The 56540-nt window shown below is 71.9% G+C and carries 48 protein-coding genes, 5 pseudogenes and 1 riboswitch (2 of these 54 cut by a window edge); of the genes and pseudogenes, 33 read left to right on the top strand and 20 right to left on the bottom strand.

Features of this window, described 5'->3' with window-relative positions; translation table 11 throughout:
- The 5 genes from ABFX81_RS06340 to ABFX81_RS06320 all read left to right on the top strand — a co-directional run.
- Positions 1-199, top strand: the 3' portion of a protein-coding gene (locus ABFX81_RS06340; protein WP_487222172.1) for a serine/threonine-protein kinase. 1247 nt of this gene lie to the left of the window's left edge; the window shows 199 of its 1446 coding nt (coding positions 1248-1446); its start codon lies beyond the left edge, outside the window; its stop codon occupies positions 197-199.
- 90 nt (positions 200-289) lie between these two features.
- A riboswitch (cobalamin riboswitch) is annotated at positions 290-474 on the top strand.
- A gap of 30 nt (positions 475-504) precedes the next feature.
- Positions 505-1206 (top strand): energy-coupling factor ABC transporter permease, encoded by a 702-nt coding sequence (locus tag ABFX81_RS06335; RefSeq protein WP_086855252.1) that lies wholly within the window; start codon positions 505-507, stop codon positions 1204-1206.
- A complete protein-coding gene (locus ABFX81_RS06330; RefSeq protein WP_086855251.1) occupies positions 1203-1571 on the top strand; it encodes an energy-coupling factor ABC transporter substrate-binding protein in 369 nt (122 codons plus the stop codon). Before ABFX81_RS06335 ends, ABFX81_RS06330 begins: the two co-directional genes overlap by 4 nt.
- Before the next feature lie 5 nt (positions 1572-1576).
- The gene (cbiQ, locus tag ABFX81_RS06325; protein ID WP_086855250.1) at positions 1577-2326 is read left to right on the top strand and encodes a cobalt ECF transporter T component CbiQ; all 750 of its coding nucleotides are present in this window, start codon (positions 1577-1579) and stop codon (positions 2324-2326) included.
- Complete coding sequence (locus ABFX81_RS06320; RefSeq protein WP_086855249.1) at positions 2323-3186, top strand: ATP-binding cassette domain-containing protein; 864 nt, start codon at positions 2323-2325, stop codon at positions 3184-3186. Before cbiQ ends, ABFX81_RS06320 begins: the two co-directional genes overlap by 4 nt.
- 321 nt (positions 3187-3507) lie before the next feature.
- Here the strand turns inward: ABFX81_RS06320 and ABFX81_RS06315 are convergent, their stop codons facing one another.
- Positions 3508-4635, bottom strand: coding sequence for an amidinotransferase (locus ABFX81_RS06315; protein WP_428837145.1), 1128 nt, complete (start codon positions 4633-4635; stop codon positions 3508-3510).
- Positions 4636-4820: 185 nt separating this feature from the next.
- Between ABFX81_RS06315 and ABFX81_RS06310 the strand changes: the two genes are divergently transcribed.
- Positions 4821-5477: a maleylpyruvate isomerase N-terminal domain-containing protein gene (locus ABFX81_RS06310; RefSeq protein ID WP_086855248.1), complete on the top strand. Its 657-nt coding sequence runs from the start codon at positions 4821-4823 to the stop codon at positions 5475-5477.
- Positions 5478-5508: 31 nt separating this feature from the next.
- Here ABFX81_RS06310 and ABFX81_RS06305 read toward each other — a convergent pair whose 3' ends face one another.
- Positions 5509-6177, bottom strand: a complete 669-nt coding sequence (locus ABFX81_RS06305; RefSeq protein ID WP_086855247.1) for a hypothetical protein — start codon at positions 6175-6177, stop codon at positions 5509-5511.
- Between the two features lie 364 nt (positions 6178-6541).
- Between ABFX81_RS06305 and ABFX81_RS06300 the strand changes: the two genes are divergently transcribed.
- Positions 6542-8356 carry an ATP-binding cassette domain-containing protein gene (locus ABFX81_RS06300; RefSeq protein WP_086855246.1) on the top strand — a complete coding sequence of 605 codons (1815 nt, stop codon included), beginning with the start codon at positions 6542-6544 and terminating at the stop codon, positions 8354-8356.
- A 51-nt stretch (positions 8357-8407) separates the two neighbouring features.
- On the opposite strand, the gene ABFX81_RS06295 is transcribed toward ABFX81_RS06300, so the two are convergent.
- A complete protein-coding gene (locus tag ABFX81_RS06295) occupies positions 8408-15820 on the bottom strand; it encodes an SDR family NAD(P)-dependent oxidoreductase (RefSeq protein WP_346137730.1) in 7413 nt (2470 codons plus the stop codon).
- Positions 15821-16006: 186 nt separating this feature from the next.
- Here ABFX81_RS06295 and ABFX81_RS06290 point away from each other — a divergent pair, with 186 nt between their 5' ends.
- The 4 genes from ABFX81_RS06290 to ABFX81_RS06275 are packed head-to-tail and all read left to right on the top strand — an operon-like array spanning position 16007 to position 20536.
- Positions 16007-17011: a 3-oxoacyl-ACP synthase III family protein gene (locus tag ABFX81_RS06290; protein ID WP_346137729.1), complete on the top strand. Its 1005-nt coding sequence runs from the start codon at positions 16007-16009 to the stop codon at positions 17009-17011.
- Entirely contained in the window at positions 17008-17958 is a 951-nt protein-coding gene (locus tag ABFX81_RS06285; protein WP_346137728.1) for an alpha/beta fold hydrolase, read from the top strand. The genes ABFX81_RS06290 and ABFX81_RS06285 overlap by 4 nt, the downstream gene beginning before the upstream one ends.
- Positions 17955-19556 carry an AMP-binding protein gene (locus ABFX81_RS06280; RefSeq protein WP_086847331.1) on the top strand — a complete coding sequence of 534 codons (1602 nt, stop codon included), beginning with the start codon at positions 17955-17957 and terminating at the stop codon, positions 19554-19556. The genes ABFX81_RS06285 and ABFX81_RS06280 overlap by 4 nt, the downstream gene beginning before the upstream one ends.
- Complete coding sequence (locus tag ABFX81_RS06275) at positions 19553-20536, top strand: NAD-dependent epimerase/dehydratase family protein (RefSeq protein ID WP_086847329.1); 984 nt, start codon at positions 19553-19555, stop codon at positions 20534-20536. The genes ABFX81_RS06280 and ABFX81_RS06275 overlap by 4 nt, the downstream gene beginning before the upstream one ends.
- Before the next feature lie 11 nt (positions 20537-20547).
- Here ABFX81_RS06275 and ABFX81_RS06270 read toward each other — a convergent pair whose 3' ends face one another.
- Complete coding sequence (locus ABFX81_RS06270; protein ID WP_086847327.1) at positions 20548-21120, bottom strand: DM13 domain-containing protein; 573 nt, start codon at positions 21118-21120, stop codon at positions 20548-20550.
- A gap of 199 nt (positions 21121-21319) precedes the next feature.
- Between ABFX81_RS06270 and ABFX81_RS06265 the strand changes: the two genes are divergently transcribed.
- Positions 21320-21766, top strand: coding sequence for an SRPBCC family protein (locus ABFX81_RS06265; protein ID WP_086847325.1), 447 nt, complete (start codon positions 21320-21322; stop codon positions 21764-21766).
- Between the two features lie 72 nt (positions 21767-21838).
- Here the strand turns inward: ABFX81_RS06265 and ABFX81_RS06260 are convergent, their stop codons facing one another.
- The 6 genes and pseudogenes from ABFX81_RS06260 to ABFX81_RS06235 form a co-directional block, all read right to left on the bottom strand.
- Positions 21839-22375, bottom strand: a complete 537-nt coding sequence (locus ABFX81_RS06260; protein ID WP_086847324.1) for a hypothetical protein — start codon at positions 22373-22375, stop codon at positions 21839-21841.
- Positions 22376-22477: 102 nt separating this feature from the next.
- A pseudogene (locus ABFX81_RS06255) lies at positions 22478-22747 on the bottom strand (TetR family transcriptional regulator C-terminal domain-containing protein); the annotation flags it as partial.
- Positions 22748-22870: 123 nt separating this feature from the next.
- Positions 22871-23533, bottom strand: a pseudogene (locus ABFX81_RS06250) (HAD family hydrolase); the annotation flags it as partial.
- A 39-nt stretch (positions 23534-23572) separates the two neighbouring features.
- Positions 23573-24424, bottom strand: a complete 852-nt coding sequence (locus ABFX81_RS06245) for a helix-turn-helix domain-containing protein (RefSeq protein ID WP_086847320.1) — start codon at positions 24422-24424, stop codon at positions 23573-23575.
- A 250-nt stretch (positions 24425-24674) separates the two neighbouring features.
- On the bottom strand, positions 24675-24962 hold the full coding sequence (locus tag ABFX81_RS06240) for a helix-turn-helix domain-containing protein (protein ID WP_346137726.1): 288 nt from the start codon (positions 24960-24962) through the stop codon (positions 24675-24677).
- Positions 24963-25102: 140 nt separating this feature from the next.
- Positions 25103-25255, bottom strand: a pseudogene (locus ABFX81_RS06235) (PucR family transcriptional regulator); the annotation flags it as partial.
- A gap of 274 nt (positions 25256-25529) precedes the next feature.
- On the opposite strand from ABFX81_RS06235, the pseudogene ABFX81_RS42170 reads away from it, so the two are divergent.
- Positions 25530-25892: pseudogene (locus ABFX81_RS42170) on the top strand (helix-turn-helix domain-containing protein); the annotation flags it as partial.
- Between the two features lie 162 nt (positions 25893-26054).
- Here the strand turns inward: ABFX81_RS42170 and ABFX81_RS06230 are convergent.
- Positions 26055-27209 carry a M20 metallopeptidase family protein gene (locus ABFX81_RS06230; protein ID WP_346137779.1) on the bottom strand — a complete coding sequence of 385 codons (1155 nt, stop codon included), beginning with the start codon at positions 27207-27209 and terminating at the stop codon, positions 26055-26057.
- 498 nt (positions 27210-27707) lie between these two features.
- Between ABFX81_RS06230 and ABFX81_RS06225 the strand changes: the two genes are divergently transcribed.
- From ABFX81_RS06225 to ABFX81_RS06195, 7 genes are all read left to right on the top strand, one after another.
- Complete coding sequence (locus tag ABFX81_RS06225) at positions 27708-28379, top strand: pyridoxamine 5'-phosphate oxidase family protein (protein ID WP_086855410.1); 672 nt, start codon at positions 27708-27710, stop codon at positions 28377-28379.
- Positions 28380-28535: 156 nt separating this feature from the next.
- Positions 28536-30047, top strand: coding sequence for an FAD-dependent monooxygenase (locus tag ABFX81_RS06220; RefSeq protein ID WP_086855409.1), 1512 nt, complete (start codon positions 28536-28538; stop codon positions 30045-30047).
- A gap of 294 nt (positions 30048-30341) precedes the next feature.
- A complete protein-coding gene (locus ABFX81_RS06215) occupies positions 30342-31874 on the top strand; it encodes an MFS transporter (protein WP_346137725.1) in 1533 nt (510 codons plus the stop codon).
- Between the two features lie 191 nt (positions 31875-32065).
- Positions 32066-32791 carry a siderophore-interacting protein gene (locus tag ABFX81_RS06210; protein ID WP_346137724.1) on the top strand — a complete coding sequence of 242 codons (726 nt, stop codon included), beginning with the start codon at positions 32066-32068 and terminating at the stop codon, positions 32789-32791.
- Positions 32792-32837: 46 nt separating this feature from the next.
- Positions 32838-35867 (top strand): AfsR/SARP family transcriptional regulator, encoded by a 3030-nt coding sequence (locus ABFX81_RS06205; protein WP_346137723.1) that lies wholly within the window; start codon positions 32838-32840, stop codon positions 35865-35867.
- 360 nt (positions 35868-36227) lie between these two features.
- A complete protein-coding gene (locus ABFX81_RS06200; RefSeq protein ID WP_346137722.1) occupies positions 36228-36512 on the top strand; it encodes a GntR family transcriptional regulator in 285 nt (94 codons plus the stop codon).
- Positions 36509-36661 carry a hypothetical protein gene (locus ABFX81_RS06195; protein ID WP_346137721.1) on the top strand — a complete coding sequence of 51 codons (153 nt, stop codon included), beginning with the start codon at positions 36509-36511 and terminating at the stop codon, positions 36659-36661. The genes ABFX81_RS06200 and ABFX81_RS06195 overlap by 4 nt, the downstream gene beginning before the upstream one ends.
- A 137-nt stretch (positions 36662-36798) precedes the next feature.
- Here the strand turns inward: ABFX81_RS06195 and ABFX81_RS06190 are convergent, their stop codons facing one another.
- On the bottom strand, positions 36799-37590 hold the full coding sequence (locus ABFX81_RS06190; protein WP_086852698.1) for an MmyB family transcriptional regulator: 792 nt from the start codon (positions 37588-37590) through the stop codon (positions 36799-36801).
- A gap of 137 nt (positions 37591-37727) precedes the next feature.
- Here ABFX81_RS06190 and ABFX81_RS06185 point away from each other — a divergent pair, with 137 nt between their 5' ends.
- From ABFX81_RS06185 to ABFX81_RS06165, 5 genes are all read left to right on the top strand, one after another.
- A complete protein-coding gene (locus ABFX81_RS06185; RefSeq protein WP_346137720.1) occupies positions 37728-38168 on the top strand; it encodes a nuclear transport factor 2 family protein in 441 nt (146 codons plus the stop codon).
- A gap of 110 nt (positions 38169-38278) precedes the next feature.
- Positions 38279-39184 carry an alcohol dehydrogenase catalytic domain-containing protein gene (locus ABFX81_RS06180; RefSeq protein WP_086852700.1) on the top strand — a complete coding sequence of 302 codons (906 nt, stop codon included), beginning with the start codon at positions 38279-38281 and terminating at the stop codon, positions 39182-39184.
- 62 nt (positions 39185-39246) lie between these two features.
- Complete coding sequence (locus ABFX81_RS06175; RefSeq protein ID WP_086852702.1) at positions 39247-40308, top strand: oxidoreductase; 1062 nt, start codon at positions 39247-39249, stop codon at positions 40306-40308.
- A gap of 11 nt (positions 40309-40319) precedes the next feature.
- Positions 40320-40799, top strand: a complete 480-nt coding sequence (locus tag ABFX81_RS06170) for a MarR family transcriptional regulator (RefSeq protein ID WP_086852704.1) — start codon at positions 40320-40322, stop codon at positions 40797-40799.
- Between the two features lie 107 nt (positions 40800-40906).
- Positions 40907-41815, top strand: coding sequence for an SDR family oxidoreductase (locus tag ABFX81_RS06165; protein ID WP_346137719.1), 909 nt, complete (start codon positions 40907-40909; stop codon positions 41813-41815).
- A gap of 99 nt (positions 41816-41914) precedes the next feature.
- Here the strand turns inward: ABFX81_RS06165 and ABFX81_RS06160 are convergent, their stop codons facing one another.
- On the bottom strand, positions 41915-42868 hold the full coding sequence (locus tag ABFX81_RS06160; RefSeq protein ID WP_346137718.1) for a LysR family transcriptional regulator: 954 nt from the start codon (positions 42866-42868) through the stop codon (positions 41915-41917).
- Positions 42869-43038: 170 nt separating this feature from the next.
- Here ABFX81_RS06160 and ABFX81_RS06155 point away from each other — a divergent pair, with 170 nt between their 5' ends.
- From ABFX81_RS06155 to ABFX81_RS06145, 3 genes are all read left to right on the top strand, one after another.
- Complete coding sequence (locus ABFX81_RS06155) at positions 43039-44160, top strand: PrpF domain-containing protein (RefSeq protein ID WP_086852317.1); 1122 nt, start codon at positions 43039-43041, stop codon at positions 44158-44160.
- A gap of 107 nt (positions 44161-44267) precedes the next feature.
- Positions 44268-45521, top strand: coding sequence for an SLC13 family permease (locus ABFX81_RS06150; protein ID WP_346137717.1), 1254 nt, complete (start codon positions 44268-44270; stop codon positions 45519-45521).
- A gap of 706 nt (positions 45522-46227) precedes the next feature.
- Complete coding sequence (locus tag ABFX81_RS06145) at positions 46228-46449, top strand: GlsB/YeaQ/YmgE family stress response membrane protein (RefSeq protein WP_346137716.1); 222 nt, start codon at positions 46228-46230, stop codon at positions 46447-46449.
- Positions 46450-46851: 402 nt separating this feature from the next.
- Here the strand turns inward: ABFX81_RS06145 and ABFX81_RS06140 are convergent, their stop codons facing one another.
- Complete coding sequence (locus tag ABFX81_RS06140) at positions 46852-47244, bottom strand: hypothetical protein (RefSeq protein ID WP_086852324.1); 393 nt, start codon at positions 47242-47244, stop codon at positions 46852-46854.
- A gap of 810 nt (positions 47245-48054) precedes the next feature.
- On the opposite strand from ABFX81_RS06140, the gene ABFX81_RS06135 reads away from it, so the two are divergent.
- From ABFX81_RS06135 to ABFX81_RS06115, 5 genes are all read left to right on the top strand, one after another.
- A complete protein-coding gene (locus ABFX81_RS06135) occupies positions 48055-48495 on the top strand; it encodes a Chromate resistance protein ChrB (protein ID WP_086852327.1) in 441 nt (146 codons plus the stop codon).
- Positions 48492-48923 carry a chromate resistance protein ChrB domain-containing protein gene (locus tag ABFX81_RS06130; protein WP_086852330.1) on the top strand — a complete coding sequence of 144 codons (432 nt, stop codon included), beginning with the start codon at positions 48492-48494 and terminating at the stop codon, positions 48921-48923. The genes ABFX81_RS06135 and ABFX81_RS06130 overlap by 4 nt, the downstream gene beginning before the upstream one ends.
- Positions 48920-50317 (top strand): chromate efflux transporter, encoded by a 1398-nt coding sequence (chrA, locus tag ABFX81_RS06125; RefSeq protein ID WP_086852332.1) that lies wholly within the window; start codon positions 48920-48922, stop codon positions 50315-50317. The genes ABFX81_RS06130 and chrA overlap by 4 nt, the downstream gene beginning before the upstream one ends.
- Before the next feature lie 102 nt (positions 50318-50419).
- Positions 50420-51070: a hypothetical protein gene (locus ABFX81_RS06120; RefSeq protein WP_086852334.1), complete on the top strand. Its 651-nt coding sequence runs from the start codon at positions 50420-50422 to the stop codon at positions 51068-51070.
- A gap of 55 nt (positions 51071-51125) precedes the next feature.
- A complete protein-coding gene (locus ABFX81_RS06115) occupies positions 51126-51854 on the top strand; it encodes a DUF1775 domain-containing protein (RefSeq protein ID WP_346137715.1) in 729 nt (242 codons plus the stop codon).
- A gap of 262 nt (positions 51855-52116) precedes the next feature.
- On the opposite strand, the pseudogene ABFX81_RS42165 reads toward ABFX81_RS06115, so the two are convergent.
- From ABFX81_RS42165 to ABFX81_RS06090, 6 genes and pseudogenes are all read right to left on the bottom strand, one after another.
- Positions 52117-52428, bottom strand: a pseudogene (locus ABFX81_RS42165) (M48 family metalloprotease); the annotation flags it as partial.
- Between the two features lie 446 nt (positions 52429-52874).
- Positions 52875-53960 (bottom strand): serine hydrolase, encoded by a 1086-nt coding sequence (locus ABFX81_RS06110; RefSeq protein WP_086852865.1) that lies wholly within the window; start codon positions 53958-53960, stop codon positions 52875-52877.
- A complete protein-coding gene (locus ABFX81_RS06105; protein ID WP_086852863.1) occupies positions 53957-54889 on the bottom strand; it encodes a DUF6895 family protein in 933 nt (310 codons plus the stop codon). Before ABFX81_RS06105 ends, ABFX81_RS06110 begins: the two co-directional genes overlap by 4 nt.
- Entirely contained in the window at positions 54886-55695 is an 810-nt protein-coding gene (locus ABFX81_RS06100; RefSeq protein ID WP_086852861.1) for a hypothetical protein, read from the bottom strand. The genes ABFX81_RS06105 and ABFX81_RS06100 overlap by 4 nt, the downstream gene beginning before the upstream one ends.
- Positions 55692-55883: a hypothetical protein gene (locus tag ABFX81_RS06095; protein ID WP_086852859.1), complete on the bottom strand. Its 192-nt coding sequence runs from the start codon at positions 55881-55883 to the stop codon at positions 55692-55694. Before ABFX81_RS06095 ends, ABFX81_RS06100 begins: the two co-directional genes overlap by 4 nt.
- 359 nt (positions 55884-56242) lie before the next feature.
- Positions 56243-56540, bottom strand: the 3' end of a protein-coding gene (locus tag ABFX81_RS06090) for a cupin domain-containing protein (protein ID WP_086852857.1). 629 nt of this gene lie beyond the right edge of the window; only the last 298 of its 927 coding nucleotides appear in the window; its start codon lies beyond the right edge, outside the window; it ends in the stop codon at positions 56243-56245.

The raw sequence follows: 56540 nt of genomic DNA, 5'->3' as shown, positions 1-56540 counted from the left end.
CGCCGGCACAGTGGCCGATGTCACCCCCTCCCCCGCGGCACCCGATACCCGGGCCCCCGCCGAACCGACGCCCGCCCCCGCGAGCCCGACGCCGGAGGCGAGCAGCGACCCGCCGGAGAAGGCGGACAAGCCCAACCAGGAACAGCCTCCGGGGTCCTGGGAGAACGGGGAGGACGATGACGACGAGGGCGACGACTGAGCCCTCCTGCGCCGGTGTGCGAGCGGTCGCCCCTTCACGCGCCCCCTCGCGCGCCCCCTCGGCTGGCTTGTCATGGCCCTTATCTCGGCATTACTGTCACCACGCCTTGGTGAACGGGAAATCCGGTGTGATGCCGGTGCGGCCCTCGCCACTGTGATCGGGAAGTCCGGCTCCGGCCCTCGCGGGCAGCCACTGGGTCCTCACGGACCCGGGAAGGCGGAGTACGGGCGGTGGGACCCGTGAGCCAGGAGACCGGCCAAGGCGCGTCAACCATCCACGAGGTGCTGGAGAGGGTCTGCTGAGCCATGCACATTGCCGAGGGTTTCCTGCCTCCGGCGCACGCGGCCGCCTGGGGTGTCGCGTCTGCGCCGTTCGTCGTCCACGGAGTCCGGTCGCTCACCCGTGAGGTGCGCGAGCACCCCGAGAGCACCCTGCTCCTCGGCGCCTCCGGCGCCTTCACGTTCGTCCTGTCCGCCCTGAAACTGCCGTCCGTCACCGGCAGCTGCTCCCACCCCACCGGTACGGGCCTGGGAGCCATCCTGTTCCGGCCGCCCGTCATGGCGGTGCTGGGCACGATCACCCTGCTCTTCCAGGCACTGCTGCTCGCGCACGGCGGTCTGACCACGCTCGGCGCCAACGTCTTCTCCATGGCGATCGTCGGGCCCTGGGCGGGATACGCGGTGTACCGGCTGCTGCGGCGCTACGGCGTGCCGCTGATGGTCGCCGTGTTCTTCGCGGCGTTCGTCGCCGACCTGTCCACCTACTGCGTCACCAGCGTGCAGCTGGCGCTCGCGTTCCCCGACCCGGGCAGCGGGTTCCTGGGCGCGCTCGGCAAGTTCGGCTCCATCTTCGCCGTCACCCAGATCCCGCTCGCGGTGAGCGAGGGGCTGCTGACGGTCCTCGTGATGCGGCTGCTGGTGCAGTCCAGCAAGGGCGAACTGACCCGGCTGGGTGTGCTCGTCGCCGGCAAGCAGGCCCGCGGCGAGACCGAGGCGGTGGCCCGATGAGCAGGAACACGAAGATCAACCTTCTGCTGCTGCTCGTCGTGGTCGCGCTCGCCGTGCTGCCGCTCGCGCTCGGTCTCGGCGACCACAAGGAGGAGCCCTTCACGGGTTCCGACGGCGAGGCCGAGACGGCGATCACCGAGATCGAGCCGGACTACGAGCCCTGGTTCTCGCCCCTGTACGAACCGCCGTCCGGTGAGATCGAGTCGGCGCTGTTCTCCCTCCAGGCGGCCCTCGGCGCCGGTGTCCTCGCCTACTACTTCGGCCTGCGCCGGGGCCGGCGGCAGGGTGAGCGGCGGGCGCGGGAGCGGGACTCCGAGAGCCCGGCGGCCGGTGCCGCCGAGAAGTCCACGGCCGAAAGGGCCTGAGCCCCGTGCTGCCGATCGACGCGGCGGCGCACAGCAGCCGCTGGCGCCGCCGCCATCCCGTGGACAAGGCCGTGCTCGGGCTGGGGCTGACCCTCCTGGCCATCTCGCTGCCGCCCTGGCCGGGCGCGGCTCTGGTGCTGCTGACCGCCCTGGTGGTGCTGGTGGGTCCGGCGGGCGTGCCCTGGCGGAGGCTGTGGCGGGCCTACCGGGTGCCGTTGGGTTTCTGCGTGACCGGAGCGTTGACGCTGCTCGTGCAGGTCGGCGGGCCGGAGGGTTTCGTGTCCCTGGCGGGCGACGGGCCGCTCCGGGCCGGGGAGTTGCTGCTGCGCACCTCGGCGGCCTCCCTTGGGGTGCTGTTGTTCGCGTTCACGACACCCATGTCCGACCTGCTGCCGCGTCTCGTCCGGGCCGGGGTGCCCGCGGCGGTCGTCGACGTAGCGCTCGTGACGTACCGCATGAGCTTCCTGCTGCTGGACTCCGTGCGCCGGGTCCGTGACGCGCAGGCCGCCCGGCTCGGGCACACCACGCGGGCCGCCGCCTGGCGTTCGCTGGGCGGCCTCGGCGCCACCGCGTTCGTCCGGGCCTTCGACCGGGCGGTCCGTCTCCAGGACGGTCTCGCCGGGCGCGGCTACGACGGCACCCTGCGCGTCCTGGTGCCCGAGGCCCGCGTCTCCGTCCGCTTCACGGCCGCCAGTTGCGTGCTCCTCGCGACGCTGGCCGTCCTCACCTCCGTACTGGAAAGGCCGCTGACATGAGCGAGCCCGCCCTCGTCGCCCTGCGGGGCGCGTCCTTCGCCTACGAGGACGGCCCGGCCGTGCTCAGCGGCCTCGACTTCGAGATCCGCGAGGGGCGCGCGCTCGCGCTGCTCGGCCGCAACGGCAGCGGCAAGACCACGCTGATGCGGCTCCTCAGCGGCGGACTGCGGCCACACGCGGGCCGGTTGACGGTCGACGGGCAGGCGGTGACGTACGACCGCAAGGGCCTGACCCGGCTGCGGACGACCGTCCAGCTGGTGGTGCAGGACCCCGACGACCAGCTCTTCGCGGCGTCCGTCGAGCAGGACGTGTCGTTCGGGCCGCTGAACCTCGGTCTGGACGACACGGAGGTACGGGCGCGGGTGGCGGAGGCGCTCGCCGCCCTGGACATCACCGCCCTGGCCGACCGGCCCACCCATCTGCTCTCCTACGGGCAGCGCAAACGCACCGCCATCGCGGGCGCGGTCGCCATGCGGCCCCGGGTCCTCGTCCTCGACGAGCCGACGGCCGGACTCGACCCCGACGGCCAGGAACGGCTCCTCACCACGCTCGACGGACTCCGTGCGGCCGGCACCACGGTGGTGATGGCCACCCACGACGTCGACCTCGCTCTGCGCTGGGCCGACGACGCGGCGCTCCTCACCCCGTCCGGAGTCCGCACCGGGCCCGCCCCCGAGGCACTGGCCCGCCCCGATCTCCTCCGGGAGGCGGGCCTGCGGCTGCCCTGGGGGGCCGCCGCGGCGGAACTCCTCCGCGCACAGGGTCTGTTGACGGGCGCGGAGCCGGGACCGCGTACGCCCACCGAACTCGCCGCCGTGGCCGCCCTCGTGGCCGAACGGCTGGGGGCGCACGGAGGCTGAAGGTCGCCCCTCCTCGTCGCCACGCGGGTGCGGGCTCGTCCCGGGGGCCGCCTCGGCCGTGGAGCGGGCGGGTGCCGTCAGCTACCCACACCCGGCCCGGGGTCGGCGCGGTCGTCGGACGACACCTCCGTGACGGCAGGCATCCGGACGGCAGTGCCGTGCACAGCAGGTGATGCAGGACGGCCCGCGGGATTCCCACGAACGGCATACCCGGCTCGCGCTCGAGGGCGGTCCCGTACGTAGGGGCCAGCCGGCCACCGTCGGGGCCGTCCTGCACACCTGCCGGCACCACGGCCACGGGAGTCAGCGACGTGACGTAGGTCAGTCGAAGTAGGACTGGAGCGAGCCGCGGCGCCGGATGTCGAGCGTCGCGCAGTGGAACGAACCGCCGAACGGCGCGTAGTGCAGCAGGTCGCACGGGATCGGCTCGAAGCCCCACTTCTCCAGGGCCCGCAGCATGCCGGTGTGGTGCCGCTCCGCGATCACCCGCCGTTCGTCGATCATGAGCACGTTCATGCTGAGCCACTTGCCGCACATCGACGTGACCTTGAGCAGGGCCTCGTCGATCGGGTCGGGCTCGGGGGCGACCAGGACGTCCCAGGAGCTCAGGATGCCGGGCAGCCGGTCGACGTCGACGTACTCGGGGTTGACCAGCACCTTTCCGGGCGCGAGCAGCACGAACGTCGTGTCGATGTGCATGGGCGCGCGGCATCGGCTCTCGATCTCGTGGATGCGGTACTCCGGCCCGAGATGGCGGCGCAGCCAGTCGATGCCCATCCGGTTGGTGACGTTGCTGCGCGTGACGAACAGGTCCCGACCGGCCCGGACGAAGTCCGCCGCGTCGAAGACGGGCTCGAAGTCGGTGAGGATGTACCTCATCGGCTCACCGTCCTTCGGGATCCGGAAGTCCGGTTCGAACAGTTCGTCCGTGAGCTGCGGCTTGGGGGCCGCCGTCCAGCGCGCGCCGCGCCGGAAGTAGTCCTTGAGGAGCGGGCGGAAGGAGTGGGTCTCGAAGTACCGGCAGGGCCAGGCCATCGGGGTTTCGATGATCTCGTCGCCGATCACGAGCATGCTGTCCCGCGGGCAGGTGTTGCAGAATCCGCGTGAGGTCCAGTCCGGGGTGCGGTAGCGGCGCCGGTGGTCGACCGCGTCCGGCCGCCTGACCGTGACGCCGAGGGACTCCAGCAGGGCGACGAAACCGTCGATCTCCTGCTGGGCCTGCTCGACGATCCTGCGCGGATACCGCAAGCCGGCGGCCAGGCCCTGCAGCCGTCCGGCCCAGGTCGGCACGTTGCAGGTCACGACCGGGTGGTCGGAGGGGATCGTCGCGCCCTCGAGGCGCCCGACGATGATCTCCTCCAGCGGATCCCACTCGGTGTGCGAGTTGACCGGCGAGACGAGAGGCTCCAGGGCCTCGTCGGTCGCGGCCGATGTCCTGGGCCTCCCCATGATGGCCATGCCCACCACCTTCGGATCGCGGAATTCGGTGATGCACCGCACTTACCAGGTTACTCAACGTGGCGTGCTGGCGCTGTGCACGTCAACAGTCGCGTTCGCTCGTATCGGCCGCGCGGGTGAGCCGGCCGTTCGCAAAGCGCTTGTCCGCCCTCGCGGCGCGGCATTACGTTGCCGATGTGGATCTCTTCTCCCGTTCCTGGACGGCGTTGCGCGCGGCGGTCGCCGACCTGTCCGACGAGGACTTCTCCCGGCCGTCCGGCTGTACCGGCTGGCTGGTGCGGGACCTGGTGTGCCATCTGGTCGTCGACGCGCAGGACGTCCTGATCACCCTCGCCACCCCCGCCGACGGGGAACCGACCCGGGACGCGCTGACCTACTGGGAGATCTCCGACACACCGCCGACCGGAGACGACCCGCTCGACGCGCTGACCGTCCGGCTGGCCGCCGCGTACGAGGAACCGCACCTGCTCAAGTTCCACCTGGACGACGTCGGCTCCGCCGCGGGCCGCGCCGCGGAACTGGCCGACCCGGGCCTGAGGGTCGGCACCCGCGGCGAGGTCCTCACCGTGGGCGACTACCTCGCCACGTACGTCATGGAGTGGACGCTGCACCACCTCGACCTGATCGCCCACCTCCCGGACGCCGCGCCGCCGCCCTCGGAGGAGCTCGCCCGGTCCCGCGAAATGCTGGAGCGGATCGTGGGGAGCCCGTTCCCCCCGTCGTTCTCCGACCAGGACGCGCTGCTCGTGGGGACGGGGCGGCGACCGCCGACCGACGCGGAGCGGGCCGGACTCGGCGCACTGGCCTCCAGGCTCCCGCTCTACCTGGGCTGAGCCGGCAACCAGCGCTCGCGGAACCGGGGTGTCAGTGCCGCAGGGCCGGCGAACCGGCCGACGGCGTACGGCGGGTGGCGCTGCGGTAGGTGGAGATGCCCAGGGCGAGGAGCCAGTAGCTGAGGATCGCGCCCATCGAAGCGGTGGTGCCCCAGCCGTTCGCCGCGTAGAAGTTCGCCGGGTCGTTGCCGAAGAACAGGGACGGTACGAAGGCCACGTTGACACCGGCCAGGACATAGGCGGAGCGGCTGGTCCAGCGCGGCAGCAGGTTCGTGCGGGAGATGCCGAAGCCCACCGCGACCAGGAACAGTGTCAGCAGCACACGGCCGATCGACCCGTAGAGGATGTAGGTGCCGCTGACCGTGATGGTCGGGTCGATCGAACGGTCGGCGGCGATGACCGCGCCGGCTTCCAGCCCGCTGGAGACGAGGGTGACCGTCGTGTAGACCAGCCCGGTGGCGAAGGCCATCGAACCGACCCATTCGTAGGCCGGGTTCACCCGCTTGACCAGCTCACGGAAGGCCGTCACGAACACGATCAGGAACGCCAGCGAGAAGATCGCGAGCAGCAGCCTGGTGAGGACGTTCGCGTCCGGCGGCGGGCCGGAGTAGACGAAGTACAGCGGTACTTCGATGATCAGGGCGGCCGCGGCGGCGATGCCGGCGAGGCCCGTCAGGCGCCTGGCGAAGGTCTCGTTCATGGGGTCCCCCGAAGTCCGGTGGCGGGTTCGTCGCCGGCCCGTTGCCGACGACACTCATGCTGCCGCCCCCGGCACGGCCCGTCCCTGGGCCTGGACACCCGATGCGGGGGTGGTCCTGCCGACACCCCCGCCCGCTCACGTACCGAACCGCCCGGCCGGCTCGCACCACCGTCCCGCCCCGAGTCCGCCGACCGTGCCCCTTGGCGCTCCCTGCGCACCACCGCCCGGCCGGAAAACGCTTGGACTGCGTGGTCGCCATCGCGGGACACTTCCGGACTCGACCCGAATCTCCACACATCCGTTTCGGTGATGGCCCCTGCCCGCACCAGCGTGGCGGGCGGCCACAGAACGACACAGGGGTGGGATGGAAACGCCTGGATCGCGCAGGGTTCAGCCGGGCAAGCGCTCGGTACTTCTCGCACTTCGTTACTACGGACGGGAGTTGTCCCGGCTCCGCCGGCTCACGGCACCCGCGATGCTGCTCATGGCGCTGGGCAACATCGGCATCAGCTACATCGCGCCGCTGATCGTCGCCAAGCTCGTCGGCGACATCGCCGACGACAAGGACGTCACGGTCGACTCGACACTGCCGTACGTCCTCGGCTTCGCCGGGGTCCTGCTGCTCTCGGAGGCACTCTGGCGCGTCGCCCTGCACTGCCTCAACCGCCTCGACGCCCTCGGCATCGAGCATCTGTACGTGATCGGGATGGACGAGCTGTTCGCCAAGGACGCCTCGTTCTTCCACGACAACTTCGCCGGTTCGCTGACCAAGCGCGTCCTGAGCTTCGCCTCGCGTTTCGAGCAGTTCGTGGACACGCTGACGTTCCAGATCGTGGGCAGCTTCGTACCGCTGGTCTTCGGGGCGGTGGTGCTGTGGCGCTACGAACCCCTGCTCGTGGTCGCGCTGCTGGTGATGATCGCGCTGACCGGGGTGCTGGTGGTGCCTCTCATCCGGCGCCGCCAGGCGCTGGTCGACCAGCGTGAGGAGGCGATCGCCCGGGTGTCGGGCCACGTCGCCGACAGTCTGATGAACATGGACACGGTGCGGGCGTTCGCCGCCGAGGAGCGCGAGGCCGCCGAGCACCGCTCCCGGGTCGCCGCCTCGCGCCGGCTCACGCTGCGGTCGTGGGACTACGGCAACCTCCGCATCGACACGCTGGTCGCGCCGCTGTTCGTGCTGACCAACGCGGTGGGCCTGCTGCTCGCGGTCACGCTCGCCGGGGGCGGGCTCGGCGTGGAGGCGATCGTGGTCGCCTTCACCTACTACGGCAACGCGACGCGGATCATGTTCGAGTTCAACCAGATCTACCGCCGGCTGGAGAGCGCGATGACGGAGGCCGCGCAGTTCACCGAGCTGCTTCTGACGCCTCCCACCGTGCTCGACCCGCCGTCTCCGGAGCCGCTGCGTCCACGGGCGGCCGATATCCGCTTCGAGAAGGTGACCTTCGCGCACGAGGGCGGCAAGCCGTTGTTCGAGGGGCTCGACCTGGTGGTGCCGAGCGGGGCGAGGGTCGGCCTGGTCGGACGGTCCGGTGGCGGCAAGACCTCCCTCACCCGGCTGCTGTTACGGATGACGGACGTCGACGGCGGCCGCATCCTCATCGGGGGCCAGGACATCAGCCGGCTGCGCCAGGCCGACCTGCGCGGCCAGATCGCCTACGTGCCGCAGGACCCGGCGATGTTCCACCGCACCCTGCGGGACAACATCGCGTTCGCCCGGCCGGACGCCACCGAGGGCGAGATCCGCCGGGCGGCCGAGGCGGCCCACGTCACGGAGTTCGCCGACGTGCTGCCGGACGGCTTCGACACCATGGTGGGCGAGCGCGGCGTCAAGCTGTCCGGCGGTCAGCGCCAGCGCGTCGCCCTCGCCCGGGCGATCCTGCGCGACGCGCCGATCCTGCTGCTCGACGAGGCGACCAGCGCCCTGGACTCGGAGAGCGAACTCCTCGTGCAGGAAGCTCTGTGGCGGCTCATGGACGGGCGGACCGCGCTGGTGGTGGCGCACCGGTTGAGCACGGTCGCCACCATGGACCAGCTCGTCGTCCTCGACCGCGGGCGGATCGTCGAACAGGGCACGCACCAGGAGTTGCTCGCGGTCGACGGTGCCTACGCGAAGCTGTGGCAGCACCAGTCGGGCGGGTTCCTCGACGACACGGCGGGGCGGGCCGAGGTGCTCTGAACAGGGCGCGGGCCGTCTCCTCGCCCCTTGCGGAGGCGGCCTCACACGGCCTCACACCGCGCCGTCGCCGGGCCGGTACGGGGCGAGGTCCAGCCTGCTGTGCACCAGTTCCGCGAAGCGGGTCAGGGTGCGGTCGCCGCCCATCAGCTCGGTGGCCGCGAGGCGGACGTCGAAGTGCTCGCTCGCGCGCACCATGAACTCGGTGCTCAGCAGCGAGTCGAGGCCGAAGTCGGTCACGGGCCGGGCCAGGTCCAGTTCCTCGGGGTCGCTGTGCAGCACGGCGGCGAGCAGCCGGGTGAGGGTCTGGGTGATCGCGGCCCGGGCCTCGTCGGGGGTCGTGGCGGCCAGTTCGCGCAGCAGGTCCGTACGGCCTTCCGGGTCGGGACCGGCGCCGGCCGGCACGAGGTGGGTGAAGCGGGCGGTGGCCAGGGCGGGCAGCAGACGGCGGGCGCGGCTCCACCGGTAGCGGCCGACGCCTGCCACGTCGGTGTCCGGCTGGAGCAGGCCGGCGGCGGTGGTGAGGGCTTCGGCGGCGGTGAGGGGCTGGAAGCCCCGCTCGGCCATGGCGTCGCCGATGGCGTGCCGGGCGACGTAGCCGGTGTCGCCGATCGGGCCCCAGGCGAGTGCGGTGGCGGGGTGCCCCTGGGCGCGCCGGGCGCGGGCCTGGGCCTCCAGGTAGGCGTTGCCGGCCGCGTAGGGGGCCTGGCCGATGTTGCCGACGGCGGCGGCGATCGAGGAGTAGGTGACGAACAGGTCCAGGTCGTGGCCGGCGGTGAGGCGGTCGAGCAGGGCGGCGCCCTCTGCCTTGGGAGCGAGGACGGCGGCGAACCGGTCGTCGGTGAGTTCGGACAGGGGCGCGTCGTCGAGGTGCATGGCGGCGTGCACGACGCCGCGCAGCCGGTGGCCGGTGGCGTCGATCTCGTCGACGACCCGGCTCAGCGCCGGCTCGTCGGTGACGTCGGCGGCGTAGGCGGTGGCGTGTACGCCGCGCCGGGCCAGGTCTTCGAGGAGGGCGGGCGCCTCGGGGGCGGCCTGGCCGCTGCGGGAGACCAGCGCCAGATGGCGGGCCCCCTGGTCGGCCAGCCACCGTGCGGTGGCGGCACCGAATCCGCTCAGGCCGCCGGTCACCAGGTAGGTGCCGTCGGCGTCCAGGGCGGTGGGACGGGGTCCGGGCCGGACCGGGACGGGTTCGTCCAGCACGTTCCCGTCGGCGGGGTCGAGGGAGACCACCACTTTGCCGACGTGCCGGGAGTGCTGGAGGACCTGGAAGGCCTCCTCCACCCGTGCGGCCGGGTAGACGGTGTGCGGCAACGGCCGGTACACGCCGCGGTCGATGAGCGAAACGACGTCGGCGACGAGGCGGGAGCCGCGGTCGCGGTCCAGCAGTACCGGGTCGAGGTTGAAGCCGATGAACGTCAGGCTGCGGTCGAACGGGCGCATCGGCAACGGGTTGTTGAGGAAGATGTCCCGTTTCCCCAGTTCGATGAAGCGGCCGTTGGGGCGCAGCAGGTCGAGTCCGTGGGCGATCGCCTCACCGCTGAGGGAGTTGACGACGACGTCGACGCCCCGGCCCTCGGTGAGTTCACGGACCCGGGGGACGAAGTCCAGGCTGCGTGAGTCCAGTACGTGCCAGGCGCCGAGGCTGCGCAGCATGGCCCGTTTGGTCTCGGTCCCGGCGGTGGCGATGACGCGTGCGCCCCGGGCCCGGGCGCATTGCAGTGCGGCCAGGCCGACGGCACCGGCGCCGCCGTGCACGAGGACCGTCTCGCCGGCGGCCAGGCGCGCCTGGTCCGCCAGGGCGTGATGGACGGTCAGGAAGGCGACGGGGAAGGTCGCCGCCTCGGCGTAGCTCATTGCGTCGGGGATCTTGATCAGGCCGTGGTCGGCGGTGACGCCGTGGGAGGCGAGGGCTGCTGGGATGGCGCCGCAGACGCGGTCGCCGACCGCGAAGTCACGCACTCCGGGTCCGACGGCGCGGACGATGCCGGCGCCGTCGGTGCCCAGTCCGCGGCTGAGCGGGCTGTCCTCCACGGCCTCGGGGGGCAGCAGGCCGTTGGCGCGCATGGGGTCGCGGTAGTTCAGCGCCACCGCGCGCAGCTCCACGGCGACTTCGCCGGGGCCGGGCCGCGGGGCGGGTGTCTCCCGCCAGACCAGGCGGCGGGCCGGACCCGGGTCCCGGGCCTCCAGGAGGAACGGCGCGCCGACGGGCACGGCAGGGGGCTCCTCGGCCGGGTGCTCGACGTGCAGAGGGGTGAAGCGGCCGGCCGGGGTGAGGACGACCTCGTCCTCGTCCGCGCCCCCGCTGTCGTCCGGGGAGCGGCCCGCGGTGAGCAGCTCCGCGGCCAGCCGCCGGGCGTCCGCGGCCGGGCCCGCGGTGCGGTCGAGGGAGACGCGCCGCAGTGCCAGACCGGGCTGCTCGTTGGCCAGGGTGCGGGCGGCGCCCCAGACGGCCGCGTCCTCGGGGTGCGCGGGGCGTTCCGGGGCGGGGAACAGGCCGGTGGGGCGCGTCACCAGCCACACCTGTGGGCCGCGGTCCTCGGGCAGCGTCCGGCAGGCGGCGGCCAGGGCGCGCAGGACGGCCGCGCGGTGCGTGGTCCGGGCGACGAGCTGCCGCGGGTCGGGCTCGGCGAGGAGCAGGACGATGCGGGGCGCCGTCTCGGCGGGCAGTGCCGCCGTCCAGGTGCCGGTGTCGATGGGGGCGGTCAGGACCGTGGCCGGGCCCAGCAGTGCGGCCAGTTCCCGGGCGGTCGGCGTCTCGGCGTCGGTCTCCGTGGCGACGAGCCAGGCCGTGCCCGGCGGTGGCTCGGGGAGGGCGGGCGGCTCGGCGGCGTCCCCGGGCGCTGCGGCCACCGTCACGGAGTGGTTCTCGGGTCCCGTCTGCCAGGGGCTGGTGAAGCCGCACCGCTCCAGCAGTGGCGTCCATGCGTCGCGGGGCAGCAGCCGGGTGGTGGGGCGCAGGGTCCGGTCACCGCGTTTCCACAGCGACTCCAGTCCGCCCAGCAGCAGGGCGTCGAGCCGTTCGTCGTGCCGTTCGGTGGTCAGCAGGTGGCCGCCCGGGGCGAGGAGCGAGCGCACACGGCCCAGCGCGGCGGTCAGGTCGGCGGTGGCGTGCAGGGCCTCGCCGGCCAGGACCAGGTCGAAGCCGCCCGGCGGGAAGCCCTGGACGGCCGGGTCGGCGTCCAGGTCGAGGGTGCGGTGCTCGATGAAGCGGCAGGTGGCGAAACGGTGCCGGGAGCGGGCGAAGGAGGTGCTGGCGGGGGCCGTGCAGGTGTAGTGGGTGCGGTCAGGCGGCAGCAGCGGCAGCACCGCGGCGGTCAGGGCCGTGGTGGTCGCGCCCACCTCCAGAACGCGCAGCGGGCGGTCGGCGGGCCAGTCGCGGGCGATCCGGTCGAGCAGCGCCTGCACCACCCGGTGGGTGAAGCGCTGGGCGGGCGCGGTCTCCTGGTGCTGTTCGAGGAAGCTCTCGCCGACGGGCAGCAGGTCGCGGGGGTCGACGGTGCCGCGCAGCACTTGGGGCAGTTGCCGAAGCTGACTGTTGAGCAGCAGCGCGACCGGGCCGAAGCGGGGGTGGTCCTCCAGCAGGCTCCGCAGCGAGTCCTCGGGGCACGCCGCGACGTCCGTCAGCCGCCAGGCCTCCCCGTCGGCCTCGGCCAGTCCCTGCTCGACCAGCAGGGGCAGCATCAGCCGCACCAGCCTGCGGTGCCGCGGTACGAGGCCCCCGCCGACCAGGTCGGGCATGGTGAAGGGCGCACCCGGGTCGGGCAGGAGGCCGCGCAGGGCCGCTGCCCAGCAGTGCGCGCCGGCCTGTTGGGCCGCTGCCGTGAACCGCTCGTGGCCGCTGTCGTCCAGTTCGGCGCGGGCGGCGGCGATGCGGCCCCCGGCGGCGGCCGCCACCTCGGCGGGAGCGGGCAGCGGGGACGGCGGGGCGGGCTCCGAGAAGCGCGGGGCCGCGCGCAGGACCGTGCGCTGGACCGTCAGCGGGGCGTGGTCGGCGAGGCGGGCGCGCCGGGTGCGGCACTTGTCGATCTCGGCGGTGACGGTGCCGTCGAGGTCCGCGTACGTGATGTCCCAGCAGACCTCGTTGGCGCTGCGGCTGCGGCGCCGCAGGTGGACGACGCCCTCCGGCGCGGGGGTGCGCCACACGCGTACCGCGCCGAAAGCCGAGGGCAGATAGCCGACGGCTTCCCGGGTCGGCTGCTCGGCCAGGGCGACGGTGGCCTGCAAGGGGGCGTCCAGCAGCACGGGGTGGACGGTGTAGGCGTCGCCGGGGTGCTCCAGCCGGTACCACGCCAGCAGTTCACCCTCGCCGACGTCCAGGCTCCGCAGGAGGTGGAACCCCGGACCGAGTTCCAGCCCGAGGCGGCGGCAGTGCTCGTAGAAGTCCGGGCCCGTGAGCGTGCGGGAGCAGCGCGCCTTGACCGCGACGACGTCCAGCGGACCGGGGGCGTTGCCCAGCCGTGTGCGTACCTGCGCGCGGACGACCGGCAGCACCTCGGCGTCGCGGTTGTCCCGTGTGCTGATGGTCAGCGTGCCGTCGGACGGGGTGACGGCGGTCTGCAGCGCGGCTCCCGCCGGGTCCGGCCATCCGAGCGGGAACGCGCGGGAGAGTTCCAGGTGCCGCACCTCCACCGGGCGGTCCAGGGCCCGCAGCCCGGCTGTCAGGGCCATCTCCACGTACCCGGCGGCGGGCATCAGGACGCTTCCGCCGATCCGGTGGTCACCCAGCCAGGGCACGAGCTGGGGCTCGACGGTGCCGTTCCACAGGGGGTGCGGCGCGGGCTGGCGTTCGCCGAGCAGGGGGTGGTCCAGTGCGCCGGTGCCGCTGGTGTGCAGGACGAGGTCGTGCGGGGTGCCGTGCCAGTGCCGGTCGCGCTGCCAGGGGTAGGCGGGCAGGTCGGCGATCCGGCCGGGCTGCGGGAAGTGGGCCTGCCAGTCCACCTCGGCACCGGCCGCGAGCAGGGCGGCGACCGCTGCCGTGGCCTCGCGCGGTCCGTCGCCGTCCCGGTGCAGCGTCGGTACGTACGTCAGTCCCGTGCGGCGCAGGTAAGGGCGCAGCACCGGGTGCGGGCCGATCTCCACGACGATGCCGATGTCCTCGTCCGTGAGGCGGCCCACGGCCTCGGCGAAGCGGACCGGTTCGCGTACGTTGCGCCACCAGTACGCCGCGTCGAGTTCCTGTCCGGTGAGCGGGGCCGCCGTGACGGTGGAGACGAACGGCACCCGCGCCGCGGCGGGGGTCAGATCCGCCAGGGCGGCGCGGAGCGGTTCCTCGATGGGGTCCATGGCGCGGCTGTGGAAGGCGTAGTCGAGATCCAGCTCGCGGAAGAAGACGTCACGGGCCGTCAGTTCGGCGCCGAGGGCGGCGAGGGCGTCGGGGTCGCCGGCCACCGTCACGTCCCGGTCGCTGTTGATCCCGGCGATCTCCAATGCCCCGCCGAAGCGCGCCAGTTCCTCGCGGGCGGCGTCCTCGGCCAGGCCGACGGCGGCCATACGGCCCCGGCCCGCCGTGACGCCCTGGGTGCGGCTCCGCTGGGCGATCACCAGCGCCGCCTGCTCCAGGGTCAGCGCCCCGGCCGTGTACGCGGCGGCCACCTCGCCGACGCTGTGCCCGGCCACGGCACGCGGGCGCAGGCCCTGGGACGCCAGCAGCGCGGTCAGGCCCACCTGGACGGCGAACAGCACCGGCTGGGCGATCTCCGTACGGGCCCAGCGTGCCGGGGTGGGGCGCTCCAGTTCTTTGGCCACGGACCAGCCCAGATGCGGGGCCAGCGCGGCGTCGGCCTCCTCGACGGCGGCGCGGAAGACGGACTGGCCCGTCATCAGGCCGGCGGCCATCCCGGGCCACTGGGAGGCGTTGCCGGAGTAGACGAACGCGACGGCGCCCCGCTCAGCCCTGCGGGTGACGGCCCCGTGGGACGGCGCGTCGGTGAACAGGCCCTCGAGCCGGTCCGCCGCCTGCCGCGGATCGGCGGCCAGCACGGCGGCACGGTGCGGGTGGGCGCTGCGCCGAAGGGTGCTGGTGTGGGCCAGGTCGTAGAACTCCTCCGGTGCCGCCGCCCGCAGCCGCTCGGCCATGCGCGCGCTCAACTCCCTGAGGGCTTTGGGGGATCGCGCGGAGATCACCACCGGCACCGGCGTGTTGCCGGGCTCCGTTCCGGGCGGCGCCGGGGGCGGCGGTACGAGGACGGCGTGGGCGTTGGTGCCGCCGAACCCGAAGGAGTTCACCCCGACCGCGGCCCGTTCCGAGCGGGGCAGTTCCAGGGGCGCCACGGTGGGGGCGAGGCCGAGCGCGTCGAAGTCGATGGCCGGGTTGAGCGGGAGGGCGTGCAGGGACGCGGGGGCGGTCCGGTGGCGGAGCACCAGGATCGCCTTGAGCAGGCCGGCCATGCCCGCGGCGGGCTCCAGGTGCCCCAGGTTGGACTTGACCGAGCCGACGGGCAGCGGGCCGGCGCCGCGGCGCGTGCCCAGGGCCTGGCCGATGGCCCGGGCCTCGGCGGGGTCACCGACCGGGGTGCCGGTGCCGTGGGCCTCGAAGTAGACCAGGTCGTCCGGTCCGATCCCGGCCTCCTGGCACACCGCGCGCAGCAAGGCCTCCTGAGCCTGGGCGCTGGGCAGGGTCATGCCGGTGGTGCGGCCGTCGGAGTTGCTGCCGGTGCCGGCGAGGACGGCGTGGATCCGGTCGCCGTCGGCCACCGCGTCGGCGAGGCGCTTCAGCACCAGCACGGCGCCGCCCTCGGCCCGCACGAAGCCGTCGGCGTCGGCGGAGAAGGCCGCGCACCGGCCGCGCCGCGACAGCATCCCCGCGTAGGAGAAGCCGGCGTACGAGTACGGGTTCATGAGCACGTTGACACCACCGGCCAGGGCGACCCGGCTGGTGCCTTCCCGCAGGGTGCGGCAGGCGCGGTCCAGTGCCACCAGCGACGAGGAGCACGCCGTGTCGACGGCCATGCTGGGACCGCGCAGGTCGAAGGCGTACGACAGGCGGTTGGCCGTGATGGACAGGGTGGCGCCGGGCATGGTGTGCGGGCTGGTGTGGTCCTCCATGAGCGTCAGGACGGTGCCGTAGGCCGGGTCGGAGACTCCCACGTACACGCACGTGTCCGACCCGGCGAGCGTCTCGGCCGGGATGGCGGCGTCGTCCAGCGCCTCGGCGGCCATCTCCAGCAGCAGCCGCTGCTGCGGGTCGAGGTGTGCGGCCTCCTTGGGCGAGATGCCGAAGTACGCGGCGTCGAAGGACGCGATGTCGTCGAGGAAACCCCCGGCGGCGGTGTAGCTGCGGCCCGGGCGCACCGCCCCCGGATCGACGAACCGGTCCTTGGGGAACCGGTCCGGCGGCATCTCGCCGACGAGGTCACGCCCGTCCCGCAGGGCCGCCCACAGCCCGTCCAGGTCGGTGATGCCGCCCGGCAGCCGGCAGCCGACGCCCACCACCGCCACCGCCCGGTCGTCCCGTCCCACGCCCATGCCCCGCCCCCTGTTGCGCTGCTTGTCCGCATCGATCGAGCGGAGTGACAACTGCCCTCGTGGACCGGCGCCCAAGTCCCGGTTCACCCGTTGGCGTGGTCTCCTTCCAGCGAACGAGTGAACTCCAAGTCACGGTGCGTGACCGGCCGTTACGGTGGCGCGGTGCTCGAAGCCCCGCGTGCCCGCTTGACAGCAATCGCCGTCCATCTGCCGTCCCGCTACCGGACCATGGAGGAGATCCGGGCCGGGATCGCCGCCGCCGGAAGTCCCTACGTACCGCCGCCCGGTCTGCTCGAGGACGTCACCGGCGTGCGCGGCGTCCATGTCCGCGAGGAGGGGGAGTGCTCCTCGGACCTCGCGGTCTCGGCTGCCCGCAAGGCCCTCGCGGACGCCGGCACGGCCATCGGCGAAGTGGACCTGCTGCTGTTCGCCGCCACCAGCCAGGACATGATCGAACCGTCGACCTCGCACCTCGTCGCCGCCAAACTGGGCGCCACCTGCCCGGTGTTCGACGTGACGAACGCCTGCAACAGCGTCCTCAACGCGATGGAGGTGGCGAGCGCGTTCATCGCCACCCGCCGCTACCGCACGGTGCTCATCGCCTGCGGCGAGACGGGCACCATGGTCACGCGCTGGCACGTCCCCGACCACGAGGCGCTGATGCGGGCCATGCCCGGCTACACCGTCTCCGACGCCGGCGCCGCCCTGCTCCTCACCGCCGGGCCCGCCGGGGAGCACGACCCCGGAGTGCTCACCCTCCGGTTCGCCGCGGACTCCACCGCCTGGAACGCCTGCACCGTCAGCGGCGGCGGCTCCCTGCACCCGCGGGCGTTCGACGACGAGCACCTGACCATCCGGCTCAACGGCGACCTGCTCCGCACGACCACGGTCGAGGGTCTGACCTTCCTCCGGCAGGCGGCGGAGCGGGAGTTGGAGACGGTCCGCTCCAGCTCCTTCATCGCCTTCCACCAGATCGGCATGCCCCAGTACCAGGAGATGGTCGACAGACTCCCCCTGCCCGCGGACCGGTGCATGCCGGCCGTGGCGGAGCACGGCAACTGCGCCGCGGCCTCCCTGCCCCTGCAACTGGTCAAGGCGCTGGAGACCGACCGCATCGAGCCGGGCGACATGGTGGCGATGATCGGCCTGGCCAGCGGCATGAGCTTCGGTCTGGCGCTGGTCCGCTGGTGACCGCCGAGAACCGGCGCACGGCCGCCGACACGCCGGCTTCCGTCCTCCAACTCCTGCTGCCCGGCTACCCGGGACGCGAGCACTGGCGCCTCGTGCCGTCGACGGGCCAGCACTACCTGGACGTCGGTACGGGCGAACCGCTGCTGTTCCTGCACGGCAACCCGACCTGGAGCTACGCCTGGCGCAAGCTGCTCCCCACGCTGGCCCCGCACGCCCGGTGCCTGGCCCCGGACCTGCCCGGACTCGGCCTGTCCCAGCACATGGAAATGCCGTCCGACCCGCAGGCCCGGTATCTGCGCCAACTGGACCACCTGGACGCCCTTTACGAGCACCTGGTCCGCCACGAGGGGGTCCCGCGGCAGGGCTGGACGTTCGTCGTGCACGACTGGGGCGGCCCGCTCGGCGTCGCCTGGCTGCTGCGCAACCCGGGCGTCGTCTCCCGGCTGGTGGTCCTCAACACCATCGCCTTCCCCTGGCCCGACGGCTACCGGCTGCCGTTCTACCTGCGCTGGATCAGGGATCACCGGCCGGTCGCGGACGTGGTGCACGCCACCAACGCCTTCGCCCGGGCCGCGGTCCGCCTCGGCGTCACCCACCGGCTCAGCCGGGCCGAGCGGCGCGCCTACCTGCTGCCCCATGCCCGCCGGGACAACCGCCGGGCGATCGTGGAGTTCGTGCGCGCCATCCCCCGTCACCCCGCGGACGCGGCCTGGCAGATGCTCACCCCCCGCGACGGCGCGGACGACCTGGCACGGCTGCCGATGCTCATCGGCTGGGGTATGCGCGACCCGGTCTTCACGCCGCGGGTCCTCGCCGAGTGGATCCGCCGGTACCCGCAGGCCGTCGTCCACCGCTTCCCGCGCGCCGGGCACCTGGTGATGGACGACGCCGGCGACGAACTCGGCGGTCACATCCGTGACTTCCTGCGAGGACGAGGACAGCGATGACCACCACGTACGACAGCGTCTTCGCCCGCCTCGCCCGGCTGGCCGAGGACGCGCAGGCCACCGTGCTCGTCCGCTGCACCGGCGCCTCGTCCGACCGGGCGGTGACGACGGCACAGTTGCTGGACGGCTGCCGCCGCACCGCCGACGCCCTCCGGGCGGCCGGGGTGGGGCGCGGCGACAAGGCCGTGGTGATGACCCGGGACGCCTGTCGACTCGTCACGGCCGTCTACGCCCTGACCTCGCTCGGGGCCGTCCCGGTGCTGATCGAGCCGCGCGCCGAGGTACGGCGCTGTCTGGACGAGGTCGCCCCCGGCGTCTTCATCGGGGATCCCCTGGCACACGTGGCGCGCCGGGCCCTGGGCTGGGGCCGCGGCCATGTCCGTACGGCCCTGGTCACCGGCCGCGCCTTCCCCGGCCAGGACCGGCTGCTGGGACACAGCCTGCCCTTGGCGGTGCCGGACGGCGACGGCCCCGCGCCACGCGTCCCGGAACCGCGGCCCGAGGACCTGGCGATGATCGCCTTCACCTCCGGCTCCACCGGACAGCCCAAGGGCGTCGAGTACGACTACAGCACCCTGGCCGGACAGCTGACCGCCCTGGACGCCGTACTCCGCCCGGCGGCCGGTGACGTCCTGCTCTCCTGCTTCCTGCCGTTCGCCGCGCTGGGCCCGCTGCTCGGCCTCACGACGGTCGCCCCGCAGGTCGACCATCTGGCCCCGGCCCGCACGCCCCCGCGTCGCCTCGTCGGTCCCCTGCTGCGTCACGGGGCCGACATCGTCCTCGGTTCACCGGCGGTGCTCGGCCTGATCGCCGGCCACTGCGCCCGCCACGGCCTGACATTGCCCTCGGTCCGCCGCGTGCTGTCCTTCGGCGCACCGCTGCGCCCACGTCTCGTCGAGCTGCTGTCGGAGGCCCTGCCGGCCGGGGCGGAGATCCTCAGCGTCTACGGCGCCACGGAGTGCCTGCCCGTCGCCGCCATCGGCTCCGACGACCTGCGCGCGCTGCGCACCCAGCCGCCCCCCGGCCAGGCCGGCACCTGCCTGGGCCGGCCGCTGCCCGGCATCGAGGCGTGCGTCCTGGACGCGGACGCCACCGGTCTCGGGGAGATCGCCGTCGCGGGGCCCGTGGTCAGCCCGGGCTACCACGCCCGCCCCGACGCCACCGCCGCAGCCAAGTCGCTCGCCGGGGGCGCCCTGTGGCACCGCACCGGCGATCTGGGACGCATCGACGACCAAGGCCGGCTGTGGTACCTCGGCCGCAAGGCCCACCTCGTCACGGGCGAGGACTTCACCCTCACCACCGAGGACGTCGAGGCCGCCGCCGACACCGCCGCCGGAGTCCGCCGCACCGCCCTGGTCGGCGTCGGCCCGGCGGGACGGCAGCGGGCGGTGCTCTGCGTCGAACGCGCACCCGGCACACCCAAGGGCACGGTTCTGGCGGCGTTGCGTGCCGTCCTCGGCGACCACCGGCACGGCCGCCGCATCGGCACGGTGCTGTTCCACCCCCGCTTCCCGACCGACATCCGCCACAACTCCAAGATCGACCGTGCCCGGCTGGCCGCCCACGCCGCCAAGTACGTTTCCGGAGGCGCCCGATGAGGGTCCTGGTCACGGGTGGCAGCGGCTTCCTCGGGCAGGAGATCTGCCGCCGGCTCTTCGCCCGCGGCACCACGACCTCCTCCCTCGGCCGCCGCCCGAGCCCCGCCCTGGAGCAGCTCGGCGTGCGCCAGCACCTGGGCGACCTCGCCGACCCGGCCGCCGTCTCCCGCGCGCTCGCCGGCTGTGACGCCGTCATCCACAACGCCGCCCTGGCAGGCGTCAGCGGCCCGCTGGCGCCGTACTGGAGAACCAACGTCGTCGGCACCCGCAACGTCATCGACCAGTGCCGCGCCCACGGGATCGGCACCCTCGTGTACACCTCGACCGCCAGCGTCGTCTTCCGGCCCGGCGGCCTGGAGAACGCCGACGAGCGCTGCCCCTACCCCCGCCGGCACCTGGCCGCCTACCCGCGCACCAAGGCACACGCGGAAGCCCTCGTCCTGGCCGCCGACGGCCCGGCCCTGGCCACCGTCTCCCTGCGCCCCCACATCATCTGGGGCCCCGGCGACCCGCATTTCGCCCCGGCCCTGGCACGCGCCGTACGCGCGGGCCGGCTGGTGATGCCCGGCGACGGCACCAACCTCGTCGACACGACGCATCTGCACACGGCCGCCCACGCGCACCTGCTCGCTCTCGACCGGCTCCGGGAGGGCCGCCCCGTCGGAGGCCGCGCCTACTTCATCACCCAGGACGATCCCCGCCCGCTGCGCGAGCTCACCGCGCACTTCCTGCGCGCGGCCGGCGTCCGCGCCACCTGGTGCACCGTCCCCCACCGCCTGGCCCACGCCGTCGCGGCCACGTCCGAGACCGTCCTGCGGCTGAGCGGCCTCAGCCGCACCCACGCCCTCAGCCGCTTCCTCGTCGCCGAGCTGGTGCACCCCCACTGGTTCAGCGTCCAAGCGGCCCGCCGCGACCTGGAGTTCCGGCCACCGGTCAGCTTCGACGCGGGCATCGCCGCGCTGTCCGGTCAGTGGCCGTAGGGGGTCCGCTGTCAGGTGCGGGCCAGCTCCGCGGCGCCGAACGACACGTCAAATCGGTCGCACCAGATGCTCACGCTGCTGAAGCCCGAAAGGTCCGTGTCACGGGGGAGGGCGTAGTTCTGGCTTCCCTTGTTGCCTTTGAGCTTGCCGAGGCTGACGTACTTGCCGTCGTCGAAGACGTGCCAGCCCGCCTTCCCCTGCTTCACCGGCGCGTCGGTCAGCCAGACGCGCAGGTCCGGTCCGTTGCTGGTGTTCAGGTTCTCCAGCCGGACGACATGAGAACCGTCGGCCAGCCGTACGAGCTTCACCGTGCCCGAGGTCGCGTGCTCGTGGCTGATCAGCTCACCGCTCGCCAGTGTCCGCGGACCGGTGGCCGGGGAAGGCGACCCGGAGGGAGGCTCGGAGGGCGCCGCCGCGGGAGGGGCGGAGGTCTCCGCGACCCCGGGCAGGGCCTCCTGAACGGTCTCGTCCTGCCAGAGCTTCCACGGCTGGAACCAGTACAGCCCGAAGCCGACTCCGCCGACCGCCACCACCAGCACCGCGATGACCAACGGCCCGGTCAACACCTTGCGCACGCGCCCCATCCCCACTCGCCTCCTGAGAGTTCCGCAACCCTCCCGATTCAACGCCAACACACGGCCGCCCCACATCCCGCGGCTGATGACGGAATCCTTACGTCTGGAGCCTCGACAGCTCGTCGTGCGTCCACCCCGGGCATCGAGGATGCTGGGCCTCAGCAGCCGACCCCGCATCCGGGCCGGCCGAGGACAAGGATGCAGCGCCATGACGATCGACGTGTCCGCGGAGCGCGTGATCCCGCTCCCGCCCGAACGTGTGGCCGAGTACGCCATGGACTGGCGCCATGACGCCGAGTGGACCCAGGGCATCCGCACCGCGGAGCTGACCCGGGAGGCGGACGGGGGCGGCTTCGGTGTGAACGCCGAGGTCACCCGGACGGCATACTTCCTCGGCCGGCGCATCGACTACGTCCTGCGGGTGGCCGCGTACGCACCGCCTCACCTGCTGGACATGATCTCCGTGGCCGGTCCGATGCCCATGCATGTCACGTACGCCTTCGCGCCGGACGCAAGAGGCACACTCGCCCGCATTCGCGTCCGGGGCGGCGAAGGCGGCTTCTACCGGCTGGCCGCGCCGCTGCTCGCCCGCCAGGTCCGCTCCTCCCTCCGCAAGGACCTGCGCGACCTCGAACAGCGGCTCACCGGGCGGTAGGCGGAGCCACTGGGCGCTGCGCTTCTCGGCCACCACCCGGCCACGCCCGACCGCCGTCGGGCCGCCCGGCAGTCAGCCTTCGTCCGCCCTGGTCAGGGCTTCGGTGATCATGCGGGTGGCGAATTCGCGGTCGTCGGTGAGGCGGTTGATGTGCTCCGCGAGCAGGAAGGCGGTGGCTTCCAGGGGGTTCATCTCGTCCATGGTCCAGTCTCCGTACTGCTTGCGCCACAGGCTCGGGCTCAGGCCGGTGCCGGCGGCGACGAGCAGTCCGGCCATGGTGGGGATCGCTTCGGGACGGACGCTCCTGGGCATCATGCGCATCGTGGCCACGAGGTTGGGCACCACGCTCTCGATGACGTCCTTGTCGTGGTCCTCGTAGGCCATCCGCAGCCACTGCATGAACATGTAGATGAGCGTGCACGCGCCGTCCAGCAGGTCGTCGACCCCGCGGGGCCCCAAGGACACGGCGAACTGGTCGGTCAACGCCTGCTGTTCTGCGTCGGTCTCGGATCTGCCGTCGTAGATGGCCTTGAGCCGAGAGTCGATCATCATGAGTGCTGCGCCCACATCGCCGGCGGGAGCGTGCTGGGGGTCGCAGGGCGATGACACAGTGTTCCTCCTCGGCTGACCGACGGCGGCACGGCGTGTTCGTACAGTAGCCCGCCGGTGACGTCAGAGGCCCGGTCATCCACGTCATCCACGTCATCTACGTCATCTACGGAAGACGCGGTTCAGGTGGTGGTCCAGGACCGCGATGGCGGACTCCGGAGTGCGCTGGCCGACGAGGATGCCCGTGCCGAGTCCCGCGGACATGGCGAGCAGGCCGGCGGCCTCCGACCGTGCGTCCACACCGGGCTCGAGCAGATCCGCCTCCTGCGCCTGGCGGAGCAGTCCGGTCAGGGCGTCTTCGGCGGCGTCGGGGTTCTTGATGAAGGGCTGGGCCGCCAGCGCCAGGTCGTTCACGGAGAGAACGGCGTAGGAGACCACGCACCGGCTCTCGGCCACCGATGCCCCCTGGGGCCGCCCCGGCCCTGAGCGGTCCACCGGTCCGTCGGTGGACCACCGGCAGTTCCCGACGCCGTGATCGCGCCTGCCACGGCGTGATCACCGCACTGCGGCTGATCCCTCCAGCCCGGCGAAGGCGAGGATGCCGGGGACCGCTTCGCGCAGGCTCGTGAAGTGACGGTGCACGCCGGCCACCGCAGCCGCCGTGTTGACGCCCCACACCGTCATGCCGGCCCGCAGCCCTGCTTCGACGCCGGACGGGGCGTCCTCGATGACCAGGCAGTCCTCGGGCCGGACACCGAGCTGCTCGGCGGCCAGCAGGTAGGGCACGGGCGAGGGTTTGCCCTCCTCCACCGCGGCGGCGTCCACGATGACGCGCGGGACCGGCAGGCCCGTCCGAGCGAATCGCCCGCGCACCCGGTGCTCGTAGTTGGAGGTCACGAGCGCCCACGCTCCCGACGGCAGGGCGCCCAGAAGCTGTGACGCGCCGTCGAAGGCCCCGTAGACGCCGCACCGGACGTCCTCGTCCTCCAGCTCGTGCAGCGCGGCCAGGCACTCCCGTGGATCCTGGTCCGGGGCCACCTTCGCGAAGGTCTCGATCGGCCGCGTCCGCAAGGCCACCCGATAGACCTCGGCCGCGTCGAGCCCGTATCGCCCCGCCCAACTCGCCCAGACGCGGCGCTGGTTGTCCACGGCGTCGATCAACGTGCCGTCGACGTCGAAGAGGACGCACTTACTGGGGCCGGGCGGCGCAGGCTCGCTGGTATGCCGTGATCATGCCAGGAGCTACGGAAGGCCGTTTCACGGACACCGCGCGTCGGTGTTCGCCGAGCTGACACCCGACGCCGCCAACGCCTGCCATGCGCTGGGGGACATACCGTAGGCGTCCCGGAAGGTGCGGCTGAAGTGGGAGGGGCTGCTGAAGCCCCAACGCTGTGCCACGGCGGCCACGGTTGTCCTGCGATTCGACGCCCGGCCGAGCTCCTGCCTGCACGAGTCCAGCCTGCGCTGCCGCACCCACTGGCCCACTGTGGTGCCGTCGTCCTGGAAGAGCTTGTGCAGATAGCGGACGGAGATGTGATGCGCGCGTGCGATCGATTCCGGTGACAGCTCCGGCTCCGTCAGATGCTCCTCGATGAAGGCCCGGATCCGCGACAGCATCTCGCCGCCGGATTTCGACGCGCCGGACGTGTCCGGTCCCGTCTCCGCCTGGAGGAGTTCCATGACGAGGACGGCGAGGAGGTCCACGGCACTGCGGGCGAGCCGGTCCCCGATCGCCGACCGGTGGAACTCCTCCTCGGCGGCGAGCGCGGACAGGAAGCCCGACACCAGCGCCCCCATACCTACACCGTGCCGCACCGGTACACCCACGACCCGGTCCAGGTCCGGCTCGGCGACGCCCAGGTGGCGGCGGGTCGTCCGGAAGTACGTCATCAGGCAGTCCTCGCCGAACCGGAGGACATCACGCCGGGCCGGATCGCAGAAGACCATGTCCCCCGGCTCCAGGAAGGCCTCGTCCTCCCCGGCCCGGGTGAGCGCGACCGTCCCCCGGACGTGCAGGCCCAGGTACAGGAACTCGCCCTCCCCCTCGTCGGGCATCGCGGACAGCATCCGAACGAGATCGGACACACGGGTCATCGATAACTCGGTCATGAGAACTCCAAGCTCCGGGCCCGGGTCACCGGGAAACACGCGCTCTGTCGCGGAACTCCGGCTTGGCACCATCGTCATCGTTCGTGGTCATGTCCCCCACGGCCTTCCCCCCTGTCGGCGTCGGTGTACATCGTCGGGCACCGGCGGTTTCGACCGCCACCGCGCGCCGTGCGAATCCGTTTGAGAACTTTTCTCGCTCTGTAGGAAGGCCGTGGAAGCCACAGAGTTCCCGGCGTTCGGCCAGCCGGGGTCAGATCGGTGCCTCTTCGCCCGCCCTGGCGAGGAGTTCCTCGACCCGAAGGCCCATGTGCAGGACCAGCCGGTCGGCGCCGTTGTCCAGGTCGAGGCCGGTGATCTCCCGTATCTGCCGCAGCCTGTAGTACAGCGACGTCCGGTGGAGTCGCAGGGCGTCCGCAGTCCTGGGGATGGAGCCGGCGTTGTCCAGGAAGCACCGCGGGGTGTCCCGCAGCGGGCACCGCCCTGAGCCTGGGCCAGGGCGCGCAGCGGCTGCGGGAGCAGCGAGGCGTTCAGGACGCACTCCGGCAGGTGCAGGAGCACGGCGAACTCCCCCAGTTGCGCCCAGTCGCCCATGCCCTTCAGGTGGGGCAGCCGACGGGCCGCACGGACCGCCACAAGTGCCTGCTCGTACGAGGTCCACGCGTCGGCGAGACCGGTCCGGGGGCCGCCGATGCCGACCACCGGAGCGGCTGACGCGTCGAGGAAGGTGCCGAGTTCCTCGATGATGCGCCGGGACTGCTCGCGCAGTCCGTCCGGGCCCGGGGGCCGGTCCCGGACCTGGAGCAGGACTGCCCGGTCCTGCTCGATCGCCATGACGCCGTGTGCCGAACGCGTCTGCCGGAATCCCTCCATCGCTCCCCCTGAGGGCCGCCTCGGTCCGTCCCGGCGGCTCCTCGCCCCGGGACACCTGCACGACGCTGACCACGACGTGCGGCCTCTCCCTCAGCAGCCCGCTGTCCAGCGCCTGTCGCCGCGCGGCGTCGCGCGCCGCCGAGCTGGTGCCGAGCAGGCCTAGCAGCAGGTCCTGTGCGCCGGTCTCCTCTGTGTCGGCCGCGAGGCGTTCCGCGTACATCTGCGCGGACACGGGGTGAGCGGCTCGCGCGATGGTCTCCTTCTCCCGCCCGGTCAGTTGCCGCTGCGGCGCGACGATCACCATCAGGCCGAGGAGGTGACCGCGTTCCCGGAGCGGCACGATGTAGCGGGGCGGCCGAACTTCGGGGAATTGCTGCGGCGCCGCCGGCGGTCCGTCGAAGCACGGCCCGCGCTCGGCACCGCCCTGGAGATCTTCGAACGGCTGGACGCCCGGCCCTGGGTCGAGCGCACCGCCGCCGAACTCCGGGCGGCGGGCGTCGCGGTGGCACCCGCCGCGGTGCCGGAAGCCGTGTCCGGCCTGACGCCGCAGGAACTTCAGGTCGCCCAACTGGCGGCCGAGGGCCTGACGAACCGGGACATCGGTGCCCGGCTCTACCCGTCTCCGCGCACCATCGGCTTCCACTGCACAAGGTCTTCCCCAAGCTCGGCGTCACCGGCCGCGCCCAACTGCGTGACACCCTGGCGACGTGCCACGGCCGGACTGGTCCGGAGTGCCGCGGCCGCGCCTCGAGGCGGATGTCTAACGGTGGGTCCGCTCCGCGATCCACCCCGCCATGGCCCGTACGCCGATGCCGATGGACCGCTCGTCCGGGGCGAAATCGGGGAAGTGCGGGTAGCTGGTGGTGATCGGGGAGCCGGGGGCGCGGACGCCGAGGAACGTGTACGTGCCGGGGACGCGCTCCAGGTAGAGGGCGTAGTCCTCGCCGCTGAAGGGCGGGAACGCGGAACGGAGCGTGGCCACCGAGTCACGGCCCAGCCTGCGGCGCAGGTGTCGGGCGAGCGCCCGGGCGTCGGGTTCCGGGCAGACCAGGGCCGGGAACGGCTCGGCGGGAAAGCTCACCGCCGCTCCCGCGTACGGCTCGGCCAGCCGGCGGATCTCCTCGCGCACCTCCGTGTACCGCTCCTGCGGCCAACAGCGGTAGGACACGCTCACCTTGGTCTCCTGCGCCGAGGCCCGGAGGGCGACGAAGCGGGCGAACGGCCCGTCGGGCGTCTGGGCGTCGGTGACCATCCGCTCGATGTCCGCGGGCGTCTGCGGGGGTGTCACCGTGGCGAGGGCGCCGATCCCGGCGGCCAGTCGCCGCGCGGCCTCGGGCCCGTCCGGGCCCTGAAGCGTCACCTCCGCCTTGTCCTGTCCCGGCATCCCGTAGCCCCCAGTCACAGCGAACTGGCCCACAGGGAAAGGCCCGCAGTGCAGCGCGTGGATCTCCTCGGCACGGGTGCGCTCCAGCACGCCCGCCTCGATCAGTGCCCGGGCTCCGGAGAGGCTTTCCTCGGCAGGCTGGAAGAGGAACACCACCGTGCCGCTCAGGTGCCGCCGCAGCCGCGCCAGGACCTTCGCGACGCCCAGGGCCACCGTCGTGTGGATGTCGTGCCCGCACAAGTGGGCCGCGGCGTGGCCGCCTCCGACGATGTCCTTGGGCGGCACCGCGTCCATGTCCGCCCGGTAGGCGACCGTCCGGCCCGGACGCGCGCCGTGCAGGACACCGACCACGCCATGACCGCCGACCCCGGTGGTGACGGTCAGCCCGGCCGCCCGCAGTTTCCGGGCCACCACGCCCGCGGTACGACGCTCCTCCCCAGGCAGCTCGGGGTGCCGGTGGATGTCCCGTCTCAGCTCGATCAACCCGCCCTCGAGGCGCGCGGCCTCGGCGTCCACCGCCCCGTTCCCCACCGGCCCCCTCCCCCCGTCGGCGACGGCCTTCCCCGCAGTACCCCACACCGTTGCCGCACCGGCTGCCGCCGCCATGCCGGCCAGCAGCGTACGGCGGGCCGGAGCGTGCTCCGTAGGACGCTTCACTGTTCCCCCTTCACGGTCCGTCAATTGGCCACCCGGCGAGCGGGAGACCCGTGCGTACACGATCACTCGTCTCGCGGGCCTCCGCCCATCCGGCGAGCCACCGCTCATGGGTGGGGACACCCCCCGTCCGTCCCCGTGGCCCTGGCCCGGCTCGTGCGGTGGTCGTTCGGCGGGGATGCCGTCCCGCTGCGTCCGTACGGGCGTCTGCTCTAGTCTCGTCCATGGCCGGTGACGATTTTCGGCCAGCCAGGTGACCGAATTCGTCACGTACGCCGAGGTGAACACCGAGAACAGGGCCCGGACACGGACACCAGTCCCCATGCCACGGCTCGACGAGCTGCCGCCCTGCCGAAATCGCTGTCAGGAGGACCGTTGCACCACGATGAGCGGGCAGACCGGCCCGGAAGCCACGGCGAGCACCAGGTCCAGCGGGAGCTGGGCACCGTCGCGCGCGCCGACCGGTTCTACGACGATCAGGTCCTGCGGCGGCTCAATGCGCGGATGCAGGAGTTCGTGGCCCGCCAGGAGATGTTCTTCCTCGCGACCTCCGACGGCCACGGCGAGTGCGACAGCACCTTCCGGGCAGGCCCGCCGGGCTTTCTCCGGGTACTGGACGACGCGACTCTGGCCTACCCGGAGTACCGCGGGAACGGCGTCATGGCCTCGCTCGGCAACATCCGGGAGAACCCGCACATCGGCATCCTGATGATCGATTTCTCCCAGGACCGCATCGGCCTCCATGTCAACGGCCGCGCACGGCTGGTCACCGACGACACGATGCACCGGAGGATTCCGGACCTGCCGGTCGACCCGGTACCCGGCCGCCGCCCCCACGTGTGGGTGGAGGTCGAGGTCGAAGAGGCATACATCCACTGCTCGAAGCACATACCGAGGCTCGTCAGAGCCCCCCTCCGGCAGCACACCGACGGCACGGACCGCTCCGCCGCCGACGGCGAACAGGCCTGGGGCACCGACGACCCCAAGCGCAAGGGGGGCGACTACTTCGGAGCGGCGGCCCGGAAACGGGGAATCGATTCCCGCTGAAGGCCGGCCGGGAATGGCCGACAGTCTTCCGGTTTCTCCTTTGCTAACGCCACGCAGGCACGATCTGCCGATGACGGAGAAAGCAGATCTCCGGCGTTCGGCGGATGCGCCGAACGCACCTCAGCGTGCGAATTCTGGCGTCAGGGAGACGAAACCATGGAGAAGACCGAAGTCGTGGTGGTCGGCAGCGGCCCGACAGGGCTGCTGCTCGCCGCCGAGCTGGCGCTGGCGGGCGTCGACGTGGTGGTGCTGGACAAACTGCCCGAGCGCCGCGTCCAGGCAAAGGCCCTCAACCTTCAGCCCCGTACCGCCGAGGTGCTCGATCTGCGCGGCCTGCTCGACGACGCGCACGAGCGCGCCATCGCCACCGTCGCCGAGGGGCATTTCGCCAGGCTGCCCGTGCCGCTCCGGTACGACGGCTGGTCGGCCCGGCGCCCCTACCAGGTCGGCATTCCGCAGGCGCGGGTCGAGGAGCTGCTCGAAGAGCGTCTCCTCAGCCACGGGACACGTGTCCGCTACGGGCACGAGCTGGTGGGCCTGGTACAGGACAGCACGGGCGTCACTGCCACCGTGCGTGTCCCGAACGGCGACGAACGGACGCTGCGGGCCGCCTATCTGGCCGCCTGCGACGGCGGCCGGAGCACCGTCCGCAAGCTGCTCGGGGTTCCCTTCCCGGGCACCGACGCGCGGGCTTTCGGCATCGTGGCCGACGTGGTGCTCGGTCAGACCTCGGCGGAGGTGCCGACCCGGTGGACCTCCACGGCGAAGCTGTTCGCCCACACCGCACCCGCCGGACAGGTCACCGCCCTGATCCCGCTGGACGAGCCCGGCCATTACCAGCTCTTCACCATCGGCCCGGACATCCGCCCGGAGAGCCGGGAGGCTCCCGTGTCGAAGGCGGAGCTGGAGACCGCGCTGCGGATTTCCTACGGGGAGGAGGCCGAGATCACCGAAGTGCGCCAGGCCACCCGGTTCACCGACGCCTCGCGCCAGGTCGAGCGGTACCGGGTCGGCCGAGTGCTGCTCGCCGGGGACGCCGCCCACATCCACTTGCTGGCGGGCGCCCAGGGGATGAACCTCGGCATCCAGGACGCCATGAACCTCGGCTGGAAGCTCGCCGCCGAGGTACTCGGCCGGGCTCCCGAAGGACTCCTGGACAGCTACCACGCCGAACGCCATCCGGTGGCCGCGGAGGTACTGGAGAACACCCGCGCGCAGGGGCTGTTCATGTTCGCGAAGGAGGACCCCGGGGTGGACGCCCTGCGCGGGCTGTTCACCGAGCTCCTGGCACTGCCCCAGGTCAATCGCTACCTCGCGGGCAGGATCTCCGGCCTCGGCATCCGGTATCCGATGGACGGCGCCGACACCGGGCCGTCCCATGAGCTGCTGGGAGCCCGGATGCCGGACATCCAACTGGCCGACGATGTCTGGGCCGGAGAGCTGCTGCACACGGGCTGCGGCGTCCTGCTGACCGTGGACTCCGCCTTCGTCGACGCGGCTCGCCCCTGGTCCGACCGCGTCGAGGCGGTGCTGCTGCCGGAGATCCCGCTCACCGGCGAGGGCGCCGACGCGCTCTTGATCCGCCCGGACGGCTACGTCTGCTGGACGGCTCCGGCCAAGTCCGACTTGGAGACCGCCCTGACCACCTGGTTCGGCACTCCCGCCTGATCCGACCGATCGGATTCTGGAATTCTGAATTTGACAACTCGGCCGGCGTCATGTGCAACGGGATTTCCTTCCGTTCCGCCGCTGTGCTCATACACGCACCGGGCCGGTCAAGCTTGAAATAATCACACCGAATGCGGATTCCTGGAGCCCGCTGCTCGTGAAATCCGGGTGTTAGGGTCGGATTTCCGTGCCGAGACTCGACCGTGCATCGCCACAGGACTCGACATTCCACGTCTTCTCCCTGTCCGGGTCAATGACTTTCCACGCCCCTCGCCCCACCTTTGGAGTTCTCCCTTGTCTGCCGACAGCACAACCACGGCCCCCGCGCAGCCGGGTACCGATGCGTCCGGGGCTTCCCCGGGCGGCCGGCACCTCGGCCTGGCGCTCTTCGTGATCGCCGCGGCTCAGCTGATGGTGATCCTCGACGCCACGATCACCAACATCGCCCTGCCCGCGATCCAGACCGACCTGGGTGTCACCGACGCGAACCTGGCGTGGATCGTCAACTCGTACGCGCTGGCCTTCGGCGGGCTGATGCTGCTCGGCGGCAAAGCCGGCGACCTCTTCGGACGGCGGCGCATATTCCAGGCGGGCATAGCCGTCTTCACGCTCGCCTCCCTGCTGGGCGGACTCGCCCCGAACGAGGGCCTGTTGATCGGCGCCCGCATCCTCCAGGGAGTCGGCGCCGCACTCGCCGCGCCCAACGCGCTCGCCCTGATCACCACCACCTTCCCGGCCGGCAGGTCACGCAACACGGCCATGGGCGTGTACGCGGCCATGGGCGGCGTCGGCGCCACGGTCGGCCTGCTGCTGGGTGGCGTACTGACCGACGCGCTCGACTGGCGCTGGGTGTTCTTCATCAACATCCCCATCGGCCTGGTCGTCCTCGCGGGCACCAGGAGCCTCGTCGAAGCCGAGCGACACCCCGGCCGCCTGGACGTCCCGGGCGCCATCACCGGCACCGGCGGCCTGATCGCCCTCGTCTACGGCATCACGCGGGGCGGCGAGCACGGCTGGACGGACGGCCTGACGCTGGCCTCCTTCACGACGGCCGCCGTACTGCTGACGGTGTTCCTGGTCATCCAGTCCCGCGCCGCGGACCCGATGATGCCGCTGCGCCTCTTCAACGACCGCAACCGCTCCGGCAGTTACGCGACGATGCTGTTCGTCGGGTCGGGCATGTTCGCCATGTTCTACTTCCTGACGCTCTACATGCAGCTGATCCTCGGCTTCAGCGCGGTCAAGACCGGCTTCGCGTTTCTGCCGTTCAGCGTCGGCATGGCGGCCGCCGCGGGCATCAGCTCCAAGCTGATCACCCACCTGGCGCCCCGGCTGATCGCCGGACCGGGCCTGATGGTCGCCGCGGGCGGCATGTTCTGGTTCGCCACTCTGGAGCCCGACTCCTCGTATGCCGGACATCTGATGCCGGCGATGTTCGTCACCGCGCTCGGGCTCGGCATGAGCTTCGTCCCGATGACACTCGGCGCGGTCAGCGGCGTCGACCACCAGGACACCGGCATGGCCTCGGCTCTGCTGAACACCGCCCAGCAGATCGGCGGCGCCCTCGGTCTGGCGGTCCTGTCGACGATCTCCACGTCGGCGGCGAACGACCAGCTCCCCGAGGCGGCCTCCGCCTTCTTCAGGGGCCTGGCCACCAAGGACTTCCCTCTGGTCGCGAAGGCGGGCGAGGCGCTGACCCACGGCTACACGATGGCCTTCGTCGCCTCCGGCGTCATGTTCCTGGGCGGCCTGGCGGTCATGTTCCTGGCCGTCAACTCGGGCAGGCAGCAGCACGCCGAGGGTGCCGCGCCCCTCCACATGGGCTGACGCCCGGCACTGACACGACGACGTACGGCGGAGGCATCGCACCACGACGCCTCCGCCGTACCGGAGCGGACACACGCCATGACCACCTCACAGCACCCTCAGCCGGCCCTGACCGTATGGGCACAGGACCACCTCCCCGCGAGCGACTCACCAGCACCGGCGGGCCGCTCGCCCCTCGTCAGGAGTTGTCGATGCCCAGCCTGCCCGCGCCCCTTGCCCGAATGATCGAGGTCCGGGGAATGCCGTGCACGGTGACCGGGACAGAAGACCTGTCGCCGTCGTTCCGGCGGGTCCACCTCGCCTGCGAGCGCCTGAAGGGGCGGGAATGGGCACCGTGCCAGGTGACCACGTTCCTGGTCTCGCCGACCGCGTTCCGGCGCTACACGCCGGACGCGGTGGACACGGTCACCGGACGCATGTCCATCCTCTTCCACCGGCACAGCACCCTTGTCCCGGGCCCGACTTCACCCGGTGACGCGTGGCTCGACAGTCTGACGGCCGGCGCCCCGGTCTCCGCGATGGGGCTGGAGGCTACGCGCAGTTTCCGGGCGCGTGCCGAACCGGGCACCACCCTCGTGTGCGGCGATGCCACGACCGTGGGCCTGTGGTACTCGATGATCCACTGGCTGGGCGACCGGGCCCGGGTATGCGGTGTGGTCGAGGTGCCCGCGCAGGACGTGCCTGTGGTGCGGGGCCTGCTGCCCGGTGTACAGGTCGTCGCGCAGAGCGCGCAGCCGGGGGAGGCTGTGTTGTCCTGGCTGGGCGACGCCCCGCCGCGGGAGGTCACGCAGGCCTACCTGGCCGGGCACGGGCAGACCGTCCAACGCGCGCGGAATGTGGTCCGTACCCGGTATGACCTGCACCGGTCCGTCATCCACACGCAGCCGTACTGGGCGACGGGGAAGGCGGGCCTGTGACCGCCGGCACGACGTACTGAGCAAGCTTCCCCTGGTTGAGGTGGCCATGGACGATCCCCGGCAGACGGTGCCGCACGCCGTAGGTCTGATCCAGCACAAGATGTCCGTTCCGGACGTGCCCGAGCGCCTGGTGCCACGGCCCAGGATCGCGACAGCCCTCGGCGCGCTGATCGAGCGACGCCAGGTGGTGCTCGTACTGGCGACCGCGGGCGCCGGCAAGACCACCGCCGTCAGCCAGGCGACAGCGCGCCTGCCCCACCCGGTGGCGTGGCTGTCGGCCGACGCGACCGACGCCCGTCCGGGACGCCTGCTCGCCTACCTCGAAGAGGTCCTGGCACGGCACGCACCCGCCGCGCACCAGGTGGCGACCCGTGCGCTGCGCGCGGGCATCCAGCACGCGGAATCCGCCGGGCTCCTCGCCGAGTCCCTCCGGGGACACACGCTGGTGCTGGTGCTCGACGACCTGGAACGCCTGGGGGCGTCGGGTGAAGTCTGGGAGACGCTCGGCTCCTTCCTGCACTACCTTCCGCGAACGGTGCGCGCCGTCCTGGTCAGCCGGCGCGACATCCCGCCGGCGGTGCACCGGCGGCTCGACCTCACCTCGGTGGCCTCACTGCGCGAGGAAGACCTCGCCTTCACCGTCGAGGAGGCGGCCGACGCCCTGCGGCTGAACGACAACACCACGGTCGACCCGGCACAGGCGGTGTCGGCGACGGGCGGCTGGGTCACCGGTGTGCTGTTCGAGGCCTGGCGCTCCGAGGAGCACACCGCGGTCGTCGGAGGCGAGGCCGACCCGCTGCACGGCTACATGTCCTCCCGGATCCTCGCGGAACTGTCCGACGCGGACCGGGACTTCCTCGTCACGGCCGCGGTCCTCGACGAGGTGACGGCCGAACGGGCACGGGTGCTGGGCCTCGCCGCGCCGGCGAGGCGGATGCAGTCGCTGCGCTCGGTCCGGCTGCCCGTCGTCTGGTCCCGGGACGGGCGCACGATGCGCTTCCACCCGCGGCTGCGGGAGTTCCTGCTGGAGCAGCTCGGCCGGCGCGACGACGAGGAGCTGCGCCGGATCCGCCTCGCCCACGGCCGGTTGCTGGCCGGTGAAGGCCACGACGAGGAGGCCACCGAGGTCCTGTTGCTGGCCGGGGAAGCCGCCGAGGCACGCGTCTGCGGGGCGCGGGTCATCCTGCGTGTGATCGAGCGGCTCGACCTCCCCGTCGCCGAGCGCTGGCTGGACGCGTTCGGCCCGGTCGGCCGCGAGCCCCACGAACTGACCACGGCACGGCTTATGCTCGCCTGGGCCCGGGACGACTACCGCGGGGGCACGGCCATCGCCGACGCGCTCCTCGATGCCGGTACCCGCGACGAGGTCGCCCGGAGATCGGAACGGGCGGCAGCGTTGATGATCTACTGCTACGCCCAGTGCGGCCGCCCCGGGGACGTCGAGGACATCCTGCGGCTGGCCGGACCCGGCGCGGAGGTGGCCGCCGTGCGTTACTCACTGGGCACCATGTATCCCTCGTACCGCGTCGACACGCCACCGGAGCTGACCGGAGGGCCGTCCGACGCGTTCGTGCTGTTCGCGAAGTACTGGTTCGGCCACCTGAGCGACCTCGACATCTCCCTGGAGTCGCACTGGGGTACCTCCCTGGCCGCCCCGTGGCAGATCGCGGCGCTCCGCGCGCAGGGCCACACCCGCCGGGCCCTGGAGCTGTACGAACGGACCCGCGACTCGGTCTCCAACTCCCTGAGCCTGCACGCGGTCGTGCCGGAACTCCTGCTGGACGCCGGGCGCCCGAGCGAAGCGATCACGGCCCTGGAGGAAGGCCGCAGGCTCGCCCTCGCCGCCGGGGCACGCACCTGGTATCTCGGTTTCACGGAAGGGCTGGTCAGGCTCAGGATCCTCGACCGCCGCGACCCCGCGGTGTCCATGGCGCTGCTCGACGGACTGGACAACGACCCGCTCATCGAACAGGCGGTGCAGCTCAGCGCCAAGGCCCGTGCGTGGCGAGGCTGGCTGCTGCTGCGCAGCGGCGCGGATGCCGACGCGCTCGACTGCCTGCGCGAAGCCGTTTCGCTCCTGAGGGCCGGTGGCCTCCTTCTGGAACTGCCCGTCGCGGCGGTGCTCCTGGCGGAGGCGGAGTGGCGCGCCGGTCACGCGGACGAGGCCGACCGGGCCGCCGATCTGGCCCTTGAGGTGTCGGGCCGCCAGGGCTCCCACCACGTACTGCTCCAAGTCCTCGGCGAGTTCCCCGCCGTCGCCTCGCGCCGCATCGACGCCGAGGCCGAAACGGACACCCCATGGCACACCGTAGGCCGGGCGCTCGCGGCCCAGGGAGCGAACATCCAGGTCGCCGAGCGCATGCCGGCAGTGACGGTTTCGGAGTTCGGACGCCACGCCCTGCTCGTCGACGGCGCCGAGGCCCGCCTGCGCATCAGCAAGAGCCTGGAACTGCTCTCCTACCTGAGCAGCCGACCCGGCCATGCCGCCGATCGCCCCCGGGTTCTGGAGGCGCTGTTCGCACGCGACGACCGGTCCACCCGCGCCTACCTGCGTCAGGCCGTCCACCAGCTCAATCTGGCCCTGCCGCCACAGCTGCGCCTGACCGTCGAACAGAACAGGCTGTCCCTCGCCGACGAGGTGGCGCAGGGGTGCCAGTCGCTGCTGATGGAGTCCGACCTCGCCCACGCCAACCGGCTGACCGGCCGGGCGAGGCTGTCGGCGATCGAGGCGCTGCTCGCCCGCTACGAGGGCGACTACCTGCCGGGCCGCACCTCCCAGTGGGTCGAGGAACGGCGCCGGGCACTGTCCCGGCAGGCCGCCGACGCGCTCTCGTCGGCGGCCGACCTCGCCCTGCGGCTGCACCAGTACGGCGACGCCGTCCGCCTGTGCGAACGTGCAACCGCGATCGACCCGCTCCGCGAAGTGGCCTGGCGTGTACGGATGCGCGCGGCGAACGCGCTGGGCGACGACGACGGCGTCCTCATGGCGTTCCAGGACTGCGAGGCAGCACTGGCCGGGATCGACGCGACGCCCTCCCCCAGCACGCGCAGGCTGCTCGAACAGCTACAGCGGTAGAGCGGTCCGGCTCACAGCCCCTCATCGCGGCTCCGCGGGGTGGTGCTTCTCGCAGGTCTCCGGAGCCGTCGGCGTCGGCGATGCACACGGCCCCGGCGTTCACGCCCCGGGGCTTGCTCTCGTAGCGGCTGATGGTGCGCAGTGCCTCCGGTTTCGGGCAGCCGATGCGGTGATCGCCGGGAGCCGGACCGCAGCCGCGCGGTCTCCTCGTCGGCTGCCCACGTCCAGCAGGAAGGACCGCGCGGGAGTGTTGGCCCGGCGGCCCGCCAGGTAGGGGGCGGTCAGGTCGGGGGCGATGTGCGCGGGCAGCGGCAACGGGATGCCTTGTAGGTCGACAAACGACCAAAGGAGGGCGCCAGGATGGCCCACAAGTTCGAGTGGCAGGAGCAGCGGACGACGACGCCGGACGGCGTCTACCGCGTGCTGCGCGAGGCCATCCTCGACGGCACCGTCCCTCCTGGTGGTCAGCTGCGCGAGGCGCACATCGCCGCGGACCTCGGGATCAGCCGGTCCCCGCTGCGCGAGGCGCTGACCAGGCTGGAAGAGGACGGGCTGGTCGTGAGCAGTTCCTGTCCTCCGTCGACACCGTCACCCTGCCGGTCCAGGTCTACAACTCCCTCACCTTCGACATCGACCCCAGCGTGACCGCGATCAGCGCCATCCTCATCGCCTTCGCGATCCTCGCCCTCGCCCTGGTGGCCCTGGTCCGCTGGCTCGGCTCCGGACGGCAGAACTCCCTGCTCTCCGTCGAGAACACGGCAGGCATCGCCGCACCCGGAGGTGAAGCCGTATGACCACCAGCCCTGTCCCCGCCGGCTTGCACACCTGAGCGAGCCGGACGCAAGCGCAGGGCTCGCCCGAGCCCTGGCCGGGTGGTGCAGTGACCGGCGCACTGCGGATGCCGGGACACACCCGTAGCCGGCGTGCCGATTCAGGCGACAGCCGCGCGCAACGTGGCCGCCGTGCGCGGATCCGCCGGGAAGAACGTCTCGATGGCGATCTCGTCGAGCGTCACGTCTCGCGGCGAGCCGAACACCGTAGTTGTGTACAGCAGCGCGAGTTCGCCGTACTCGGACGACAGCCTCAGCGGAACCACCAGATCGTCCGCCGCCCCGTCCGGGGAGGGCTCGCCCCCGTCTCCCTCGGGGACGGGGTAGCTCTCCAGCTCCGCGAGCAGCTCGGCCAGACCGGCGGCCGACGTCCGTTCCAGTTGGCGGCGGACCCGGCGCAGCACGTGCGCCCGCCACTGCGCGAGGTTCCGGATGCGCCGGGACAGGCCGTCGGGGTGCAGGGTCGCCTTCAGCACGTTGAACGGCGGACGCGTCGGCTCCCCCGCCGCGTCGCCGAGGAAAACCCCCATGGCCCGGTTCGCGGCCAGCAACTCCCAGCGCACGTTGACGGCGAGCGCCGGGTTCGGCTCATGTCCGGTCAGGACGGCCTCCACCGCCGAGCGCGCCGCCCCCAGGTCGGCGAGGGCGCGCTCGGCGTGCACCGGGGCGAAGCCCGCGGCCACGTAGAGCGCGTTGCGTTCCCGCAGCGGCACGTCCAGCTCGTCGCACAGCCGCCGGATCATGTCCCGGCTGGGGTTCGCGCGCCCGGTCTCGATGCAGCTCAGGTGCCGGGTGGACAGCTCGGCGGCGAGCGACACGTCGAGCTGCGAGCGACGCCGACGCTCACGCCAGCGCCGTACCAGCACCCCGACCGGCTCGGTGGTCGTCGTCATGGGTGGAAGGTTGCCCTGCCTCACGTGCGACGGCAATGACCTCCCAGGTCATCGACAGCCCTCGCCGGCGGACCCAGAGTCGGAGCCGGATGCGCAGCTCGTAGCGCAGTGATCCACCGGACGAAGGGACACCGGCCATGACCGAGTCGACAGCACAGTCCGAGCCCCGGACCAAGACCGAGACCGAGACCGTCGTCGAGCAACTCGAACAGCTCGAGCAGTACGTGCGGTTCTGGAACGCCGGCACTGAGCGGGAGCAGCGCCGACTCGCGGCCACGGCCCTCGCTGATGGCGTCGAGTACCGCGCGGAGATCGGGGTCCTCAGCGGGGCACAGGCATTGATGGACTTCCGGAACCAGTTCGTCGCTCACGTGGGCACCGCTGCGCTTCGCCTGCGTGAGCGGCCCCAGGTCCACCACCGCCGCGCCAGGCTCCAGTGGGAGATCCTGACCGGCGACGGCGTGTCCTTCGCCACGGGAACCGATGTGATCCAGTTCGACCGGGACGGCCGGATCAGCTCCGTCACCGCGTTTCTCGACCGGGCTCCCGCGGGCTTCGACGCCGAGGCACATCGCTAGGGCCCTGCCGGGACGTACTGGTCACAGCAAATACTTGGCTAGCCACATAATCACTGTTACGTTATGTGTCTAGCCACCTAATTGGTGGCGACGCCCAAAGAGGAGTCGTCATGAAAGCCATCCTGTTCGACCGTTTCGGCGGCACCGAAGTGCTGCGCGAGACGGACATCGAGGTTCCTCAGCCCGGCCCCGGCCAGATCCGCGTCCGTGTCAAGGCGGCCGGGCTGAACGCCCTGGACGGCAAGATCCGCTCCGGGGCACTGGAGGCCGTGTTCCCGACGCCACTGCCCTCCGTGCCCGGTCACGAGCTCGCCGGCGTGGTGGACGCCCTGGGTGAGGGTGTGCGGGACATACAGGTGGGTGACGAGGTGCTGGGCTGGTCGGACACCGGCTCGTACGCCGAGTACGCTCTGGCCACCACCGTGGCCCCCAAGCCCGCCGGCCTCGACTGGCAGCACGCGGTCGCACTGCCCGTGGCGGGCGAGACGGCCGAGCGGGTCCTGAACCTGCTGGGCGTCACCGCCGGGGAGACCGTGCTGATGCACGGCGCGGCGGGAGCGGTCGGAACCCTGGCGGTCCAGCTCGCCACGGCCCGCGGAGCGCGTGTCATCGGCACCGCCGGACCCGCCAACCAGGAATACCTCGCCGCGCTCGGCGCCACCGCGACCGTTTACGGCGAGGGCCTGGTCGAGCGGGTCCGGACGCTCGCCCCCGACGGCGTGGACGCGGTGTTCGACCTGGCCGGGAAGGGGGCCCTCGAGGACTCCATCGCCCTGCGCGGCGGCACCGAACGCATCGTCACCATCGCCGACTTCGGCGCGCACCAGCTCGGCATCACCTTCGCCAACGGCCCCCAGGAACGCTCGTCCACCCGCCTGGCCGCCCTGGCCCAGGACGCCGCGACCGGCAAGATCGTCACCACCGTCACCGCCTACCCGCTCGACCAGGCGGCCACGGCCCAGCAGATCAGCGACGCCGGGCATATCCGGGGCAAGCTCGTCCTCACCCTCGACTGATCACGCCGCCTCTCTTCCCCCCCCAGCGACCACCTGGTCATCACCACACCGAAGGACCACGCATGCTGAACTCCCTGTGGACACCGACCACCGTCGGCGCCATCTCCCTCCCCCACCGCCTGGTCATGGCCCCCATGACCCGTGACCGCTCCACCCCTGAAGGTGTACCCACCGAGCTGAACGCCGAGTACTACGCCCAGCGGGCCTCGCACGCGCTGATCATCACCGAGGGCACCCAGCCCTCCCCCGACGGACAGGGCTACCTCCTCACCCCCGGCATCCACAATGACGAGCAGATCGCCGGGTGGCGCAAGGTCACCGACGCCGTGCACGCGGCCGACGGCCGGATCGTCATCCAGCTGATGCACACCGGACGCATCGCCCACCCCGACAACACCCCCCACGGGCGCCTGCCGGTCGCCCCTTCGGCGATCCGGCCGGAGGGCGCGATGTTCACCGTGTCCGGGCCCCAGGAGATGCCGACACCCCGTGCTCTGTCGACGCGGGAGGTCGCGGCGACCGTCGACGACTTCCGCCGCGCCGCAGCGGCCGCCGTCGCGGCAGGCGCCGACGGAGTGGAGATCCACGGCGCCAACGGCTACCTGGTGCACCAGTTCCTGTCCGACAACACCAACCAGCGCACCGACCGCTACGGCGGCTCCCTCGACAACCGCATCCGCTTCGCAGTCGAGGTCGCGTCTGCCGTGGCCGACGAGATCGGTGCCGACCGCACCGGTCTGCGCATCTCCCCCGGCAACCCCTACAACGACATCGCCGAGTCCGACACCGCCGAGCTGTATCCGGCGCTCATGCGCGCCCTCAGCCCGCTCGGCCTCGCCTACCTCCACGTCCTCCACCCGGGCGACGACGCGCTCCTGGAAACCCTGCGCGCACTGTGGCCGGCCACGCTGATCCTCAACCGGGCCGGCAGCGACCTGCCCACCCGAGCCAAGGACATCGACCACGGCAGGGCCGACCTCGTCTCGGTCGGCGCCCTCGCGCTCGCCAACCCGGACCTGGTCGAGCGGCTACGCTCTGACGCGCCGCTGAACACCCCCGACCCGGCGACCTTCTACGGCGGCGGAGCAGCCGGCTACACCGACTACCCCACTCACACCGTCTGAGGAACCGAACCATGCCCGCCCCCACACCTCGCATCCCCACCACGGCCGGCGAGGGGCCGATGAGCTACGCGATCTTCCAGCTCGCCCGCGCTCACCGCGCCCGCGCCGCCGCCATGCTCCGCGAGATGGACCTGCATCCCGGGCAGGAGCTGCTGCTGATGCAGCTCCTGGACCGGGACGGCCAGACCCAGTCCGAGCTGCTCGAAAGCGTCGGCCTGGACCACTCCACCGTCTCCAAGTCCCTGCGCCGCATGCAGGACGCCGGCCTGCTCGTCCGCGAGCCGGCCGAACACGACCGGCGGGTCATGGTCGTCCACCTCACCGACAAGGGCCGTGCCATGCGCGAACCCCTGGCAGCCATGTGGCGGGCCCTGGAGGAGACCTCCGCGCAGAACCTGTCGGCGCAGCAGGCGGAGACCTTCGTCCGCACCGCCTACGCCATCGCCGACGCGATCAACACCCGCGCAGTTCCGCGGGAAGAGTCCGAGTAACTCGCGCTGCACGAATCCCATTTCGGCCTGGGTCAGCCCAGCCCTGCCCTGCCCTGCCCTGCCCTGCCAAGCTCCCCCACTGCTGACCTGATGGAAGTGAAACCCCCATGACCACCACCCTCCCGGTGCTCGTCGTCGGAGCGACCGGCTCCCTCGGAGGCAAGGTCGTCGACGAACTGCTCAAGCGCGGTAAGAACGTCCGCGCCCTGGTCCGGCCGACCACCGACGCGAGCAGGCTCGAAGGCCGGGGCGTCGAGATCGCCCGCGGCGACATGCTCGACGTCGACTCGCTCGTCGCCGCCATGAACGGCGCCGATGCCGTCGTCACCACCGCCGCCGGTTACACCCGCGGCGGCAAGAACGCGCACGACATCGACACCGTCGGCAACGCGAATCTCGCAGAGGCCGCCCATCGCGCAGGCATCCGGCGGTTCGTCCTGACCAGCATCCTCACCAGCGACCGGACGCCCCAAGTCCCGCACTTCTGGCACAAGAAGCTCGCCGAGGACAAGCTCGAACAGCTCGGCGTCCCGTTCGTCGCACTGCGCCCGGGGGCGTTCCTGGACCAGATCGCGAGCATGGCGGGCGACCCGGTCGACAAGGGCCGCCTTATGTGGATCGGCAAGACCACGGTCCCGCTGACCTTCGTCCACACCTCCGACCTCGCGGCGTACCTGGCGGCCGCCGTCGACGCCGAGGCCGACGACGGTGAGCGCGTCGACATCGGCTGGGACCGTCCGGTCAGCATGCGCGAGGTGGCCGGCCTGATGGGCGGCCGGGCCGGTGAGAAGATCAAGGTGTGGGCCGTCCCCTCCGTCGTCGCCCGCGCCGCAGGAGCCGTCGCCGGCCGCTTCATGCCCCTGGTCAAGGACATGGCCGCGATGTTCGGCTGGTTCGACAGCGGCCGCTACGTCGCCGACCCCCGCCGCCAGGAGCAGCTGTTCGGCCCCGCCCCCACGGCCGAGGAGGCCCTCGCCCGGTTCACCGACGAGCTGGGCACGACGCGGCACCGCTGACGGTCCCCCCCGGCGACTCCCCCCCAGCCGACTACGCCCGCAGGCACGACTTGTCGGTCCAAGATCAGTCAGATCGGCAGCTCGAGCCCCGCCGGACCGTCAGCCCCGCCGGACCGCCCCGAGCTGGGCCCGGTGCAGGTCCGGGGCGGTGAATCGCTGCGCCACCGTGCGCAGGACGCGGGCCATCGCCTGGGCGGGTGGGGTGGCGGGCCGTGCCGCGGCGCGTGCGAGGAGGATGCGGCGGGTGGGGGCCGGGACGTCGGAGGCGAACGGCAGGAGGCGTACGTCGCTGCGCCGGCTGGTGAGGGCCAGGCGAGGTGCGAGCGCGATGCCGAGACCGGCGGCGACCATGGCCTGCGCCTCCTGGTAGTCGTGCGACGAGTAGGCGATACGCGGCTCGAATCCCGCCTGGCGACAGCTTCGGCGCAGGACGTCGGCGACGGGATGGTTGTCGGCGCGGATGATCCACTCCTGGTCGGCGAGGTCGCCGAGGCGCACGGAGGGATGTGTGCGCAGGGGTGAGTCGGCGGGGACGACCAGCACTGTGGGGTCGTCCAGCAGGTGGGTGAGGGTGAGCGCCGGATCGTCGAGGCGGTTCCATTCGTAGTCCCAGAGCAGCCCCTGCTCCACCTCGCCGGTGTGCAGCATCTCCCTGAGTTCCGCGAGGACTCCGGCGCGTACCTCGATGCGGATGCCGGCGTGGCGACGTCGGAACCGCGTGAGCGCCAACGGCAGCAGGGACGCGCTCGCCGTGGGGAAGGAACCGAGCCGCAAGGTGCCCTCGTCGAGGGCGGTGAAGGAGTCCAGGTCGGCCTGGGCGGCACGGAGTTCACGGCGGATGGCCTGGCCGCGTTCGGCCAGCGCGGCACCCGCCGGGGTGGGGCGGATACCGCGGGGCAGCCGCTCGATGAGGGGCTGCCCCGCCTCCTGTTCCAGCAAGGACATCTGCTGGGAGGCGGCGGAGGTCGTCATGCCGAGGGCTTCCGCCGCGGCGGTGAGTGAACCGCGTTCGGTGGCCTCGGTGAGCAGCAGCAGACGGCGCACGTTGAGCATGCCGCCGACTTTAGCTGAGCTAAACCCAGGTGAAGCGTACTGCGATTGTTCCGAAGTCATGCCTCTGCGAAGGTCTCCGCAATCGCCGGGCGGTTCACCGGTTCGCAAGGCGTCCGTAACCGCTGCCTCGGCCCTTTCCCTACCTCCGTTGATCCAGGAAGAGCCTCAACGTGCACATTCCCGCGACCCTGGTGCGTGGCGGCACAAGCAAGTGCTGGCTGTTCAACCAGGTCGAAGTCCCTGCCGACCGTGGTGACCTCGAAAGGCTGCTGGTCGCCGCGTACGGCGCCACCGATCCCGTGGAGCTGGACGGGGTGGGCGGGGCAACCCCCACCACCTCGAAAGCGGCCGTGGTCAGCGCCTCACCCCAGCCCGGCGTCGACGTCGACTACCTGTTCGCTCAAGTCGGCATCGGGACGGGCTCGGTGGAGTGGACGAGCAACTGCGGCAACTGCGCCACCGGCGTCGCCCTGTACGCCGTGACCAAGGGAATGGTTCCGGTCACCGGCGACCGGACGCGCGTGGTGATGCGCAACACCAACACCGGCGCGGTCCTCGAAGGGATCGTCGACACCCCCGGAGGCGTGGTGCACCACTTCGGCCGCCAGACGGTACCCGGCACCCGTGCCGGCGGGGTCGCGGTCGGCCTCACCTTCCGCGACCCGGCCGGTGGCACCGCCGGTTCGATGCTCCCCACCGGCCAGGCCGCCCAGGACCTGCGGGTCGGCGCCGCCGGGCCGGTACGCGTGAGCATGGTGACCGCGGGAGCTCCGGTCGTCCTCGTCGACGCCGCCAGTGCCGGGCGTACCGGTGCCGAGTCACTGGAGCGGATGAGCGCGGACGTCCCCTGGCTGCGCAGCGTCCGTCATACCGCCGCACCCCTGATGGGGCTGCGCCGGCCGGGTGAGGAACCGGGCGACGCGGTGCCCAAGGTGGGCCTGGTCGGGCCGCCGGTGCCGTACACCACCACCCTCGGTGAACCGATCGGTGCCGAGGACTACGACGTGTCGGTGCGCATGCTCACCATGAACGCCCCGCACCCCGCGATCGGCCTGACCTCCGCCGTCGCCGTCGCGGCGGCCGGGCTGCTGGAGGGGTCCGTGGTCTCCCGGACCACGGGCGGCCCGACCGACGAGTGGTTGCGCCTCGGCACGCCCGCCGGCGTCGTCGCGGTCCGCTGCACCGATGTGAGGGACGGCCTGCCGCACCGGGTCACCGTGCAGCGCGCGGCCCGTCTGCTCGCCGACGCCCGCATCTACGTACCGGAAGCAGGCAGCCCGCAAGCCGCCTGAGCCGCGACGAACATCACCTCGGTCAGGCCGGTTCCCCGCCGTCCGCACCGGGATACCCTCGCGCCCCCAGGGCGCGCCACCCCGTCCCCACCGCACCAAGGACAAAGATGTCTGTTGAAGTGATCTCCATAGGCGCCCTGCTGGTGATGTTCGTGGTCGGCACCGTGCTGCCGATCAACCTGGGCATCCTCGCCTTCGTCGCCACCTTCGCGGTCGGAACCGCCTCGCTCGGCCTCACCGAGGACGAGATCTTCGAGGGGTTCCCGGCGAAGCTCTTCGTCACCATCGTCGGAGTCACCTACCTGTTCTCCGTCGCCCGCCGCAACGGCACCATCGACTGGCTCGTCGCGGCCGGGGTGCGGCTGGTACGCGGCAAGGTGGAACTCATCCCCTGGGTGCTGTTCCTGGTGGCCGCCCTGCTGACGGCGTTCGGCACGTTCACCCCGGCCGCGGTCGCGATCCTCGCGCCGATCGGCATGAACTTCGCCTACCGCTACAAGCTGAACCCGCTGGTCGTCGGCATGATGGTGATCAGCGGCGGGCACGCGGGCGCATTCTCCCCGCTGGCCGTCTCCGGTGCGCTGGTGCTCGGCCTCGTCGACGAGACCGACTTGCAGGTTTCCGCGGTGGCGCTGTTCAGCGCCAGCTTCGTGATCAACCTGGTGCTCTCGATCCTCACCTACGCCCTGCTCGCCAAGCGTCCCGCGCCGCTGATCGAGGGCGCCGCGGAGGCAGCAGACGACGAGGACGTCGCCGTCTCGGGCAGGCCCGACTGGCGGCAGTGGCTCACCCTCGCCTCTCTGGTGGCCCTCGTCGTCGGCGCGCTCGGTTTCCACCTGGAGATCGGCTTCCTCGCGCTGGCTGCCGGCGCCCTGCTCGCCCTGGTGGACATGAAGCGGCAGGAGAAGGCCGTGGACGGCGTCAGCTGGTCCACCCTGCTTCTGGTCGCGGGCATGATGACGTACATCGCGATGCTGGAGAAGGCCGGCATCATCGAGAAGATCTCCGAACATGCCGCCGACCTGGGCGCCCCGCTCATCGTCGCCCTGCTGCTGTGCTTCACCGTGGCCATCACCTCCGCCTTCGCCTCCTCCACCGCGATTCTCACAGCGATCATCCCCATCGCCGTACCGCTGCTGCTCTCCAGCCACCTCAGCGCCGCCGGACTGATCGCCGCGCTCGCCGTCTCCACGACGATCGTCGACACCTCTCCCTTCTCGACCAACGGAGCACTCGTCCTCAGCAACGCCCGCGGGGTGGACACCCGCCGCTTCTACCGCCAGGTCATCGGCTACACCGGCGGAATCGTCGTCCTCGGCCCCGTCGTCGCCTGGGGCGCCCTGGTCCTGCCCTGGGCATAGCGCACACCGGGCGGGCCGCCTGAGGTCTGCCATGCACGTCCACGCCAAGTTCGGCGTCGCCGACCGCACGGGCGCTGACGCGCCTCCCACCAGTGCACGACCAGAGCACACTCGGCCGGCACCATCAGCCCCAGGCAGCCACCGGCACGAACGAACTGTCCTGCCGGGATGTTCTGGCGTTGTCTGGGCACCGCGCTGACCTGCGCGATAGCCCCGACACACACGCTGTGACAGCTAAGCCCGGGGGTCGTTTGCTCAGTCCGTCGGGCAGGCGAGGACGCATCATGGCAGCTCATGCCTCCTACGCTGTGAGCGCAGTAGCAACGCCGCCTCATGCTGCCCCGCAGGAGACGGATGCCGAACAGTTCATCGAAGGAATCCGGTGCGTTTTCCCAGTCCACTTCTAGAGCGAAGCCGTACGTCCCGTACGCCTCGGAACGTCGCCGTGGCGGCGACCATGACTCCTTTGGCACGTGCTCTGTCTTACGAGCCGGCCGTACTCCTCGGCCGGGGAGTCCAACCACTCCGGTGACGGTGGCGCAGCGCGTACGCCGCCTTCAGCAGGCCATAAGCCCCGGCCAGGCGTCTCACGCACTCCACGGGCCGACCCTATTTCGAACGAGCACCCGAACGTCACCAACGACCGAGGGATGCCGGACCCGTCACGGAGATCTCAGGTGCCATCAGCGCGATCGTCATCGGCATCGTGGTCAGTTTCCTCGGCCGACTCCTCGTCCCCGGTCGCCAGCGCATCGGCATCCTCTGGACGATCCTGTTCGGCGTCGTCGCCGCGTTCATCGGCACCGGCATCGCCTCCGGCCTCGGCGTCGCCGACACCAACGGTGTCGACTGGGTCGAGTGGCTCATCCAGATCGCCCTCGCCGCCCTCGGCGTGGCCGCGGTCAGCAAGGTGAAGCTGCGGCACTGAGGCTTGTCCCCTGCTCTTGAAGCCGGCCTGCGGGTCATTCGCCCGCAAGGCCGGCTCCGGCTGCCCGGTCTCCTTGTGCTCTCCGTCCTCGTCGCGCCGCATGGGCCATAGCTGCCACACCAGAAGACTCGCCGCTACCAGCCCGGCGACGCCCCAAAGAATGTTCTGGGCAGACGTGACGAAGGCAATGATTCCGCCACCTTCGGCAGCGGAAGCGTAGTAATCGGGTGCATGGCTCGATTCGACTCGCAGGGCGTGGTCAGCGGTGGATGCCGGGCAGCTCTGAGCCGCCCGGCACATCGCGATGAGATGTGCGGACACAGCGGTCACTCCGGTGTCAAAGAGGAAGACGCACCGCGGTCATGTGCGGGCGCGTTGACGTGACGGGGCGAGTACGCCGTACTAGGGCGCGCAGGGCTGCACACGGTGCATCAAAACCGTGAGAGCGCACGACCGAGGGAGGGCCACCGCGGGAAGAGGGGGCCGGGGTGGCTGCTGAGGCGCCATACCGGTCAGACGCAGGACGAGCCCGATGACGTACAGCAAGCAGTCCCACCAGCGATGGGCGGTGGCGGCTACGGCGTACATGAGGCGTGCGGGCAGGTCGGAGGCGCTGCGGAAGGCATGGGTCAGAGCCAAGGCCGCCACGAAGTTCAGGGCCACCATGGCGAGGGCGTTGTGGTGGATGGCGGAGGGCAGTCGGACGTGGTCGTCGAGCACCGGGGCCGCGATGTCGCTGTCGGTGAACTCCAGCCAAAGAGGCAGCAGCGCCTGGACGGCAGCGAGGGCGAACATGCTCCTGCCGTTCGCTCCGGACCGCAGGACGGGACCGGCGCAGCCCGCAAGAACTACGACCGACAATGCAAGAGCTCGCCAGGACATGGACGAGTCGGTCGTCGCGTGATGCAGCCCAGCGGCCAGAGCGACGCCGGCTACCGCGAACCCGACCGCGCGTACGGCGGTACCGCCTGCGGTGCGAACGAGTGCGTGATGAACCGACATGTCCGGACCATCATGACGCATCATGAGCGCGCCGCGGCGCCATAGTGGCATTCCGGCATCCCGCCCCCGACAACCGACCAGTTCTCAGGCGCTGCCCGATCAGTAGACGTAGACGTCGGCGAGCAATGCAGCCAGCCCCGCGAGCAGTGCATATCCGACAGCGCGGCGTGCGAGTTCTGTAGCGAGTGGACCCAGGCCGTACGCCAGACCGCCACAGCGAGGGCGAACACCCAGGAGCCGGCGTCCTGCCAACTGACCGGGAACACGGCGATCGGCGCATCGGTGAAGAACGGTTCTACGTGTGCGGCGCGGAGCATGGCGTTCCACAGAATCGGCCCCGCCGCGATGGGGCCGATTGCCCCCCGTGACGATCACAGCGATGCGGCGGCCTCGGATGACGGCGGCCAGCAGCACAGCGGCGAAGACGGCCGACAGGGCGGCTCCGTATCCGGTCTGATCCCAGCCGATCATGACACCTCCTACCCATCAGCGATGTAACCGTGGTTACATACGCCTGCGTGAAGGAGGTGCCTGTGTCGTGACCGCGCAGTCCCAGCCCCGGGCACAGCCCAGCCGGGCGAATGGGTCCTGCTGTCCTATCGGATGCCCCGCGAACCCTCCACGCCCCGCATCGCGGTCTGGCGCAAGCTGAAGCGGCTCGGGGTCGCCCAGCTCTCCGACGGTCTGGTGGCGCTGCCCGCCGATGCCCGTACGCGCGAGCAGTTGGAGTGGATCGCGGACGAGGCGATCGAGGCCGGCGGCGCCGCCTCGATCTGGCTGGCCCGGCCGGCCGCCTTCGCCCAGGAACGGGAGCTGGCCGCCGGCATGGCCGAGGCGCGGGCCGCCGAGTACCGAGCCGTGATCGACCAGGCCGACCAGGCCGCAGACGGCACCAACACCGCAGCCGCCGTACGCAAGCTGCGCGCCGGGTTGCGGCGCATCGGCCGTCGCGACTTCTTCCCGCCGCCCGAACGCGACCTGGCGCACGCCGCCGTCCGCGCCCTGGCCGAGCGGACCGAATCACCTCAGGAGGAGAAAGCATGAAGTGGGCGACCCGCGCCGGCATCCACATCGACCGGGCCGCCTGCGCCTGGCTGATCCGCCGACACGTCGACAAGGAGGCGGAGTTCGTCTTCGTCACCGATCCCGCACAAGTCCCCGAAGGCGCGACCCCGTTCGACATGCGTGGCGTGGAACTCGGGCACCACGGCGGGGACTGCTCGTTCGAGACGATCCTGCGCCGGTACGAATTGACCGATCCGGTGCTGTGGAAGCTGGCCGAGATCGTGCACGAGGCCGATCTCGACGACGAACGCTACGACGCCCCCGAGGCGCCCGGCCTGGACGTCGTCCTGCGCGGCTTGTCCATGATCTGCGACGACGAGCGGATCCTGGAACTGACCGGGCCCCTCTTCGACGGGCTGTACGAGTACCACCGCCGCGCCACGCTGATCGGGCGTGATCCCGCGTGAGCGCCTCGCAGACCACGGCCGGGAACACGGCGGAGTCCGCCGCCGTACGTGATGTCGTGCCGTTCCGGACGGCGGTGCGCACCTGGTTCGCGATATCCCTGCAGACCTTCGGAGGTCCGGCCGGGCAGATCGCGGTGATGCAGCGCGCGCTGGTGGAGGAGAAGCGGTGGATCGGCCAGCAGCGGTTCAACCACGCTCTGAGCTACTGCATGCTGCTGCCGGGTCCTGAGGCCCAGCAACTCGCCGTCTACGTCGGCTGGTTGCTCAACGGTACTCGTGGCGGCCTGGCCGCGGGCACTCTCTTCGTCCTGCCTGGCGTCGTCGCCCTGCTCGCGCTGTCGGCGCTGTACGTCGCGTTCGGTACGACCGCCGCCGTCACCGGGCTGTTCGCCGGGCTCGCCCCGGCCGTGGTCGTCATCGTCGCCCAGGCGGTGTGGCGGGTGGGCCGACGGTCCCTGACCCACCCCGCCCTCATCGCGCTCGCAGTCGCATCCTTCGCCGCGCTCGCCCTGTTCGCCGTCCCCTTCCCGCTGGTGGTTGCGGTGGCCGCGCTCATCGGCTGGCTGCTGGCCCGCCTCGCCCCGCAGACCCTGCGCCCGGCCGCCGCGCACGCCGCCGACGACGGCCCACCACCACTGATCGCCGACGACGCGTTGCACGCCGAACGCCCCAGCCGTCATCGGGCGTTGCGCATCCTCGGGCTCGGCCTGTTGTTGTGGGGCGCGCCGCTCGCCGCGGTGGCGGTCCTCACAGGTACCGGAAGTGTCTTCACCACCCAGGGCCTGTTCTTCTCCGGCACCGCCCTGGTCACCTTCGGCGGCGCCTACGCCGTCCTGGCCTACGTAGCCCAGCAGGCGGTCCAACACTACGGCTGGCTCGGCGCGGGCGAGATGGTCCGCGGCCTCGCTCTCGCGGAGACCACGCCAGGGCCTTTGATCATGGTGGTGCAGTTCGTGGCCTTCCTCGGCGCCTACCGGGATCCTGGCGCCCTCAACCCCTGGGCCGCTGCCCTGCTCGGCGCGCTGCTGACCACGTGGGTCACCTTCGTGCCCTGCTTCCTGTTCATCTTCCTCGGCGCTCCCTACATCGAGCGCCTGCGCGGCAACCGGTCTGTGTCCGCCGCGCTGACGGGCATCACGGCGGCCGTCGTCGGCGTCATCGCCAATCTCGCCGTCTACTTCGCGCTCCACACCTGGTTCGCGAACGTCGACGACCGTACCTGGGGGCCGCTGCACCTCCAGCTCCCCGACCTGTCCACCGTGCGGCCCACCGCCTTGGCCATCACCTGCGCCGCCCTGGTCATGGTCTTCGCACTGAAGTGGAGCGTCCTGCGCGTCCTCGGCGTCTGCGCCGTCCTCGGTCTTGCAGTGGCCGGGGTGACGGCCCTCGGCTGACATGGCACCAAGGGTCAGCCAGGCAAGCGGCAATCCGGACGAGCCGTCTCTTTGGGGATCCCACCCCGCCCACGCCCGGTCATGCCTGATGATGGGCGTGCCATGACCGAGCCGAGTACGACGTTTCGCGCGCCACTGCCCGTGTTCCGGGCCGCTGTGTTCGCGTTCGTCGGCACGGTGCTCGGGGTGTCCGCGCACCATCTGGTCGCCGAAGGACCGGCGCCCTGGCGGCAGAGCGCGGCCGCTGCCGCCGTGCTCTTCGCCGTGGGACTGGCCGGAGCCCGGCGTCCCCGTTCTCTGATGTCCGTGGTGGCGGTGTGCGGTGCGGCGCAGTCTGCGCTGCACCTGTGGCTGGCGACGGCACACGAGCACTCCGCCCCGGCTACGGCCGTGCCCGCGCACGCCCATCACGGGACGGACGCTCACACGGCCTGGCACGAGCGGCTGCACGGCTCGCTCGCGATGACCGCCGTACACGCGACTTCGGCGGTGCTGGTCGCCGTACTGCTGCACCAGGCGGACACCGTGTGCTGGTCACTGGCGCGGGGTATGACGGCCGCGGTCGACGCTGTCCGCGCCCGGATGGCCACGGTCTGGACGCTGCTGAGGGAACGCCTCGCAGCCGCGCGGTACCGGTTGCCGCCGGCGGTCATCGGGGCGTGGCTGCAAGGGCCGCCTATGAAGAGGGCAGTGCTCGCAGACGTGCTGGTACGCAGGGGCCCGCCCCGGGCAGGAGTCTCTCTCGCCATTTGACCTCTGCGGGACGCCCGACCGGCCGTCCCGCGCTCGTCCCTGCCTGGAGACACCCATGTTCCATGCCATGAAGAAGCACGGCACCGCACGGCGCCTGGCCCTGCTGACCGCCGCGACCACCGGCGCCGTCCTCCTCACCACCGGCCCGGCTGCCGCCCATGTGGAGGTCGAGGCCGACAACGCTCAAGCCCTCGCCGAGAACGTCAAGCTGACCTTCGTCGCGGAGTCGGAATCCGCCGACGCGGGGATCACCGAGCTGCGCGTGGTCCTGCCCAAGGGCATCGCATCCGCCGACGTGGCCTACGACAAGGGCCCCGAGGGCTGGAAGTTCACGGCCCGCGACGACGGTTACGTCATCAAGGGCCCGGCCGTGAAGGCCGGCGAGGACGCCGAGCACTCGGTCGTCGTCAAGCAGCTGCCCGACGCGAAGGAACTGGCGTTCAAGACGCTGCAGACCTACAGCGACGGACGGATCGACCGCTGGATCGAACTGGCTGAGCCCAGCGGCGACGGCCACGGCAATGAAGCCCCGGTCCTCGAACTCAAGGCCGCCGCGCCCGGCGCCAAGCCCGCCAGCCCGTCCCCGAGCGAGACCCAGCCGGCGTCGCCCTCCCCCACCCCCACGGAGACCGAGCCCGAGTCCTCTCCGGCGGCCCAGGCCGAGGCGAAGGAGGACGACGGCGGCCTCTCGACCGGTGCATGGATCGGCATCGGCGCCGCGGTCCTGATCGTGGCGGGCGGTGCCGCCTACGCCGTACGCCGACGGGCCGGCGCCCAGCAGTAACAGCAAGGATGCCGATCGGCCCCTTTGCCCCCGCGGTCTCCGCAGAAGCGGCGCTGCAGCAAAGGGGCTGACCGATCGTTACCCGGCACCCGGCAGGTGCGCCGTGTTGGCGAGCAGCACCGCCGGGGCCATCGCTACCAGCACGGGCACTGCGAGAACGACGGCGGCCGCCGTGCCCGTCAGAGCCCGTGACAGCCGCCCCGGTACTGCTGGGCGCCGGCCCGTCGGCGTACGGGCGCAGCAGCCCCATCCAGCCGAGGGCCGCCGTCAGGACGTCGGCGATGAGGATCGCCCGGTGGTGACGCAGCCTCAGATGGGCCCGTTCGTGTTCGAGGGTGGCGGCGAGCTCCTCGGACGAGAGCAGGTCCTGGGCCGCGGTGGTGACGACGATGCGGGAGCGACCGGGCGGTCCGGGTATGCAGAAGGCGACCGGGGCGGCATGCGCCAGCACTCGAACCGCAGGGTCGTCGCCGCGTCCGTGCGAGCCCTGGGCGTCGGCTGTCAGCCGGTCGCGGTCACGTGCGCGGCGCACGCGCAGAGACCTTCGCGCAGCGGTCCACGACAACGCCGTCATGCCCAGAAGGAGGGCGAGCAGTGCCGCCTCGGTGATGCCTCTCGCCTGCCAGGCACCGCCGTAGGCGGCGTGGATCAGCGGTTTGTCGGCGTGGAAGAGCCACACCATGCCGTGTTCCCACAGGTCGTGCGCGGCCAGGACCAGGGCGCCGCTCACCGATGCCAGCAGCCCCAGGGCGCAGGAGTGCCACAGGCGCAGGGCTGCCTGCGGGTGGCGGCTGCCCCAGCTCGCCCCGGCCAGTGCCCGAGTCACAGGTCCGCCGATCAGGAGCGCGTGTGCGAGGAGCCCAGTGATGACAAGCATGGTGGACCTCCTCAGCCGTCGGCGCTCGGCTCGGCAGGACTGCGATCTGCGACCAGCTCAGAGCCAGTCGTAGGGCGAGTCTCCTGTCACGAGCCGTGCTCTGTGGGCCCAGGCCGGATGAACCGCTGGGAGCAGACCGGCTGTTACAGGGCGAGGAGGGTGGTGTACGCGTCTTGGATGAGAGTGTTGCCCGCGCCGGGTGCGGTGTTCGTCAGGGCCACCAGGGCCGTGCCGTGGTGGGGGTTGAATCCGGCGAAGGCGGTGCAGCCACGGGTGCCGCCGGAGTGGTGGTAGAGGTGCGAGCCGTCGCGACGGGGACGGATGTTCCAGATCAGCGCCAGGCCGCTGCCACGCGGTAGGCGGAGCCGCGGGCGCTGTACGTCGAACAGAGCGGCCCGGAGCGCGATCGGGACCTGGGCGGAGGCCGGGTCGAGGAGGTTTTCGACGAACGTGAGCAGGTCACGGGCGCTGGATCGCAGGGCTCCAGCTGCGGCGAGACCGGGGATGCAAAACGGGGGCCGGACCCGGCGGCGCCAGTGGCCGGTGACCTGCGTGCTTCCCGTGGGTGCGGTGGTGGTGCAGCCGGTGTCTCGCAGGTCGAAGGGCACGAGCACGCGGTCCTCGAGCAAGGCGGGGTACGAGGTGTGGCCGAGGCTGGCCGCGCCGGTCAGGGCGTAGCCGAGCAGACCGACCCCGAAATTGGAGTAGCGCACGCGGGTGCTGGGTGCGGCCCGCAGGCGGGTGCGGGCCAGTGCGTGCAACACGTCGTCTGTGGTGAAGCGGGCGTAGGGGTTGGTGAGTAGCCGTGGCGCGGCGGAGCGCAGCAGGCCGGGCGGGAGGCGAGGTAGCCCGGAGGTGTGGGTGGCCAGGTGGGTGAGGGTGAAAACGGTGCCGTTCGGGGGCAGGGCGGTGCCAGCCGGCAGGTGGCGGGCGAGGGGGTCGTGGAGATCCAGCTCGCCGCGGGCTGCCTGTTCGGCCAGCAGTAGGGCGGTGAACGTCTTGGTGAGGGATCCGACTTCGAAGCGGGTGCCGGCGTCGGCCGGTACCCCGCCGTGGTGCGCGGTGCGGCCGCGGACAAGCAGTGCGCGGCGGCCCTTGCGGTGCAGGCCGATCGCGGTGGTGCTGGCCTCGGGTGCTGCGGACAGCAGAGCGTGCAGGGCGTCGCGCACTGGTGCGGGGGCGTGCAGGCGGTCCGCGGCGTCCGCCGGGCTGTCGCTGTGGGAGGTCATGCGTGAGTGTCGGGCGTGTGGGTGGGAGGGGCCTTCAGGGCTCGAGTGAGGGCGATGGTGCCGGCGACGGTTGCCACGACGGTGGGGTGATGGTGGTCCTGGAAGCGGGTGGCATGGTCGTCGTCGACGGGGTGGTCGTCACGGGGCACCAGGCCGTCCGCGTGCTGGACTTCGGCCAGGCGCTGCCAGTCGCCGAGCTCAACGTATGGTTCGGGCAGGCAGCTGCCGATGATCAGCAGTTCGCCCACCAGGTCCCACTGGCCGGTCTCGGCCCAGACGTCGGTCCATACCGGCAGCCAGAGGGCCAGGTAGGCGGCCAGGTCGTCGGGCAGTCCGCGGGGGGCGCGGCCCCAGTCGGTGAGGTGGAAGACGGTGTGGGTGATTGCGTAGCCGGTCATCCAGTCGAGGTGCCAGGGCTGCGGGGTGCTGCCGAGCCAGGTGGCCCGCGTCAGCCTCTCCCAGTCGTCCGCGCCCTGGTCGTGGCCGATGACGCGGAGGGCGTTGGCGATGGCGAGCCGCCGGTTGGGCACGTATTCGACGGTCCGGGCAGTGCCCGTCGCGGCGAAGTGCGTGATGAGCCGCTCCATGCCGGTGTGGCGGTAGCCGACTCGCGCGAAGTGGGCGTACCCCTCAACGGTATCGGTGGCGAGAGGCTGGCGCAGGAGACGCTCGTAGAGCAGTGTGCCGTCCTTCAGTTGTGCCCAGGCGAAGTCCAGCAACTCGTGGGCCAGTGCGCACTGTTCGCTCCCCGAGGCACCGTCGCGCAGGACCAGCGAGGCGGCCAGAGCGGTCTCCAGCAGGGCCTTGTAGGCCTCCATGTCTCCGGCGAGGTCCCGGCCGTCCAGCGCGCCCGCTTGTCTATGTGCGTGCAGCCAGTGCAGGGCGCGGGAACCAACGTCATGGGCTGTCTGGGCCAGCGCCGTGCTCATACGCCCTCCAGACCGAGCATGTGGTGGCAAATCTCCACGTCCAGGAGGCAGCGGTTTCCGCCGCCGCGCAGGGCGATGTCCTCGACGAGCAGGGCCGCGTCCAGGGGGAGGGCGACGTTGTCGGCTGCTAGCCAGGCCAGCCAGCGGGTCACGCGCGCCGCGGTGACGAAGTCCCGCCGCAGCAGGCTGCGGGTGGCGCCCCGGGCCAGTGCCTCGGTACCGGAGCGTGCGGCCTCGTGAACGGGAGTGTCCAGGCCGGGCAGGGCCAGTGACGCCAGTTGCCCCATCCGCAGCGCCCACGGCACCCAGCCCTCCCCGCTTCCACCCTGGGGCGTCCAGGTCGCGGAGTGGTGGCGGGGCGCGGTGCTGTCGAAGTGCGGTGGCCCTGACGGCATCGGGGGCGGAGCCTGCGGGGCGCCGGGAGCGAGGCGGGCCAGCAGTGTGACCAGGCCCCAGTCGATCCAAGCCCGGATCCACGGCGGTTCCGGCCCGCGCGGGGGTGCGGGGGGCAGCCGCGGCGCGGGAGGCAGCGCCGCCAGGGTGAGGCGTACGGCGGCCGACTCCTCCGGTGCAGGAATCTGACCGGTCAGCACGTAGGGAGCCAGCGCGTCCGCCCCCAACTGGCGCACGGCGCCCGTCGCGGTCACCAGGCCGGTTGCCCCGGTGGTCCCATCGGCCTCTGCCGCTTCCTGGAGAAGCGATGCCACGATCGTGCTGCCCCCTGCGCCCTTCAGGGCCTCCCGGGCTCTGCTCGCCAGGAGTTCGGCGGAGGCGCAGTGGGCAGCACGTGACCTCTCGGTGATCACCGGCGGCGGGGCTCCTTCGGCTCCTTCGGCGAGAGGAGCAGGGTGAGCAGGGTCGGGCGGACGCTGCCCAATCCCTCGGGGGTGGGCGGCGGAGCGTCACTGACCGGCGTCTCGGTGGAGGTCACCAGTTCCTCCAACAGCCCCGCGTCCAGGGTGACGCAGTCTTTCCGCAGCAGTTCGATCGCCATTGTTCCTCCTGGAAGAAGTACGCGTTCACTACACGGAGCGTCTCCATAACACGTGCGTCAAATTGCCGTGTCGGCGGGTAAACCACTCGAAGGAATCAATAGGGTGCACGCGTGGTGAAAGCAGTGAAAGGCATCCACAGCGCCCCGGCCGCCCCGCGTGTGCGCCGAGCGGTTAGCGGGTCAGCCGCCGAACCGGACAACCTCAGCGGGGGAGAGGTCTGGCCGAGCGCGGTGCCAGCGGCCGGCGCTGTGAGGTATGGCCAGGAGGAACGTCCGGCGGGTGCAGCCAGCGCCCCATCGAGCTGCCCGAGGGCAGCAGGCGGTCGCGCCGGTACTGCGGATCGGCCTGCGCGAAGCCGTCAGACTCTGGGTGCTGTGGCTTTGCGGTATCGGCCGGGCGGTGTCCCGTACTCCCTGGTGAAGGCCCTGACGAAGGTGAATTCCGATGCGTAGCCGCATTGTTGGGCGATGGTGCGCAGTGGCGCTTCGGTGGCGGCGAGCAGCCGGCCGGCGAGGGTCATGCGCCACCAGGTCAGGTACGTCAAGGACGGTTGGCCCACGGTCGTGCTGAATCGGCGTGCGAAGGCCGCCCGTGACAGGCCGGCCCGGGCGCCTAGTTGTTCTACCGTCCAAGGGTGGGCGGGTTGGTCGTGTATG

Source organism: Streptomyces coeruleofuscus, from assembly GCF_039532725.1.
Taxonomy (GTDB): domain Bacteria; phylum Actinomycetota; class Actinomycetes; order Streptomycetales; family Streptomycetaceae; genus Streptomyces; species Streptomyces coeruleofuscus.
Note: the sequence above shows the minus strand (reverse complement) of the source record. Positions and strands in the feature narration are given on the sequence as shown.

Bases quoted from the DNA above. Each gene is read 5' to 3' on its own strand.
- ABFX81_RS06270 (WP_086847327.1), bottom strand. From the start codon at position 21,120: ATGGGGCGCGTGCGCAAGGTGTTGACCGGGCCGTTGGTCATCGCGGTG.
- ABFX81_RS06335 (WP_086855252.1), top strand. From the start codon at position 505: ATGCACATTGCCGAGGGTTTCCTGCCTCCGGCGCACGCGGCCGCCTGG.
- ABFX81_RS06185 (WP_346137720.1), top strand. From the start codon at position 37,728: ATGACCGAGTCGACAGCACAGTCCGAGCCCCGGACCAAGACCGAGACC.
- ABFX81_RS06220 (WP_086855409.1), top strand. From the start codon at position 28,536: ATGGAGAAGACCGAAGTCGTGGTGGTCGGCAGCGGCCCGACAGGGCTG.
- ABFX81_RS06330 (WP_086855251.1), top strand. From the start codon at position 1,203: ATGAGCAGGAACACGAAGATCAACCTTCTGCTGCTGCTCGTCGTGGTC.
- ABFX81_RS06115 (WP_346137715.1), top strand. From the start codon at position 51,126: ATGTTCCATGCCATGAAGAAGCACGGCACCGCACGGCGCCTGGCCCTG.
- ABFX81_RS06170 (WP_086852704.1), top strand. From the start codon at position 40,320: ATGCCCGCCCCCACACCTCGCATCCCCACCACGGCCGGCGAGGGGCCG.
- ABFX81_RS06245 (WP_086847320.1), bottom strand. From the start codon at position 24,424: ATGACCGAGTTATCGATGACCCGTGTGTCCGATCTCGTTCGGATGCTG.
- ABFX81_RS06175 (WP_086852702.1), top strand. From the start codon at position 39,247: ATGCTGAACTCCCTGTGGACACCGACCACCGTCGGCGCCATCTCCCTC.
- ABFX81_RS06210 (WP_346137724.1), top strand. From the start codon at position 32,066: ATGCCCAGCCTGCCCGCGCCCCTTGCCCGAATGATCGAGGTCCGGGGA.
- ABFX81_RS06105 (WP_086852863.1), bottom strand. From the start codon at position 54,889: ATGAGCACGGCGCTGGCCCAGACAGCCCATGACGTTGGTTCCCGCGCC.
- ABFX81_RS06120 (WP_086852334.1), top strand. From the start codon at position 50,420: ATGACCGAGCCGAGTACGACGTTTCGCGCGCCACTGCCCGTGTTCCGG.
- ABFX81_RS06295 (WP_346137730.1), bottom strand. From the start codon at position 15,820: ATGGGCGTGGGACGGGACGACCGGGCGGTGGCGGTGGTGGGCGTCGGC.
- ABFX81_RS06165 (WP_346137719.1), top strand. From the start codon at position 40,907: ATGACCACCACCCTCCCGGTGCTCGTCGTCGGAGCGACCGGCTCCCTC.
- ABFX81_RS06135 (WP_086852327.1), top strand. From the start codon at position 48,055: ATGCCCCGCGAACCCTCCACGCCCCGCATCGCGGTCTGGCGCAAGCTG.
- ABFX81_RS06275 (WP_086847329.1), top strand. From the start codon at position 19,553: ATGAGGGTCCTGGTCACGGGTGGCAGCGGCTTCCTCGGGCAGGAGATC.
- ABFX81_RS06280 (WP_086847331.1), top strand. From the start codon at position 17,955: ATGACCACCACGTACGACAGCGTCTTCGCCCGCCTCGCCCGGCTGGCC.
- ABFX81_RS06130 (WP_086852330.1), top strand. From the start codon at position 48,492: ATGAAGTGGGCGACCCGCGCCGGCATCCACATCGACCGGGCCGCCTGC.
- ABFX81_RS06205 (WP_346137723.1), top strand. From the start codon at position 32,838: ATGGACGATCCCCGGCAGACGGTGCCGCACGCCGTAGGTCTGATCCAG.
- ABFX81_RS06110 (WP_086852865.1), bottom strand. From the start codon at position 53,960: ATGACCTCCCACAGCGACAGCCCGGCGGACGCCGCGGACCGCCTGCAC.
- ABFX81_RS06320 (WP_086855249.1), top strand. From the start codon at position 2,323: ATGAGCGAGCCCGCCCTCGTCGCCCTGCGGGGCGCGTCCTTCGCCTAC.
- ABFX81_RS06180 (WP_086852700.1), top strand. From the start codon at position 38,279: ATGAAAGCCATCCTGTTCGACCGTTTCGGCGGCACCGAAGTGCTGCGC.
- ABFX81_RS06300 (WP_086855246.1), top strand. From the start codon at position 6,542: ATGGAAACGCCTGGATCGCGCAGGGTTCAGCCGGGCAAGCGCTCGGTA.
- ABFX81_RS06190 (WP_086852698.1), bottom strand. From the start codon at position 37,590: ATGACGACGACCACCGAGCCGGTCGGGGTGCTGGTACGGCGCTGGCGT.
- ABFX81_RS06140 (WP_086852324.1), bottom strand. From the start codon at position 47,244: ATGTTCGCCCTCGCTGCCGTCCAGGCGCTGCTGCCTCTTTGGCTGGAG.
- ABFX81_RS06095 (WP_086852859.1), bottom strand. From the start codon at position 55,883: ATGGCGATCGAACTGCTGCGGAAAGACTGCGTCACCCTGGACGCGGGG.
- ABFX81_RS06200 (WP_346137722.1), top strand. From the start codon at position 36,228: ATGGCCCACAAGTTCGAGTGGCAGGAGCAGCGGACGACGACGCCGGAC.
- ABFX81_RS06305 (WP_086855247.1), bottom strand. From the start codon at position 6,177: ATGAACGAGACCTTCGCCAGGCGCCTGACGGGCCTCGCCGGCATCGCC.
- ABFX81_RS06150 (WP_346137717.1), top strand. From the start codon at position 44,268: ATGTCTGTTGAAGTGATCTCCATAGGCGCCCTGCTGGTGATGTTCGTG.
- ABFX81_RS06265 (WP_086847325.1), top strand. From the start codon at position 21,320: ATGACGATCGACGTGTCCGCGGAGCGCGTGATCCCGCTCCCGCCCGAA.
- ABFX81_RS06315 (WP_428837145.1), bottom strand. From the start codon at position 4,635: ATGGGGAGGCCCAGGACATCGGCCGCGACCGACGAGGCCCTGGAGCCT.
- ABFX81_RS06160 (WP_346137718.1), bottom strand. From the start codon at position 42,868: ATGCTCAACGTGCGCCGTCTGCTGCTGCTCACCGAGGCCACCGAACGC.